The sequence below is a fragment of the Paenibacillus antri genome (assembly GCF_005765165.1).
In the GTDB taxonomy this organism is placed as follows: Bacteria; Bacillota; Bacilli; order Paenibacillales; family YIM-B00363; genus Paenibacillus_AE; species Paenibacillus_AE antri.
The window spans coordinates 1-57671 of the sequence record NZ_VCIW01000015.1; the positions used below are offsets into that span (position 1 = coordinate 1).

Consider the following 57671-nt stretch of genomic DNA (forward strand, 5'->3'; position numbering starts at 1 on the left):
AAAGCATCTAAGCGTGAAGCCCCCCTCAAGATGAGATTTCCCTGCTTGAAGACCCCATGTAGACGACGTGGTTGATAGGTTCGGGGTGGAAGCGCGGCAACGCGTGGAGCTGACGAATACTAATCGGTCGAGGACTTATCCAACATTTTCGGAGTGTACAATTGTTTCGCATCCAGTTTTCAGGGGGCAAGACTCCTTGAACGCAACATATTGTTGTTTCTTGGCGGAAACAACACCCAGGTTTGGTGATAATGGCGGAAGGGAACCACGCGTACCCATCCCGAACACGAACGTTAAGCCTTCCAGCGCCGATGGTACTTGGACCGCAGGGTCCCGGGAGAGTAGGACGTCGCCAAGCAGAAATAACAAGAACGCCTCCGATTCGCTTTGCCGATCGGAGGTGTTTTTGCATTGGTTAAAGGTTATGGAACCCAAAATAAACGGAACGGGGGGGGGCTAACGATATGAAAAAAAAGTACGGGTGGACGCTGCAACGAAGAATCGCATGGTTTACCGTGTTCCTTGTTTTACTGATTATCGTTCAAATCGGCATCCTTACCTACTATTCCGTGTCGCGCACCGTCGAGAAAGAAATCGGCAGTCGCGCGCTTCACATTGCTTCGCAGGTTGCGGCATCTCCGGAAGTTGTTCAAGGCTTTAAAGAAGAAGATCCGTCTGCGACGATTCAACCGTTCGTCGAACGCATTCGCATTCTTACGGACGCCGAATTTATCGTCGTCGGCGATGCCGAGGGCATCCGTTATTCTCATCCGATCCCGTCTCGCATCGGGAAGGAGATGGTCGGCGGCGACAACGATCGCGCGCTGCTGCTTGGGGAATCCTATACGTCGAAGGCCAAAGGATCGCTCGGCTTATCGCTTCGAGGGAAAGTCCCCGTTCGCGACGAGGCCGGGAACGTTATCGGCATCGTATCGGTCGGATTTCTGTTAGAGGATATTCGCCAAATGACGATCGACTACGGGAAGAAAATCGCTTGGGTCGCGGGGGCGGGGTTGTTCGTCGGCATCGCGGGCGCCATGCTGCTGGCGAGAAGTATTAAGCGAACGATGTTCGGACTCGAGCCGGAAGAAATTTCGTCGCTGTATCAAATTCGGGATACCGTCATCCAATCGATCCGCGAAGGCATCATGGTCGTGAATAAAGACGGGAACATCGAACTGCTCAATGAGACGGCTCGAAACATCTTGTCGGTGCCGAAGGGGAAAAATATTATCGGGCAACCCGTGATCGAATACGTGCCGAACGGCCAATTGCTCGAAGTGCTGCGCACCGGAGAGCGCCAGCTGGACCAAGAGAGCGACTTAGGCGGGAAAACGATCATCGCCAACCGGATTCCCGTGAAATCCGGAGGAGAGGTGATCGGCGTCGTATCCAGCTTCCGCTTAAAATCGGAGATCGATCAGCTGACCGAAGAATTGTCCCAAGTCCAACGTTATTCGGAAGCGCTTCGGGCTCAAACCCATGAGTATAATAACTTTTTATACACCGTCTCGGGTCTCATTCAGTTAGGGGCTTATGACGAAGCGTTGGAATTGATCCATAAAGAATCGAGCGATACGCAGGACTGGATCCAGGTAATTACGGACCGGATTCGCGACCCGGCGGTAGGCGGCATCCTGCTCGGATTTATGAACCGCTCCAGGGAGTTGAAGGTCGATTTGACGTTGGATCGGGAGAGCTCGCTGAAGAAGCTGCCGGCTCGGATCCGAAGCGAGTCCGTCGTTTCGATTCTCGGCAATTTGGTTACGAACGCGTTCGAGGCGGTCGGGAGGAACGACGAAGCCGACCGTAAGGTACGAATTTTCTTGCTCGATCTCGGCGACGATCTTCTGCTTGAGGTCGAAGATTCCGGTCCGGGAATCGCTGATGAAGATATGCCGTACCTATTCGAGCTCGGGTTTACGACGAAGGAAGCGAAACACGGAAAACGCGGCTTCGGCTTAACGAGAGTCGCGGAGCTTACAAAGCAGTTAGGAGGCACCGTCTCCGTAGAGGAAGGCGAATGGGGCGGCGCTCGCTTTGTCGTAGCGATACCGAAGGAAGGACGGCAGGGGAATGAATCCGAATAAAGAACCGCCTATTGAGGTGCTAATCGTCGAGGACGATCTACGGATCGCGGAAATTCATCGCCGATTTACGGAGAAGCACGACGGATTCCGGATCGTGGCGACGGCGTCGACCGGGGAGGAGGCTAAAGATTGGTTAAGCGTCGTCAAGCCGAACCTGGTTTTATTGGACGTTTATCTGCCCGATATGCTGGGAATCGATCTCGTGCGGTTTATCCGCAACGAAAACCTCGATACGGATATTATTATGATCACCGCCGCGTCGGAGACGGATGTCGTGAAGCATGCGATGCACGGCGGCGTATTCGATTTTATCATGAAGCCGCTTACCTATGAACGCTTCAAGAACAGTCTGGACCGGTACCGCGAGGCGCGGGCGCATCTGCGGGGAAGCTCCCGGCTGACCTCGGAACAAATCGAACGGCTGTGGCAGGGAACGGTGGCGACGGGCGCAGCGCTTCGGGAATCGAGCGAAGCGATGCCCAAAGGAATCGACCCGCTGACGCTGGAGAAGGTGATGGAAAGCATTCGTCTTTCCGGACCGGAGGGCGTTACGGCGGAATCGGTGAGCGGCAATACCGGGCTTAGCCGTTCCACCTCGCGCAGATATTTGGAATACCTCGTCTCGCAGAAAAAGCTTACCGCGCAGCTGAACTACGGCACGATCGGAAGGCCGGAACGAAGGTACGTCGCAAAGCCGTGATTTTTATGATCAAAAGGAACGAAAAGACGTTAATACCGTTTATGACCGCAAACTAGGAGCGGTCATTTTTTTTTGTTACAGTAAGTGAGCGCTTTCATTCCGGCGTAATCATATGGTCCAGGGGGTCCAACCATGAACAAACGGTTTTCCAAAACGATACCTGCACTTTTATTTGCAAGCGCTTTAGTCGCATCGCTCGCCGCATGTTCGACGGGAGGCGCCGGCGGCGGCAGCGCCTACCCGGAGCGGGCGATAACGATCGTAGCGCCGTCCGGTGCGGGCGGCGGCTGGGATAAGACGGCTCGCTCGGTCGCGAAGGTGCTAAGCGAAACGAAGCTCGTCGAAAAATCGATCACGGTCGAAAATAAACCGGGCGGCGGCGGCGCCGTATTTATGGCGGAATACGCGACGGCGGACGCGAAGAACGATTACAAGCTGTTCGTCAACTCGCCGCCGATTTTGATCAACCACAACAAGAAGGAAGGGAACAGCCCATACGGGTACAAGGATACGACGCCTCTCGCGCAATTGACGAAAGATTTCGGAGCGGTCGTCGTCGGCGCGGATTCGCCGTATAACGATCTGCCGAGCTTGCTGGACGCGATCAAAGCCGATCCTACTTCGATCACCGTAGCCGGCGGATCGGCTCCGGGCTCGATGGACCACCTGATCGCCGTGCTCCCTGCCTTTAAATACGGGATCGATCCGAAGCAAGTGAAGTATGTGTCGTATGACGGCGGAGGCGAAGCAATCGCCGCGCTGCTTGGCGGGTCGGCCGACGTCATCGCGACGGACGTGTCCGGCGTAGGCGAGTACTTGAAGGCCGGCAAGGTGAAGGTGCTCGGGATTAGCGCGCCGGAACGGCTGGTCGGCGAGCTCGGCGAGCTGAAGACGTTCAAGGAGCAGGGCGTCGAAGCGGAATTTTTGATTTGGCGCGGCGTGTTCGGCCCGAAAGAAATGTCCGACGGCGCCAAGACGTACTGGTCGGAAAAACTCAAAGCGCTCTCAGACAACGAGGCTTGGAAGGCCGAACTGCAAGCGAACGCATGGGAAAGCGATTATAAAGATGCCGAAGCGTTCGCGGCGTTCCTTGCTGAACAGGACAAATTGGTGCAAGAGTTGTTATCCGCGCTCGGTATGTCGAAATAACGATACCGCCGGCCGAGAGAAGGGGGAACCCCTTCTCTCCTTTTTCACCTAAGAGAGGAGGTTTCCTTCATGAGCAAAACGTTCAGCCGGATCGTCAGCATCGCGCTGTTCGTCCTTGGGGCGGCTTTCCTTATGGAGAGCGGACGGATTTCGGAAAGCGCGTACGGGAGCAACGTCGGTCCGAATCTGTTTCCGATGGGGCTCGGCATTCTGCTGATGCTGCTATGCGTCCGATTGTTTTATGAAACGTTCCGGTATCCGAAAGAGGAAGGCGAGCCTTCGGTCAAGCTCGACTATAAACGATTTCTTATGATTTTGGGGGCGGCGCTGCTTTATGCGATGCTGCTGCAACCGCTCGGTTATTTGATTACGACCTTCGCGTTCCTGACGTTTAGTTTTCAGGTGATGGAGAAGGGGAAGTTATGGAAAAGCTTGGCCATAGCCGCCGCTTTCGCGTTCGGAGTGTATTTCTTATTCGTTGGCGTGCTGGAAGGCTCGCTGCCGGGCCTCCCGGTCTGGTTCCGGTAACTAGAGAGAAAAGGAGGGATAGAGAGTGGATACGATCCAATTTTTAATGAACGGCTTCGCCGAAGCGCTGCAATGGCATAATCTCGTCTTCGCCTTCGTCGGCGTGCTGATCGGGACGGCGGTCGGCGTGCTGCCGGGCATCGGACCGATGAGCGGGGTGGCGCTCCTCATCCCGGTCACCGCGTCGCTGACCGCCGGTCAGGAACCGGAATCCGCGGCGGCCAGCGCCATCATCCTGTTGGCCGGCGTCTACTACGGCGCCATGTACGGAGGGTCGACGACGTCGATTCTACTGAATACGCCGGGGGAGTCGTCTTCGGTCGTAACCGCGTTGGACGGATACCAGCTCGCGCGGCAAGGACGGGCGGGCTCGGCGCTCGCGATCGCGGCGATAGGCTCCTTCGTCGCCGGCATCGTGGCGCTCGTCGGACTCGTGGCGCTGGCGCAGCCGTTGTCGGCCGTCGCGTTGTCGTTCGGGCCGGCGGAATACTTTTCGCTCATGTTATTGGGTTTATGTGCGGTCAGCGGTCTCGCCGGAAAGTCGATGACGAAGGCGCTACTGATGACGGTGCTCGGGCTGCTGCTCGCGACGATCGGGATCGACAGCGTGTCCGGGGTGGCCCGCTTCACGTATGGTATCCCGGTACTATATTCCGGGTTGGAATTTTTGACGATCGCGGTCGGTTTGTTCGCGCTCGGGGAAGTGTTTAAGACGATTCTGGAACGAGAAAACGGCGGAGGAACGATCGCGAAGGTCGGACGCATCCTGCCGACGAGGCAGGATTTGAAGGACAGCGGCGGTCCGATTTTGCGAGGCTCCATCCTAGGCTTCTTCATCGGCATCTTGCCGGGCGCGGGAGCGACGCTCGCTTCTTTCTTCTCTTACATCATGGAGAAGAAAATCAGCAAACATCCGAAGAAGTTCGGCCATGGCGCCATCGAAGGCGTCGCCGCGCCGGAATCGGCGAATAACGGGGCGTCGGGCGGGGCGTTGATTCCGCTGCTGACTCTGGGCATCCCCGGTTCGGGCACGACGGCGATCTTAATGGGCGCGCTGATCATGTACAACGTCCAGCCGGGTCCGCTGTTATTCACGGATCACCCGACGATCGCTTGGGGGCTGATCGCAAGCATGTTTATCGGCAACTTGATGCTGCTCGTGCTGAACATGCCGCTCGTGAAAGTTTTCGCCAAAATTATCGACACGCCGGCCAAATATTTGCTGCCGATCATTATCGCGATCTCGATCTTCGGCGTATACGCGGTGCAGTATACGACGTTCGATCTATTGCTCTTGATCGGATGCGGCGTCGTCGGATATTTCTTATCGAAGCATGATTTCCCGATCGCCCCGCTTGTGTTGGCGATCGTGCTCGGACCGATGATCGAAACCAACATGAGGCGCGCGCTGACGATTTCCAACGGCGACTTCATGATTTTCCTTCAGAAGCCGGTTTCGGTCTTGTTCTTAGCGATCGCCATGCTGTGGATGGTCGTGCCGCTCCTGCTGAAGAGCAGAGGCAAGAACGTCATCGTAAGCGAAGAAGCATGAGCGTCCTGCTTCTGATCGTGCAAGAGGTGATGGTCCCGTTCTTCTTGTTAGCCGGACTGGGCGCCTTCTTGCAACGACGGCTCCGCTTCGACATGGGAACGTTGTCCAAGCTATTAAATGTGTATTTGCTGCCGGCGGTATGCTTCGTAAAGCTGTTTGACAGCTCGATCGACGCGGCGCTTGCCGGAGCTACGATCGGTTTCTGGTTGTTGTTGAACGCGACGCTCAGCCTCCTCTCCGCCGCGGCGGTCAAGGCGGTTCGCATCGGGAAGGAAGACGCGGACGTCGTCCAGAACAGCTTCATCCTAAGCAACCAAGGGAATTACGGATTGCCCGTCAGCGAGCTCGTATTCGCGCAGCATCCGCTCGGCGTCTCCGTACAGGTCATCATTTCCGTGATTCAAAATGTGTTTACGTACACCTTCGGCACGTTCCGGATGATTCCCGGCAAAGGCAAACAGCTGGCGGCGGCCCTCGCCGAGCATACCGTTCGGCTTCCGGTCATCTATGCGATGCTGGGCGCGGCGGCCCTTCGAATGCTGGACGTTCGAATCCCGGCGATTCTATGGGAACCTGTCGCAGGGGTATCGGACGCGTTCTTCGCGATCGCCTTGTTGACGCTCGGGGCGCAGCTGGCGAACGTTCAAGCGCTAAGCTTGGGCCGATCGGTCCTGCTGGGCACGATCGGACGGCTGCTGTTCGCGCCGGTCGTCGCGTTCGCGCTGATCCGCGGTTTCGGCTGGGACGGCGTGTTCGCTCAAGCGTTATTCATGGCTAGCGCGTACCCGGTTTCCCGGAACAGTTCGTTGATCGCTTTGGAATACGGCCGAAGTCCGGAGCTGGCCGCGCAATTGGTGGCGGTCACGACCGCAATCAGCTGCGTTACGGTGACGGCGGTCATCTCGTTGGCGTTGTATATTTGGTAAAAAGGGGTTTTGAAACATGGCGGGTCCGACTAGCGCAAGCACCACGATCGTATTGAGGTTGGAAATCGACAAGGAGAAGGCGACGTTCGGCAACATCGCGACGGCGATCGGGGAAGCGGGCGGCGATATCGTCGCCGTCGACGTGAATCGGCCGGGACGAACGACGACCGTTCGCGATATTACGGTGAACGTCATGGATTCACAACAAAGCAAGGCGATCGAACGGGTTTTGAACGATATGGACGGCGTACAAGTATTGCAGGTGTCCGACCAGACGTTCCTGCTGCATCTCGGAGGTAAAATCGAAGTGACGCCGAAAATCGCCATCAAGACGCGCGACGATTTATCCCGCGTCTATACGCCGGGCGTCGCGCGGGTGTGCACCGCGATCCACGAACAACCGAGCCGGGCGCACTCGCTGACGATCAAGCGAAACACGATCGCCGTCGTATCCGACGGTTCGGCGGTGCTCGGACTCGGGAATATCGGTCCGCTGGCCGCCATGCCCGTCATGGAAGGGAAAGCGATGCTGTTTAAGCAGCTGGCGGGCGTGGACGCGTTCCCGATTTGCTTGGACACGCAGGATACCGAGGAAATCATTCGAACCATCAAGCTGATCGCGCCGGCGTTCGGCGGCATCAACCTGGAGGACATCTCGTCGCCCCGCTGCTTCGAGATCGAAGAACGGTTGACGCAAGAGCTGGATATTCCCGTCTTTCACGACGACCAACACGGCACCGCCGTCGTTCTGCTGGCGGGATTGTATAACGCCGTGAAGGTCGTGAGGAAACGGCTGGAGGATTGCAAGGTCGTCCTCTGCGGCGTCGGCGCGGCGGGCATCGCCTGCACGAAAATTTTGCTTGCCGCGGGGGTACGCAATATCATCGGAGTCGATCGGGACGGCGCGCTCGTTCGCGGGAAATCGTACGCGCACGGCGCCTGGACATGGTATGCGGAGCATACGAATCCGAACGGGGAAGCCGGATCGTTGTCGGACGTCATCGACGGCGCGGACATATTCATCGGCGTATCCGGCCCGGGCGCGTTGAAGCCGGGGGACGTGAAACGAATGGCTCCGGATCCGATCGTCTTCGCCATGGCGAACCCGACGCCGGAAATTTCGCCGGAGGAGGCGGAAGGGTACGTGCGCGTCATGGCGACCGGCCGATCCGATTACCCTAATCAGATCAATAACGTGTTGTGCTTCCCGGGGCTGTTCCGAGGAGTGCTCAATTGCAGAGCTTCGCGCGTGACGGAACGAATGAAATTGGCCGCGGCGCAAGCGATCGCCTCCGTCGTCACGAGCGAAGAATTGAACGAGCACTATATTATCCCGAGCGTGTTCAACCAATCGGTGGCGGATCGGGTGAAGGACGCAGTCATGGCTGCGGCGATCGAAGACGGCGTGGCGCGCCGTCGGCCGCGATAACTTTATCATCGGAGGCGCTTATATGAGCGGAATCGAAACGCGGGCGATCGTGGACATCAACAAGGAGGCGAACCGTTTCCGATCCAGCATCGTACTGAGATGGGACGGGAAGGTTATCGACGCGAAGAGCATCCTGGGGTTAAGCTTGACGTTGTTGGGATCTCAGAGCTACGCGCTGGAGATCCACGGACCGGACGAGGTCGAGGCGAAAGCCGCCATGCTTGCGGTATTTCGCAAGCATCATCTTGCAATCGAGACAATGTAATCCGCTATTCGATCCATACGGATTCCTAAATGCGTTACGCCCCGCGAGATCACTCTCTCGCGGGGTTTTTCGTCGAGCGACGGAGAAAACCAGCCATTTTTACAGCGCCGAAAAAAAGGGACAAGCTATTTTCGAAAAATCGCCCTTGATCGCCGTTCTTGCCGCCACATCGTTGTTGATGCGGAGAAAAAAATTCGTATAGTAATAATTGTTGGCACTCTAATAGAAGGAGTGCTAACAGAATACCTTTTTTAGGAGGGATTTTCGATGTTGAAGCCTCTAGGCGACCGTGTCGTAATTGAACCCCTGAAACAGGAGGACCGAACCGAAAGCGGCATCGTGCTACCGGAGAAGGCGAAGGAGAAGCCGATGCGAGGCGTGGTCGCGGCCGTCGGCCGAGGGCGGATCGAGAACGGAAAGACGATTTCGCCGGACGTGAAGGTCGGCGATCTGGTGCTCTACAACAAATACGCGGGCACCGAAATCAAGTACGATCAGAAAGAATTGCTCATTATGAGAGAATCCGATGTGTTAGGCATTCTGGAGCCTTCGAAGGAAAAGGAGCTGGTCCACAATGGCTAAACAAATTTTATTCAGCGAAGCGTCTCGTCAGAAAATGCTGCGCGGCGTCGACGCGTTGGCCGACGCGGTGAAGGTGACGCTCGGGCCGAAAGGGCGCAACGTCGTGCTCGAGAAGAAGTTCGGCTCGCCTCTCATCACGAACGACGGCGTCACGATCGCCAAGGAGATCGAGTTGGAGGACCCGTTCGAGAACATGGGCGCGAAGCTCGTGAAGGAGGTCGCCACGAAGACGAACGACGTCGCGGGCGACGGCACGACGACGGCGACGGTGCTGGCGCAAGCGATGATCCGCGAGGGCCTCAAGAATGTCACCTCCGGCGCGAGCCCGATCGGAATCCGACGCGGCATCGAGAAGGCGGTGCGCGTCGCCGTCGAAGAAATCCGGAACATCTCGAAGGCGGTCGAGACGAAGGAGGAGATCGCGCAGGTCGCCTCCATCTCGGCGGCGGACGAAGAGATCGGCCGCATGATCGCGGAGGCGATGGAGGCGGTCGGAAGGGACGGCGTCATCACCGTAGAAGAGTCGAAGGGGTTCACGACCGAGCTCGAAACCGTAGAGGGCATGCAGTTCGATCGCGGTTACATTTCGCCGTACATGGTGACCGACTCCGATAAGATGGAGGCGGTGCTGGACAACCCGTTCATTCTTATTACCGACAAGAAGGTGTCGAACGTCCAGGAGCTGCTGCCCGTGCTCGAGAAGGTGATGAAGGCGGGCAGGCCGCTGCTCCTGATCGCCGAAGACGTCGAAGGGGAGGCGCTCGCGACGCTCGTCGTCAACAAGCTGCGCGGCACGTTCACCTGCGTCGCCGTGAAGGCGCCGGGCTTCGGCGATCGCCGCAAGGCGATGCTGCAGGATATCGCGACGCTCACCGGCGGGCAGACGATCACGCAAGAGCTCGGACTGGAGCTGAAGAGCGCGGAGCTCGACCAGCTCGGGACGGCGCGACAGGTGCGCGTCGCGAAGGAGACGACGACGATCGTCGACGGCGGCGGCGCGAAGCAAGACATCGATGCGCGCGTACAGCAGATCAAGAGGCAGATCGAGGAGACGACGTCGGATTTCGACCGCGAGAAGCTGCAGGAGCGCCTCGCGAAGCTCTCTGGCGGCGTAGCCGTCGTGAAGGTGGGCGCGGCGACGGAGACGGAGCTGAAGGAGAAGAAGCTGCGCATCGAAGACGCGCTGAACGCGACGAGAGCGGCGGTGGAGGAAGGCATCGTCTCGGGCGGAGGCGTCGCGCTTGTGAATGCGGTCAAGGCCGTGGAATCGATCAAGACGGACGCCGAGGACGAAGCGACCGGCGTCAGAATCGTGCTGCGCGCCCTGGAAGCGCCGCTTCGCGCGATCGTTCAGAACGCCGGCGTGGACGGCTCGGTCGTCGTCGAACGCATCAAGCGCGAACCGGTCGGAGTCGGCTACAACGCTGCCACCGGCGAATGGACGAATATGATCGAGAGCGGCATCGTCGATCCGGCGAAGGTGACCCGATCGGCGCTGCAGAACGCCGCCTCGGTCGCCGCGATGTTCCTCACGACGGAGGCCGTCGTCAGCGACAAGCCGGAGCCGAAGAAATCGAATCCGTCGCCGGCCGATCACGATATGTAACCCGGCGCTTCCGTTTTTTCGCGAGTCGGGTGAGGGACCGTGCGCGAATTTTTGCTCTACTGTACCGATTGCCATGAATATACGGCGTTGGGAAGATTCGTCGAGAACGAAGGGCATTTCGAAGGCGAATACTCGCTGTTGCACAATCGCAGGACGAACCACGACGAGTTGCTGTGCCGGTTTTTGATTCGCCATGCGAGACATCCGCTTCGAATGGAGGAAAACCGGACGAAGTCGTACGCAGACGTCCTGAGGACGGCGGAACGATTCATGGAATCGGACATCGACGACTTCGTCGAACGGCAGGCGGAACGAGACGTTGACCGAGAGAGAGAACGGGCGATGGAGAGAGGCCTCGGCCAGCTGCAGTTGAACGTGTTAAGCGGGCTGTTGGCGCAAGAAGCGGAATCGATCTCGCGGGTGAAAGCCGATCACGCGGCGCAGGCGCAGTTCCTGCTCGGGAAGGAAGAGGGGCTGAAGCTGGCGTCGAAGCTGCTCGACGAGCTGTCGCAGAAGACGAATGCGTTGTTCCGGTAAATTTCCTAGGAAAGCGCAGAAATCGACAAAGAGACAACCCCGAAATACCTATTCCAAAATACCTAAGTTTGGTATATACTAGACGTATAACTTTTGTTAAGGGCAAACCCGGCGAAAGCCGGAGACGCAAAGCCACGGGCCTACCGCGACAGCAACGGCAGCCGGGTTCCCAAGAGATATACGTCGCTGCGAATGGACGCTATCCTGTGGGATGGCGTTATTTTTATTTTTTAGGAGGAATGGAAGATGAAGAAGAAAATTGCGTTACTCTTGGGAGCCGCGATCGTCGCTCAATCCGTTATGGCCATGTCCGCGTCGGCGGCGCACAAATCCGCGTACGACATTAATATCCGGTTGAACTCGTCGCTGCTCGGCAAGATCGTGCAGCCGTTGACCGGCACGGGAGAGACGACGTACCAGCTTCAAGAAGGCGTACATAGCTTGTTGGGCAATACGACGGGACTGGAGCTCGATTATTTCTACGTCAATCTGTACGTGAACGACCAACACGTCGCTGCGATCGATCCGCCGCTTCCGATGTATTAATAAATACGTTATAGCGAAAAAAGAACGCGCCCGCACCCCTTCTCGGCGAGAGGGGGGGCGGGCGCGTCCGTCGTTCGGGGCACTTACCCGTCGAGCCGGTCTCTATTTTGGAACAGCGCTTCGACGGCTTCCGGGTGGTACATCTTCCGGCTGCGGTCGATCTCGTCGAGCGCTTCCGCCTTCGGAATGCCGGGACGGTACACTCGATTGGTCGTTAGGGCGTCGTAAGAATCGACGACCGCCACGATGGCCGAAGCGACCGAAATCTCGGAGCCCTTCAGTCGAAGCGGATAACCCGAGCCGTCGAATCGCTCGTGATGCTGTTCTACGATCGGACCCGCAGACAGCAGGCTGGGCAGACCGGTCTCGTGCAGCATCTGTCTTCCGAACGTCGGGTGCATCCGCATGACGCGCCACTCTTCGTCCGTCAGCTTGCCAGGCTTGCCGAGAATCGAATCGGGCACCTTGATTTTCCCGACGTCGTGCAGGAACGATCCGAAATTTAAGTAGGCGAGCTCCGTGGAAGAGAGCGCCATCGTCTCTCCGAGCATCATCGACAGGCGCATGATTCTATGGCAATGGTCCGCGGTGTAACCGTCCTTCTGCTCGATGTCGACGGCGAGACTCATCAATTCGCGGATTTGATTGCTGTAATGATGGAACACCGGTTGGGAGGAGCAATACAGAAACTCGACGTCGGTCTCCGCGACGAAGACGGCTTCCTTCAGCACCGGAGAAGCCGAGAGGAAATCGCCGGCCTGCAGCACTCGCTTGTCGCCCGCGCCGCCGGTCCAACGCAGCCTCCCCGAGATCATGAACAACCCTTCCAGGGCCGTCCACCCGTCCGCCGGACTGAGTCCCCAGTGCGATCCCGCCGACAGCTTATGTAAGATCAATTCCGTGCCGTCCCCCGAGGCCAGCAGCCGCAGCTCCAACCCCTTCAAGGACACCCGTTCCAACCCTTCTCCGGAACGCAACAGCGTAATCCCGGAATCCGGATCCGCTTCGAGCATGTTCGGCTCCTCCAATCGTACTGGCTGTTTTCCCTCATTATAAGCGACGTAAATGTAAAAATGGATGTGATTTGGCGCGAGTCAAAATACGCTTTTTTGTATTTAGGCGGCGTTTTCGGTAAAATGGTTCAGATAATAAGAAGAAACAGCGAACGGAAAGCGGTGAGCAGAGATATGTTATGGCACGAGCTTACGATATATACGACCGAAGAAGCGACGGAAGCGATCGCCGATTGGCTGCACGCGCAAGGCGCCGGCGGCGTCTCCATCGAGGAATCCGGAACGCTCGACCGCAAGCGCGACACGTCGCTCGGACAGTGGTACGAGAAGCCGCTGAACGACATCCCGGAGGGAGACGCGGTCATGCAGGCGTATTTCGGAGAGGAAACGGATATGGAAGCGATTCAAGCGGGCGTAAAAGAGCTGCTCGCGAAATTGCCTTCCTTCGGACTGAACCCCGGCCGAGGCGAGCTGTCGCTGGCGTCCATCCAGGAGGAGGCGTGGGCGGAGGCGTGGAAGCAATATTTCAAGCCGACGCACGTATCGGAGCGGCTCGTCATTAAGCCGACATGGGAGACGTACGAGCCGAAGCCGCACGAGACGATCATCGAGCTCGACCCTGGCATGGCGTTCGGCACCGGCACGCACGCGACGACGGCGCTGTGCATGCGCACGCTCGAGACGGTCGTCAAGCCGGGAGATCACGTGATCGACGTCGGCACCGGATCCGGCATTCTCGCCGTTACGGCGATCCGCCTCGGCGCGGAGCACGTGCTCGCGCTCGATCTCGATCCGGTGGCGGTGTCCAGCGCGAAGGAGAACGCCAAGCTCAACCGTCTCGAGGAGCGCATAACGGTTCAGCTGAGCGATTTGCTCGGCGCGCTGAAGACGACCGAGGCGTCGCCGGTGAAGCTGCCCGTGCAGGTCGTCGTCGCGAACATTCTCGCCGAGATCATCGCGACGTTCGTAGACGACGTCTATCAAGCGCTGGAGACGGGAGGCGCCTACGTCGCGTCCGGCATCATTACGAGCAAGGAAGACCTCGTAACCGAGGCGCTTACGCGAGCCGGCTTCGAGATGGAGAGCCGAAGCGAGGAGAACGGCTGGGTTGCGCTCGTCGCGAGAAAGAGGTAGCCGATGGATTTCCGATTGCCGTTCGAAATCGATCATTTGCCGTTCCTGTTTCTCGCGATCGTGATCGCCTTCACGGTCCACGAATTCGCGCACGCCGCGACCGCGTATCGGTTCGGCGATCCGACGGCGCAGAAACTCGGACGGGTGACGCTCAATCCGATGCCGCACGTCAGCTTGCTGGGCCTGCTCTTCATCTTGTTTCTCGGGTTCGGCTGGGCGCGGCCCGTGCCGGTCAATCGTTCCAACTTCAAGAATCCGAGACTGATGAGCATCGTCGTGTCCGCGGTCGGACCGCTCAGCAACCTCGTCGTCGCGATCGTCGCGGCCGCGGCCGCCTACGGCCTATTCGCGACGGGGGCGCTGGACGCCGCGTCGCCCGGGTTGTATCGGGCGGTCGGACTTATCTTTTTCTATCTCGTTCACATCAATATGTTGTTATTCATCTTTAACTTGATTCCGCTGCCGCCGCTCGACGGGTATCGGATCGTCGAAGACCTCGCGCCGCTGCGGCTGCGATTGCAAATGATGAAGTACGAGGCTTGGGGCGTATACATCTTCCTCCTGATCGTCTTCATCACGCCGGTGTTCAACGTAACGCTCGGCCCGATCCTGGGTCAGGTCGTCGTATGGCGCCACGCGCTGCTCGCCTTCATGTCCGCGCTGTTCGGCGCGAACATCGATTGGGTATACGTCTTCGGAGGGTAATATTGGCGGAGCGACATGGTTGGAAAACGATGCGGAAACGATGTAAACTGGAGTGAAGAACAGCGGAATGCAAAGATATTTCGTGACGCCGGACAATATGCTCGAGGACAAAGCGATCGTTCGCGGCGACGACGCCCATCATTTGATGCGCGTCATGCGCGCCGCCCCGGGAGACAAGGTGATCGTCAGCGACGGGGCGAACCGCGAATGTCTCGCGGAAGTCGTAGAGCTGTACAAGGAGAACGTGCTGCTCAAGCTGCTGGAGGAGCGTCCGATGGAGGGCGAGCCGAAGCTCGACGTCTGGATCGCGCAAAGCCTGCCGAAGGGCGATAAGCTCGAGACGGTCATCCAGAAGGGGACCGAGATCGGCGCGACCGCGTTCCTGCCGTTCGCGTCGGCGCGGACGATCGTGCAATACGACGCGAAGAAGGAAGCGAAGCGGCTCGACCGCTGGCGGAAGATCGCCAAGGAAGCGGCCGAGCAGGCGCATCGGAGCAAGGTGCCGGACGTGCGCGACGCCATGCGCTGGAGCGACGTGCTCTCGGCCGCCGAGCGGACGCAGCTCGCTTTGTTGTGCTACGAGAAGGAGAGCGGCCGGCAGCTGAAGGACGCGCTTCGCGATGCGAAGCTCGATCCGGCGCGCGGGCCGGTCCTTGTCATCGTAGGGCCCGAAGGCGGCTTTACCGAAGAGGAAGCGGCGGAAGCCGAGCGGCGCGGCTGCGTCGCCGTCGGCCTCGGGAGGCGCATTCTGCGTACCGAGACGGCGGGCCTCGTCGCGGCGGCCTGCATCCTGTACGAGTCCGGCGAGATGGGAGGATAAAAGAAAAGATGCCTACTGTGGCGTTCCATACGTTAGGTTGTAAAGTGAATTTCTATGATACCGAGGCGATCTGGCAGCTGTTCAAGAACGACGGCTACGAACAGGTCGACTTCGAGTCGCAGACGGCGGACGTCTACGTGATCAATACGTGCACCGTCACGAACACGGGCGACAAGAAGAGCCGCCAAATCATCCGCCGCGCCGTGCGTCGCAATCCGGAAGCGGTCATCGCGGTGACGGGCTGCTACGCGCAGACGTCTCCGGCGGAAATTCTCGCGATTCCCGGCGTCGATCTCGTCATCGGCACGCAGGGACGGGGCGAGATCATCGAGCTCGTCAATCGCGTGCGCGCCGACCGAGAGCCGATCAACGCGGTGCGGAACATTATGAAGACGCGGCAGTTCGAGGAGCTCGACGTGCCGGATTTCGCGGATCGGACGCGCGCGTTCCTGAAGATTCAAGAAGGCTGCAATAACTTCTGTACGTTCTGCATCATTCCGTGGTCGCGCGGCTTGCTGCGCTCCCGGGAGCCGGAGAGCGTCGTCAAGCAAGCGCGCATGCTGGTCGAGGCGGGCTACAAGGAAATCGTCCTGACGGGCATCCATACGGCGGGATACGGCGAAGACTTGGACGATTACAACTTCGCCGCGCTGCTGCGCGATCTCGCGAACGTCGAAGGCGTCGAAAGACTTCGAATCTCTTCCATCGAAGCGAGCCAGATTACCGACGAAGTGATCGACGTGCTGATGAGCTCGAGCAAGTTTTGCCGCCACTTGCACGTGCCGCTGCAGGCGGGCGACGACGCCGTATTGAAGCGGATGCGCCGCAAGTATACGGTCGCCGAGTACGCGGAGCGGATCGCGCGCATTCGGGAGCGCTGGCCGGACGTGGCGATCACCACGGACGTCATCGTCGGCTTCCCCGGCGAGACGGACGAGATGTTCGAGAACGGCTACCGGTATATGAAGGAGATCGGATTTTCCGAGATGCACGTCTTCCCGTACTCGAAGCGGACCGGCACGCCGGCGGCGCGCATGGAGGATCAGGTGGACGAGGAGCTGAAGAACGAGCGCGTGCATAAGCTGATCGACTTGTCCGAGGAGATGCAACTCGCCTACGGGCAACGCTTCGTCGGTCAAGAGCTCGAGGTCATTCCGGAACGCGAAGCGAAGGGCGCCGAAGGACAAGGGCTCCTGAGCGGCTATACCGACAACTATATCCAGGTCGTCTTCCCGGGCGATCCGTCGATGATCGGCCGTCTGGTGAAGGTGCGCGTGACGGAAGCCGGCGTCAACGAATGCAAGGGCGTCGCGCTCGAGTCGGAGAGGCTGTCGAAGGCGTCGTCGTTTTAAATCGGGAGAAGGCGAAGGAGGGGAACGGCGTTCGAGTGCGGCGCGCGGTTCTCCTTTTTCGTAACTTAATAAAGAGAGGTGAGTCCGATGAAAGAAATTTCTGCCGGAGGAGTCGTCTATCGGAAGATCGGCGGCAAGCTTCAGATTCAATTGATTCAAGACCGATACGGACGGACGTCGCTGCCGAAGGGTAAGATGGAGCCGGGGGAAACCGTCGAGCAGACGGCGCTGCGGGAAATTCTCGAGGAAACCGGCATCCGGGGCGACATCCGGGGACCGCTCGCCTTGATTCAATATCAGTACAAGCATCCGGAGAAGGGGATGATCGACAAGGAAGTGCATTACTACCTCGTCGAAGCGTCCGGCGGCGAGCTGATGCCTCAAATCGAAGAGATCCGCGGCGTCGCGTGGTACGAGCCCCTCGACGCATGGGAGAAACAGAAGGCTTCGGGGTACGATAATAACGATGCTATTTTACGGATCGCGTTACATAAGCTAGGGGTTCGAACCGAGGAGGACGAAGCATGAGCTTTGAAGTGAAAAATATCGAAAAATATATCGACCACACGTTCTTGAAAGCCGACGCGTCGACAAAGGACATCTCGAAGCTGTGCGACGAAGCGAAGACGCATGGCTTCTACAGCGTCTGCGTGAACGGCGCATGGGTGCCCTATTGCGCCAAAGCGCTCGAGGGCACCGGCGTGAAGGTGGCCGCGGTCGTCGGGTTCCCGCTCGGCGCGGGCGCTTCCGAAGCGAAGGCGTTCGAAGCCGCGACGGCGGCGAAGCAGGGCGCGGAGGAGATCGATATGGTGCTGGCGATCGGCTGGCTGCTCGAAGGCCGCCACGACGACGTTCGCGCGGACATTAAGGCCGTCGTCGACGCCGTGAAGGGGAAGGCTATCGTGAAGGTCATTTTCGAGACGGGATTTCTGACGCCGGAGCAAATCAAGATCGCCTGCGTGCTGTCGGAGGAAGCCGGCGCGCATTTCGTGAAGACGTCGACGGGCTTCGGGCCCGGAGGCGCGACGGCCGAGCATATCGAGCTGATGCGCGCGAGCGTCTCCCCGTCCGTCGGGGTGAAGGCGTCCGGCGGCGTGCGGGATTACGACGCGGCGGTGAAGATGATTCTCGCCGGCGCGAACCGGCTCGGCACGAGCTCGGGCGTCTCGATCGTCACGGGCGGATCCGCTGCGGCCGGAGCTTATTAAGTCCGAGGTAACATAACGGCAAGGCGATCAGCGAGCAGAGCACGTTGAAGATCGTCTGGGCTCTCGCGATTTGGTCGTAGGGCGATTCGGTCCAGAAGGCGGACAAAGCGGCGAGCTGTTCGATGAACGGGAAGAACAGCAGGCTGCCTCCGAGGTTCAACGCGATATGGGACCAGGCGACGTAGCGGCCGGCCTTGGAGCCGCCGAGGCTGGCGAGCAGCGCCGTGGAGCAGGTGCCGATATTGGCGCCGAGCACGATCGCGATGCCGAGCTCGATCGGGACCGCCTGCACGCTGGCGAGGCCCATCGTGACGGCGATCGTCGCGGCGCTCGATTGGATGACGGCGGTGACGATCGCGCCCGCGAGCAGTCCCCACGCGATGCTCTGCTGGGACATGTCCAGAAACCAGACGAACAATCCCCGCGACTGGAGCACGGGAACGATCGTGTTCATTCGTTCCATGCCGATCAGGACGCAGGCGAAGCCGCATGCCGTCAGCGACAGATGCCGGAGCGACGGCGTCAGACGGGCGAAGCGGGACGCGGACGGGCGGAACTGCTCGACGGCGAGGCAGGCGAACCAGCTGACGCCGGCGCAGACGAGCATCGGCAGCGCTTCGGCGGACATGTCGAGGCCGAGCATATCCGCGGTGATGCTGCCGCCGACGTTCGCGCCGAGCACGATGCCGAGCGTCTGTCGGAACGTGAGCACGCCCGCGTTGACGAGGCCGATCGTCACGACGGTGACCGCGTCGCTCGATTGGAGCACGGTCGTCGCGAGCGTGCCTGCGACGAGTCCGCGGAACGGCGTGCTCGTGAATCGGCGGATGAGGCCCGATAGGATCGGTCCGGCCCACTCGTGGAGCCCGATCTCCATCGCCTTCATGCCGAACAGGAAGACGGCGAAGCCGAGACCGAACGGGATCGCTAGCTCTTGCCACATTCGAGGGTCCCTCCCGTCTTCTCGTTTCGGATGGATTGATATGCGGTGCATCGGATTATTTATATGAATCGAGCGGGACGGGCATGACAGGCTCCCCGCTCGCCGGAAGAGGTGCAAGACGCCATTGGCGACGATGATACTAACGAAGACGCGGAAGAAGCGCCTGGAAGCGGGCCATCCGTGGATATTCAAGAACGAGGTCGAACGATTCGAAGGCGAACCGGAGCCGGGCGGGATCGTTGCGGTAACGGACCATAGAGGAAAATTTTTGGCTTCGGCGTACGTAAACCCGGCGTCCCAGATGATCGGCCGGGTCGTCTCCCGCGGGCAGCTCGTACGAATGGATAAGGCGTTCTTCCTGGAACGGTTCCGGACGTGCCTCGAGGTGCGGGAGCGGTTCGTCGACGACCCTCGGTATTGCCGCATCGCCTACGGCGAGGCGGATTTCCTGCCGGGTTTGACCGTCGACCGGTTCGGCGATACGCTCGTCGTGCAGATCGTCACGCTCGGGATGGATCGAGCGCGCGACAGCATCGTCGAGGCGTTGGTCGAGTTATTCGCCCCGCGCACGATTTACGAGCGGAGCGACGTCGGCATCCGCGCGCTCGAAGGGCTCGAAGAGCGGACGGGCACGCTGTACGGCGAAGCGCCGAGCGGCCCGATCGTCATCCGGGAGAATGGGCTGGAGATCGAGGTCGACGTCGTGAGCGGACAGAAAACCGGTTACTTCTTCGACCAACGGGAAAATCGGGCGGCGATTCGTCCGTTGATGACCGGCTGGGGGCGCCGGAGCGGCATCGCGGTGCGGGAGCTGACCGATGCGGACGGCGCGACGCGGTCCGCGCCCGTCAACGCGAACGGCAAAGAGGTGACGTTCCCGTATTGGGACGGCGCGACCGTGCTCGAGTGCTTCTCGCATACGGGAAGCTTCACGCTGCACGCCTGCAAATACGGCGCCAAGAAGGTGACGTGCCTCGACATCTCGGAGCACGCGATTCTAGCGGCGCGCCGCAACGTCGAGCGGAACGGCTTCTCGGAGCGCGTCGAGTTCGTCGTCGCGAATGCGTTCGATTACTTGCGGGAGCAGGCGAAGGGGCTGGAGGAGCGCGCGGCGCGCGCGAAGGCGGGCGAAGCCGGAGCGAAGGTGGATACGTCCAAGCCGATCGCGGCGGGCGCCGGACGGTCTTGGGACGTCGTCATTCTCGATCCGCCCGCGTTCGCGAAAAACCGCGGCGCGGTCGAGGGCGCATGCCGGGGCTATAAGGATATCAACCTGCACGGCATGAAGCTCGTGAACGAGGGCGGTTATCTCGTGACGGCCAGCTGCTCGTATCACGTCCGTCCGGATGTATTCCTCGAGACGATCCACGCGGCGGCGGACGATGCCGGCAAGGCGCTGCGTCTCGTCGAGTTCCGCGGCGCCGGCAAGGATCATCCGCAGCTGCTCGGCGTGGACGAGGGCAATTATTTGAAGTTCGCGATTTTCGAGGTGCGGAGCCGGTAATGCGGCGAGCGCTTCGGGTTGGAGCCGTCCGATGGAGCATCGGGCGGCTCTTTAATTTGGGGCGGCGAGGTAGTCCCGGAGCTCCTTCTCCTGGATTTCCCTTGGCTCAGCCGAACCTGAGGAATTGCTCGTGCTCCCGGCTGTTAGGGAACATGTACATGTTTCTTACTCGGGCAAATACGGGGGAGTGAGCGAAAATAGGGAATATCGCTGTTCCCTAATTCGGGAGCGCGTCGGCGAACGAGTCGGGAAGAGGAACCGATGCGCAAAGCCGAGCGGAGCGTGCGACTCGTTTTGCAAAGAAAAGACCGACGGGACATCGTTTGTCCCGTCGGTCCGCCGTTATACCGCTTTAATGTCGAGCAGCTCGTACGTAATTTCGCCCATCGGGGCGTTCACCGTAATTTTGCTGCCGATCGATTGGCCCATGAGCGCTTGCCCCAGGGGGCTTTCGTACGAAATTTTATTATCGGCGACGTCCGCCTCGGCCGGTCCGACGATCCGGTAATCGATCTTCTCGTCGAACTCCAAGTCGTGCAGCGTCACCACCGAGCCGACCTGAACGGTCGACGTGTCGATCGATTCGACGACGCGGGCTTTCCGCAAAATGTTTTCGATCGTTAATATTCTCGTTTCCATGAACGCTTGGTCGTCTTTCGCCGAGTGGTACTCGCTGTTCTCCTTCAGGTCGCCGTAGCTGATCGCCGTCTTCAACCGAGCCGCCAGCTCGCTCCGCTTGACCGTCTTCAGCTCCTCGAGCTCGTCCTTCAATTTTTGCAGTCCCTCGGGGGTCAGCACGATTCCTTCGTCCGCCATGCGACGCAACTCCTTCTTCCACCCATTTTTCTTCTACATCTCATTGTACTCTATTTTGCGATCGAAATACGATTCGCCTCGGCAAAAAAATCCATTGCAAACACCCGTTCGACGGTGTACCTTGGAAAAAAAGACTCTCGGAGGGGTTCGGTTTGGGTATTCGATTCGTGCTGGGGCGCGCGGGGGCGGGCAAGAGCCGAAGCGCGTTCGAGCAAATCGGGGAAGAGCTGGAGCGCTCTCCCGACGGGCCGCCGCTGATCCTGCTCGTGCCCGAGCAGATGACGCAAGCGGCCGACCGCGCGTTCGTCGCCCGCTTCGGCGGAACGATCCGCGCGCAATCCTTAAGCTTTCGACGGCTGGCGTTCCGCGTCATGCAAGAGGCGGGGGGCGCGTCCCGCTTACATATCGACGATACGGGCAAGAAGATGCTTCTATATAAAATCGCGCGGTCGCGAGGCCGCGACTTCCGCGCGTTCCGGCGTTTCGCGGAAGGCGGCGGCTGGATCGACGCGGCGAACGAATGGTTCGCGGAGTGCAAGCGATACGCGGTCGACGCGGCGCGGCTGCGCGAGGCGGCGGAGGACGAAGCGTTCCCGCCGGCGCTGCGGGACAAGCTGCACGATCTGGCGCTTCTGATCGGCGGCATGGAGACGGAGCTCTCCGGCAAATACGTCGACTCGGAAGATTATTTAACGCTTCTCGGCGAGCATGCGTCGTCGTCGGAGACGATCCGCGGCGCGCGGATCTGGGTGGACGGCTTCCACGGCTTCACGCCGACGGAGCTCTCGGCGCTGCGGCAGCTTTGCAAGCATGCGGACCGCGTCACGTTCGCGCTGACGATCGACCGGGCGTACGGCGCCCACGAGGCGCCGGACGATCTGGAGCTGTTCCATCCGACGGCGTCGACGATGACGACGCTGCTGCGTATGGCGGAGGAAGAGGGCATTCCCGTCGAAGCGACGACGATGCTGGAGGGCGGCGCGGCGGGACGGTATGCTTCCGCGCCGACGCTGGCCGCGCTCGAGCGGGCGTTCGTCGATAAGGCGAACGGCCGACCCTTTACGCCGGCGCTCGACGCGAACGGGGCGGTAGTCGTCGCGTCCGCGGCGAATCCGCGAGCGGAAGCCGAAGCGGCCGCGCGGGACATCGTCCGGCTCGTCTCGTCCGGCTCGGCGAGGTGGCGGGATATCGCCGTCTACGTCCGCAACTGGGAAGGGTACGGCGACATCATCGCTGCGGCGTTCCGGGACCACGGCATTCCGTGCTTCCTGGATCAGAAGCGCGCCGTCGCTCACCATCCCCTCGGCGAGCTCGTCCGCTCGGCGATCGACGTCGTTCAGTCCCGATGGACGTACGATGCGGTGTTCCGGGCCGCGAAGACCGATTTGTTGTTTCCGAGAGGCGCGTTCCGGACCGAGTCGGAGGCGAGATACGCCATGGACCAGTTGGAAAACGTCGTTCTCGAATACGGCATCAAGGGGACGCGGTGGACCGACGGGAAACCTTGGCGGTTGAACGCGGGCGCACCGCTCGAAGGGGACGAAGCGGCGCATGCGGAACGGCAGCGGGCGCGGGAAGAGCGCGTCGAACGGTGGCGATCGCTCGTCGTCGCTCCGCTGCACGCCTTCGAGAAGCGGTTAAAGAAAGCCAAGACGATCGAGCAGCAGGCGGCGGCGTTGTTCGCATTCCTGGAGGATACCGGCGCGGCCGACACGCTCGCGCGTTGGCGCGATTCCGCGGAGCGCGCGGGGGATCCCGATCGGGCGAAGGAGCACGAGCAGCTGTGGGACCGCGTCGTCGACACGCTCGATCAGCTGGTCGAGCTCGTCGGCGACGAGCCCGCGGATACGGAGCTGTTCGCCGGCATGATCGCGGCCGGTCTCGACGGGATCCGCATGGGTCTCGTGCCGCCGGCGCTCGATCAGGTGCTCGTCGGCAGCTTGGATCGGACGCGCGCGTTCGGGGTGAAGCGGTTGTACCTGCTCGGCGTGAACGACGGCGTCATCCCGATGCGGCCGAAGGAGAAAGGCGTAGTGTCCGAGGCGGATCGCGAGCGGATGCACGCGGCCGGTCTCGAGCTCGCGCCGGACAGCCGCAGGCGTCTGTTGGACGAGCGTTTTCTGCTGTATAACGCATTGTTCTTGCCGTCCGAAGGGCTCTGGGTCAGCTACGCGCTCTCGGACCCGGAAGGGACGACGCTGCTGCCGTCCGAATGGATTCGCACGCTGAAGCGGCTCGCGCCCGACGCGAAGACGATGTACGTGCCGGGCGACGTGCCGGCCGGGGCGAGCGACGAGGAGGCGCTGGAGCGTCTCTCCACGCCTTCGCGCGCCCTGGCGGAGCTGCTGCCGCAGCTGCGTCGCTGGAAGCGCGGCGAGCCCGTCTCGGGCGTCTGGTGGGCCGCGTACAACTGGCTGGCGGAACGACCGTTTTGGCGCGAGCGTCTGCTCGGGCTGCTCCCGTCCCTCGATTACGACAACCGGCAAGGACGGTTGTCTGAGGAAACGGCGATCGCGCTGTACGGAGAGACGTTCCGCACGAGCGTGTCCCGGCTCGAGACGTTCGCCGGCTGTCCGTTCGCCCATTTCGCGGGATACGGACTCGGGTTGAAGGAGCGCCGGCTGTACCGGCTCGAAGCGCCCGACATCGGGCAGCTGTACCACGCGGCGCTCAGCCAGCTGTCGAAGAAGCTCGCGGAAGAAGGCCGGACGTGGGCGGAGCTCGACGAGGCGGAGTGCGCGGCGCTCGCGTTCCGGACGGTCGAGGAGCTGGCGCCGAAGCTGCTGTCGGAAATTTTGTTCAGCTCGAACCGGCATCGCTACATGACCCGGAAGCTGCAAGCGGTCGTCGGCCGCGCGTCGGAGGCGCTGAGGGGCCAAGCGGCGCGCAGCGGCTTCCGCCAAGCGGCGGCGGAGCTCGCGTTCGGCGAAGACGGCGGCATGCCGGCGATCAAGCTGCCGTTGCCGGACGGCCGACAGATGGAGCTGCGGGGACGGATCGACCGGATCGACGGAGCGCGCGCCGAGCGCGGCGAATGGTACATAAGAATCGTCGATTATAAGTCGAGAGCCCATCGGCTGCGCCTGTCCGACGTGTATTACGGGCTGTCGCTGCAGCTGCTCGCATATCTCGACGCGGCTTCGGAGCAGGCGAGAGCGTGGCTCGGCGCCGAAGCGGCGCCGGCGGGAGCGCTGTATTTCCACGTGCATAAGCCGATGCTGTCGCTGCATAACGCGATCGAGCCGGAGCAAGCGGCGCAGGAGCTGTTCAAGAAGTTCAAGATGCAGGGGCTGCTTCTCGACGACGACGAGGCGGCGCAGCTGATGGATACGGGGCTTCGCGCCGGCATCTCGCCGATCGTGCCGCTCGAACGGAAGACCGACGGATCGCTCGGCGCGCGGTCGAAGGCGGTCGACGCCGAGAAGTGGGGCAAGCTGCGCGCGTTCGTGCGCGGCAAGATGACGGAGCTCGGCGCCAAGGCCGCGTGCGGCGACGTCGAGGCGGCGCCGTATCGCAGCAAGCAGGAGACGCCGTGCACGTTTTGCAAGTTCAAGCCCGTCTGCGGATTCGATCCCGAGATCGGCGGCAACGCGTACCGCGTGCTGCCGCCGCTCGCGGACGAAGACGTCTGGGCGCGGATCGACGGAGAGGAGGGGGACGCATGACGAGGAGAGGCATCGAACCGAAGCCCGCGGGCGCGACCTGGACGGACGAGCAATGGCAGGCGATCGCCGCGCGCGGCGATCATCTGCTCGTCGCGGCCGCGGCCGGGTCGGGCAAGACGGCGGTGCTCGTCGAGCGCATCATTCGAACGGTGACCGACGAGGCGCGGCCGATCGACATCGACCGGCTGCTCGTCGCGACGTTCACGAACGCGGCCGCCGCGGAGATGCGGCATCGGATGCGCGACGCGCTGGAGAAGGCGCTCGCGTCGAACCCCGGTTCGCGCCATCTGCGCAGGCAGCTCGCCCTCGTCGGCAGAGCGTCGATCACGACGCTGCATTCCTTCTGCCTCGATGCGGTGCGCCGCTACGTCCACCTGACCGATCTCGATCCGGCGTTCCGGATCGCGAACGAAACGGAAGCGGCGCTGCTAAGGCAGGAGGCGCTGGAGAGCGTGCTTGAAGAGCGGTACGGCGCGGCCGAGGAGGACGGGCCGTTCTGGGCGCTCGCCGACCGATTCGGCGGCGAACGGGGCGACGACGGGCTGATGAAGCTGATCGATCGGCTGTACGATTTCTCGCGCAGCCATCCGTTCCCCGATGCGTGGCTGCGCGAAGCGGCGGCGGCGTTCCGCCTCGCCGGGCCGGCCGGCGACGGCGACGGGGCCGAGATCGAGGGCGGCTTGCCGGAAGATCACCCATGGCTGCTGAGCGTCGGCGCGGACGTCAAGCTGGAGCTCGAAGGCATCGCGGCCGGCCTTAACGCCGCCCTTGAGCTCTCGCTGCAGCCGGGAGGCCCGCACGCGTACGCCGACAACTTCCGCGCCGACATAGCCGGCGTCGAACGGCTTCTTAAGGCGCTAACCTCCGGCGGCTGGCGCGCGCTGCGGGACACGGCGTTCGCGGACGACGGCGGGGCGTTCGGGCGGCTGAAGCCCCAGAAGGGCGATTCCGTCGACGCCGCGCTGAGCGATCGGGCGAAGAAGCTGCGGAAGGACGCCAAGGACCGTCTCGACGCCCTGAAGGAGCAGCTGCTCGCGCGAACGCTCGAAGACTATGCGGCGGAATGCCGCGAGCTCGCGCCGTTGATGGAAGAGCTGACGAGGCTCGCGCTCGATTACGCGGAGGCGTTCCGGCAGGCGAAGACGGCGAAAGGCCTCGTCGACTTCGGGGATCTCGAGCACGCCTGCCTGCAGGTGCTGCGGGACCCGGCGTCGACGCCGGAACGCCTCGTTCCGACCGAGGCGGCGCTTCAGTACCGCGAGCAATTCGAAGAGGTGTATGTCGACGAATACCAGGATACGAACGCGGTGCAGGAGACGATCCTTCGGCTCGTCTCGCGAGGAGACGGGACGGACGGGCCGCGGGCGGGGAACCGTTTCATGGTCGGAGACGTCAAACAAAGTATATACCGGTTCCGCCTCGCGGAGCCCGGTCTGTTCCTGCGCAAGTACAAGACGTACCGCGGGCTTCCGGAAGCGGTCGAGAACGTCGCGGCCGGCGGCGGCATCCGCATCGACCTGGCGCGCAACTTCCGCTCTCGGCGCGAAGTCGTCGACGCGGTCAACTTCGTCTTCCGCCAGACGATGCACGAAGAAGCCGCGGAGCTCGATTACGACGAACGGGCCGAGCTCGCGCTCGGGGCGTCGTATCCGGAGCCGGACGGCGCGCACGATCTCGCCGCGGACGTCGTGCTGATCGACCGCGACGGCGCGCCGGACGAGGAGGCGGACGGGGAAGGCCCCGCGGCGGAAGCGCAGGACCTCGACGCCGCGGAAGCGGAAGGCCGAGCGATCGGACGCCGCATTCTGGAGCTGACGGGGGGCGCGGGTCGACCGGCGATGCAAGTGTACGACAAGGGCGTCGGCGGCATGCGTCCCATCCAGTTCCGCGACATCGTCATCCTGCTGCGCGCGGACAAGTCGTGGGCGCCGTCGCTGATCGAGCAGCTGCGGTTGTACGGCGTTCCCGCTCACGCCGAGCTCGGCGGCGGCTACTTCGAAGCCGTCGAGGTGGAGACGGTGCTCTCGATGCTGCAGACGATCGACAATCCGCTGCAGGACATTCCGCTCGCCGCGACGATGATGTCGCCGGCGTTCGGCTTTACGGCGGAGGAGCTGGCGCGCATCCGCGTAGCCGGGGGCCGGAGCCGTCCGTACTACGAAGCGGTCGGCTCCGTCGCCTCCGGCAAGGAGCCGAATCCGGGCTCGGTCGGAAGCGCGCTGCGAGAGAAGGCCGCCCGCTTCGTCACGACGCTGGAGCCGTGGCGGACGGCGGCGCGGCAAGGGCCGCTCGCCGACCTGATTCTGAAGCTGTACCGCGAGACCGGCTACTTCGACTTCGTCGGCGGCCTGCCGGGCGGCGTGCAGCGGCAGGCGAACCTGCGGGCGCTGTACGACCGGGCGCGGCAATACGAAGCGACGAGCTTCCGCGGCTTGTTCCGCTTTCTGCGGTTCATCGAGCGCCTCCGGGATTCCGGCTCCGATCTCGCGCCGGCCCGAGCGCTCGGCGAGACGGAGGACGTCGTGCGCATTATGTCCATCCATAAGAGCAAGGGGCTCGAGTTTCCCGTCGTATTCGTCGCGGGCCTCGGCAAGTCGTTCAACCGAGGAGACGAACGGGAGCCGTTCCTGCTTCACAAGGAGCTGGGGTTCGGCCCGCGGTTCGTCGATCCGGAGCTCGGCGCGGCGCATCCGACGCTGCCGCAGTTGGCCATTCGGCGCCGTCTGCGCGCGGAATCGCTCGCCGAGGAGATGCGGGTGCTGTACGTGGCGTTGACCCGGGCGAAGGAGAAGCTCATTCTCGTCGGGTCGGCTAAGGGGCTTACGAAGCGGCTGGAGGATTGGAACGCGATCGCGGCAAGCCCCGGTCCGAAGCTGCCGGCTCACGCGATTCATCGAGGCGCCTGCTTCCTCGACTGGCTGGCGCCGTCGCTGCTGCGGCATCCCGCGGCGGAATCGGTGCGCGACGCCTACGGGCTGGCGGCGCTTCCGCCGGGGGCGCGCGTAGCGGACGGCTCCCGCTGGCGGCTCATGGTCGAGCTGCCGGACGCGATGGCGGAAGCCGCGGCGGCCGGCGGTCGCACGGAGCCTTGGGGGCAGCACGCGGTCAAGGAAGGGCTGCCGGTGCCCGAAGATTGGACGGCGCGGGACTCCGACGTGCTGCGCGCGCTCGGGTGGACGGACCCGAGGCCGTCGGCGTCGGCGTTGTTCGCGAAGACGTCCGTTACGGAATGGAAGGGAAGGCTGCTCGAGGAGGACGAGGAGGAAGCGGAAGCGCCGTTCGCGGCGCCTTCGCCGGCCCGGGGGCCGTCCGGCGCGGCGGTCGCGAAGCGGCCGCGGTTCCTGGCGAAGAAGGGGCTGACGCCGGTGGAACGCGGCGTCGCGTACCACGCGGTCATGCAGCATCTGCGCCTCGTTCCGGGCCTGACGACGAGCGACGTCGAGGCGCTATTGTCCGATATGGTGCTCCGGGAATTGTTGACGGAGGAGCAGCGCGCGGCCGTAGACGTCGAATCGGTCTGGCGGTTCGCGACGAGCGAGCCCGGCTTGCGGCTGGCATCGGCCGCGAGGACGCACCGAGAGCTCCCGTTCAGCGTCGGGCTGCCGGCCGCGGAAGTGTACGGCGAGGCGCCGAACGGCGTCCCGCTCGACGCCGAGACGGCCGCGGAGACGGTGCTGGTCCAAGGGATCATCGACTGCCTGTTCGAGGACGAGCGGGGGTTGGCCATCGTCGATTACAAGACGGACGCGATCCGCGGCGAGACGGGACTCAGCGAACTGACCGAGCGTTATCGGCTGCAGCTGTCCGTCTACGCCAAGGCGGCGGAGAAGGCGCTGGGCCGAGACGTACCGGATCGATATTTATATTTCTTCGACGGCGCGCGCGCCGTGAAGCTGTAGGGAGAGGTGGCGGAACAGGATGCGATTGCTGCATACGGCGGATTGGCATTTCGGCAGAACGTTGGAAGGAAGAAGCCGGCAGGCGGAGCATGAGGCGTTCGTGGACGAGCTCGCGCGAATCGCCGACGAGGCGGACGTCGACGCGGTGCTGCTCGCGGGGGACGTGTACGACTCCGTCAATCCGCCGGCGGACGCGGAGACGTTGTTTTACGAAGCGTTGACGCGCCTGTCGAACGGGGGGCGGCGGCCGGTCGTCGCGATCGCGGGCAATCACGACCACCCGGATCGCTTGAGCGCCGCGGGGCCGCTGGCGCGCGCGCAAGGCGTTACGCTCGTCGGGCTGCCGACCTTGAACGTCGTGACGCTCCCCATCGCGCGAACGGGGGAGCGGGCGAACGTGTACGCGCTGCCGTATCCGTCCGAGTCGCGGCTGAAGGAGCTGCTGTCCGTAGAGGCGGACGAGCAGGCGCTGCAGCTCGCGTATTCCGCGCGCATCGCGGCGTTGGTGCGGGACGCGACGGGGACCATTTTCGGAAAAGGGAACGTCGACGTCGTCATGAGCCATCTTCACGCGTTGGGCGGATCGCCGACCGATTCGGAGCGGCCGATCGAGGTCGGCGGCGCGTATACGGTCGATCCGTCCGCCTTCGGGAGAGCGGCGCAGTACGTGGCGCTCGGTCATCTCCATCGCCCGCAGAATGTGCGCGTGCGCGACGACGGCGAGAACGGAGCGGCCGGCGCCGCGCCGCTTGTCCGCTACAGCGGTTCGCCGCTCGCGTTCAGCTTCTCCGAAGCGGGGCAAGCGAAGTCCGTGTCGATCGTCGATATCGCGCCGGGCGGCGCGCCTCGGGTCGAGGAGGTGCCGCTCTCGGCCGGCCGGCCGCTCGTGCGATGGATCGCCAAAGAAGGGCTCGCGGACGTGCACCGCTGGTTCGACGAAGGGAAGGACGCCCGCGCCTGGGTCGATCTGGAACTGCACGTGACCGACGCGCTGACGATGGAACAAATCCAGACGCTGCGACGGTCGCATGAGGGACTCGTCCTCATCCGTCCGGTGTTCGCGTCCGCGCAGGAGTCCATACGCGTTCGCGCGGAGCGGGCGCTGCCGATCGACGAGCTGTTCCGGCGGTTTTACGCCCGGCAGACCGGCGGAGCGACGCCGGACGAAGCGACGGTCCGGCTGTTCCTCGAGCTGGTGCGGGAGGAAGCGGAGGAGGAGAGCGCATGAAGCCGATTCGCTTAACGATCCAAGGCTTGCAGAGCTATCGGGAGGAGCAGACGATCGACTTCTCCCGGCTGGCGGAAGCGGGCGTGTTCGGCATCTTCGGGCCGACCGGCAGCGGCAAGTCGACCATTCTCGACGCGGTGACGCTGGCGATGTACGGCGCGGTGGAGCGCGCCGGCAGCGGCATCCAGAGCATTATGAACGCGCAAGAGGACACGCTCTCCGTGTCGTTCGCGTTCCAGCTGTCGGACGGGGCCGACCGACGTACATACCGCGCGGAGCGAACGTACCGGCGCAAGCCCGACGGGACGGTCGAGCAGCGTCTGTGCCGTCTTTGCGAGGAGACGAGCGAAGGCGCGATCGTGCTGGCGGACAAGGCGGGCGAAGTGAACGCCGCGGTGGCGTCGCTCATCGGCTTGTCGATGACCGACTTTACGCGCGCCGTCGTGCTGCCGCAGGGCAAGTTTTCGGAATTTCTCGCCCTGAAAGGGAAGGAGCGCCGAGAGATGCTGCAGCGGCTGTTCCGCCTCGAGCGGTACGGCGACGAGCTCGCCGCTCGCCTGACGGCGCGGCTTCGCCGGACGGAGGCGCTCGCGCGCGAAGCGGCGGCGGAGCTGCAAGGGCTCGGCGACGCGTCGCCGGAGGCGCTCGCCGCGGCGGAAGCGGCGTTCCGCGATGCGTCCGAGGCCGAAGCGCGTCTGCAGGAAGCGCTGAAGGCCGCGGAGACGGCGCACGCGGAAGCGGCGCGCATCCGCGAGGCGATGCAGGAGGCGGCCGCGAGCGAGGCGGCGTGGGCCGCGCTGGAGCGCCGCCGGCCCGAGATCGCGGCGATCGAGGAGCGGCTCGCGGCGGCGGCCGCGGCGGAAGCGCTGCTGCCGACGTGGCGCGCGCGGGAGGAAGCGGCGGCGCAAGCCGATCGTCTCGCGCGCGAAGCGATCGACGCGGCGGGCGAGCGGGAGCGCGCGGCGGCGCGGCAGGCGGCCGCGCAAGAGGCGCATGCCGCGGCGGAACGGGTGCTGCGGGAGCAGGAAGCGCCGACGGCGGTGCGGCTCGAGCGGCTGCGCCAAGCGGTCGCGCTGGCGGAGCAGGCGGCCGTCGACGCGGCGGCGCTGGAGCGCGCCCGCGCCGAGCTGGCGAGCGGCCGCGCGGAGCGGGAGGCGGCGGCGAACGCCCTCGCCGCCGCGCAGCAGCAGCGCGCGAAGGCGCTGCAGCTCCAAGCGGAGCTGAAGGCCGCTTACGGCGCGCTGGCGGCGCCGCCGGAGGAACGCCGCCGGATGGCCGCCGCGGAGCGGGAGCGGTCCGCGGCGACGACGGCCGCGGCGCAGGCCGCCGCGCAACGCGGGGAAGCGTCCGCGCTCGCGGCGGCGGCGAAGCGCGGCGAAGCGGAAACCGCGCGGTTGGACGAAACCGTGCGGACGTCGATCGCGCAGCTGGGCGCGGCCCGCGCCTTGTTCGCGCAAGGCGCGGCGGTGCTGAACGCGGCGGAAGACGACCTGCTGCGCGAGGAGCGCCGGCTCGGCGAACGCATCCTGGCGGCGAAAACCGCGGCGATCGGCGGCGAACGGCATGCCTGGGCGCATGCGCTCGCGGCCGGCCTCGCGCCGGGCGAGCCTTGCCCGGTATGCGGCTCGGCGAGCCATCCGGCGCCCGCTTCGCCCCCGCCCGACGCGGCGAAAGGCGACGACGAAGCAGAACGCCTCGAGCGGCTGCAGCGCGACGCGCGGGAGCTGGCCTCGGCGGTGCACCGCGAGGCCGGCCGCGCGAACGAGGCGCTGCATCGGCTGAACGCGGCTTTGGAAGGGAGCGAGGCGCCTTCGGCGGTCGACGAAACGGCGGCCGCGGCCGAAGAGCCTTACCCGGCCGGAGACGCCAGCGAATCGCCGCAGGCCGAGTCGCTCGAGAAGCGGCGCCGCGTCGTCGAGAAGGTCGTCGCCCGGCTGAACGCCGTAGCGCCGGAGCTGAAGGCGCTGCTCGAGCGGTTCGAGTCGGCCCGCGCATCCCTGCGGAACGAGCGGGCGACGCTCGCGGCCGCCGCCCAATCGGCGCGCGCGGCCGAGACGAAGGCCGAAGCGGCGGAACGGGAGGCGGCGATCGCCGCGGCGCGTTGGCGGGAGGCGTATCCGGAGTGGACGCCGGAGACGTTCGAGCAGGCGCTTCGCGACGCCGAACGCAAGGAGCGCGAAGCCGAGGACATTCGGCTTCGCCTCGAGAAGAGCGAGCCGTTCCTCGCGGCGAACGCGGAGGAGCTGGAGCGCCTCCAAGGGCGGCAGTCGCTCGCGGAGCGCCGTCTCGCGTTGGCGGAGGCGGAGACGGCCGCCGCCGAACGGCAGCTGGCCGCGCGCCGCGAGGAGATCGCCGCGCTGACCGGCGGCGACGTAACGCCGCCCGCCGAGCTGGCGGCGGCGCTGAGCGCTCGCCTCGAGCGGTGGCGCGCGGACGAGCGCGCGGCGCGAGAGGCGGCCGATGCGGCGCGGACCGCGGCGGAGAACGCCGGCCGGCGGCTCGCCGCGGCCGAAGAGGCGCTGCGAGGCGCGGCGGACGCGCGGGAGCGCGCCGAGCGGCAGTGGAGCGACGCGCTGGCGGGCAGCGCCTTCGACGGCGTAGACGCCGTGCAGCGCGCCGCGCTCGAGCCGGAGCGCCGCGAGGCGTTCGCCCGCGAGGCGTCCGCGTACAAGGAGGCGCTCGCGGCGGCCGCGGCGAAGCGCGAAGCGGCGCTTGCCCGCCTCGGTGGAAGAGCGATCGACGAAGCTGCGATGCTGGAGGCGGAGCGGCGACTCGCCGATGCGAAGGCGAAGCGCGAAGAAGCGCTCGCGGCGCGGGCGAAGGCGGAGCGTGCCGCCTGGGAGCTCCGGCAGCGGCACGAGCGGTGGCGGCTCGTCACGCGACAGCGCGAAGAGGCGGTCGCCTTGCAGCAGCAGCTCGCGAAGCTCCAAGCCGTGTTTCGGGGCAACGCGTTCGTCGAGTTTCTCGCGGAGGAGCAGCTGCTCGGCGTGACGCGAGCGGCGTCGGAACGGCTCGGCAGCCTGACGCGGGGCCGGTACGCCATCGAACTCGATTCGACGGGCGGCTTCGTCATCCGCGACGACGCGAACGGCGGCGTGCGCCGTCCCGTGTCGACGTTATCGGGCGGAGAGACGTTCCTGACATCGCTCGCCCTCGCGCTCGCCTTATCGGCGCAAATCCAACTTAGCGGCAAGTATCCGCTCGAGTTTTTCTTCCTCGACGAAGGGTTCGGCACGCTCGATCCGGAGCTGCTGGACAACGTTGTGACGGCGCTGGAACGGCTGCATGTCGAACGGCTCGCGGTCGGCGTCATCTCGCACGTGCCGGAGCTGCAAGCCCGGCTGCCGCGCAAGCTGATCGTGACGCCGGCCGATCCGATGGGCGCGGGCAGCCGCGTTCGGATCGAGACGACGTAACGAAGAAAATTTTCTGCGGACAAAGACGTACATGCGCCCATCTCCCTTCGCCGGAATAGGATATCGGCATAGGGAGGTGCTATGGAATGCACAAGCATGAAGCAATCGAGATTTGCAAGCAACATATGCACAAGTACGTTCTCATCCATACGACGGACGGCATGCAATACGACGGCATCGTCGAGAGCATGGACGACGAATACGTGTACCTAGCGGTGCCTGTGGGCTCGACGGAGCTGATGCCGCCGCAAGCCCGGGCGCTGCCGGGCTATTACGGGTACGGTCCCGGCTACGGGTACGGCTATCCTGGTTATTATCCGGGGTACGGCTACGGCTACCCGGGCTACGGCTACGGCGGCCGGTTTCGTCGATTGGCGCTGCCGCTGGCCGCGCTCGCCGCGATTTCGCTGCTGCCTTATTTCTGAAATCAAGCGAGCAAGGACCGGCCGTCAGGCCGGTCCTTGCTTTGGGTATAAGGCGACATATAGGCTGTCGCTTTCGTTCCATTCCGCGTAGAAGACATCCACATACTTGCCGATGCCTTGCTTCTTCAGTTGTTCCTTCAACCACGCTTCGTCTACGCCGGCTTCCTTCAAGTTGTCGCGAATGAGTTCGCCGTCGAGGATGAGCGACACGGGAAGGACCGAGGATCGAATCGGCAGCCCGAAATCGGAACGGTCGGGGGTGCCGTACTTCGGCTTCGGCATGACGCTGAGCGCTCCGTTCGTCTCGAGGATGGCGTATTCGACCCATTCCATGGAGAAGAATTGCTGCTGCCGGAGCATCGTCTGCAGCTCGTTCAGATCCAGCTTGCAGCGCTTCATGGCGTCGAAATCCAGATTGCCTTTACGAATAATGATCGTCGGCTCGCCCTCGAGCGGTTTGCGGATGCGATTCCATTTCTGCGTCATCCACACGATCGTCCAAATCAGCAATCCCCATAGCGTCGTCGCGAACAGGACGTGCCCGGTATGGATTCGATCGTCGTAAATCGCGTTGCCGAGCAGCTCGCCGAGCGTGAGAGCGGAGACGAAGTCGAACGGCGTCAGCTTCGAAAAGTGGGCCTTGCCCAATATTTTCGTATATAGAAAAAGAGCCGCGAACCCGATGACGAGCTCGAGCGCGATAAGGCCGTATTCCTTGAACATGGTACTTCTCCTCCTAGTTGGATAGGATTATCTATTTAAGGAATTTACAAACCTTTAGAAATTGGACGAGCGGACCGCCATGATGTAAAATATGGAACAACATTGAAAAACGGAGGCATCCCCATGGCGGACTGCATTTTCTGCAAAATCGTCGAAGGCGCCGTCCCCTCCAAGAAAGTATTGGAGACGGACACGGTGCTCGCGTTCCACGACATTCAACCGTCCGCGCCGGTTCACGTGCTGCTCATTCCGAAGAAGCATATTCCGACGATGAACGACGTGACGGCGGAGGACGCGGCGGCGATCGGCGACATCGCGCTGGCCGCGCAGCAAGTCGCGGAAGCGCTCGGCATTAAGGACAGAGGGTACCGATTGATCAACAATTGCAACGACGAAGGCGGGCAGGTCGTGTACCATTTACACTTCCATTTGCTCGGCGGAGAAAAGCTCGGACCGATTCTCCGATAATAAAGTTGACACCCCCTTTCCGCATCACATATAATATTGTTTGATATACCGTGTTTCTTGGAGTGCATGGTCGGAGGGAGGGAAAACACGTGTCCGAAACGAAAGTTCGCAAAAACGAGACAATCGACGCTGCTCTTCGCCGATTCAAGAGATCCATCTCCAAAGACGGCGTATTGGCTGAAGTAAAGAAACGCAGACATTACGAGAAGCCAAGCGTGAAGCGCAAGAAGAAGTCCGAAGCTGCCCGTAAGCGTAAATTCTAGGAGGCTGTCCGAAGCATGAATTTGAGCGAACGTCTGAACGAGGATATGAAAGCATTGATGAAGAGCGGTGATAAGTTCGCGCTCACCGTCGTGCGCATGATTCGTTCGGCGGTCAAGAATGCCGAGATCGACGCCCGCAGGCCGCTTAGCGATGAGGAAGTCATGGACATCCTCACGCGGGAGGTCAAGCAGCGCCGAGACGCCCTTCAGGAATTCGAGAAAGCGGGTCGCGAAGACCTTGCGGATCAAGCGAAGGCGGAAATCGAAGTTATCCAGCGTTATATGCCTCAACCGTTAACCGAAGCAGAGCTGACTCGGATCGTCGAAGAGACGATTCAAGAAGTCGGCGCCTCCTCCAAGGCCGACATGGGTAAAGTGATGAGCGCATTAATGCCGAAAGTCAAAGGTCGCGCCGACGGCAAGCAAGTGAACGCCGCCGTGCAACGGCTGTTGGTATAAACCTATAAGACGCTCCCGAATAACCTTCGGGGGCGTTTTTTGGCATGATAGGGTAAAATAAAGGAAGAACTGAAACAGGCGCAAGCCTTCTTACGTAGTACCGTGCAGGAAGCTGAGGGGGGAAGAGATGGTCAACATCATTCATCGTTGGAGAACGGGATGGCTCGGACTGATTGCGATGCTCGCCTCGATCGTACTCGCTTCGTTCGGAGCGGCGGCTACGGAAGCGCCTTCCGAAGCCGCCGCGGACGCGGGCGACGTCGCCGTCATCCGCGTCGATCGCACGATCGAGACGGGGCTGCAGCGGTTTCTCGAGCGCGCGCTCGGCGAAGCGGAGGCGTCCGGGGCGGAGACGGCGGTCCTCGTCATCAATACGTTCGGGGGCCGCGTCGACGCGGCGACGGAAATCGGCGAAGCGATCCGGTCCAGTCCGCTTCGCACGATCGCGTACGTCGAAGCGAAAGCGATTTCGGCGGGGAGCTATATCGCGCTGAACGCGGACGAGATCTACATGCAGCAGCATAGCACGATCGGCGCGGCGGCGGTCGTGGACGGCGCGGGCGATCGGGTGCGGGACTCGAAGATCGTCTCGGTCTGGGTGAAGCAAATGGTCGCCGCCGCGGAGCGGAACGGACGCAATCCGGCGATCGCGGAAGGCATGGTCGACGATTCGGTGAAGGTGGAGATGCCCGAGATCGGGCAAATCAGCGAACCGGGCGAGCTCATTACGTTAACCGCGGAGGAAGCGGTCGCCGTGGGATACGCGGAGGGACTCGCGACGTCGCTCGACGAGTTCTTATCGACGATCGGCTCGACGTCGCAGCAGACGATCGAACCGACGCTCGCCGAGCAAGCGGCGCGTTTTCTGACGCATCCGGCGACGACGACGGTCTTGTTTATCCTGGGCATCGCCGGTTTGGTCATCGAACTGCTCGTGCCGGGGTTCGGCGTTCCCGGCATCGTCGGCATCGTCGCGTTCGGGTTGTATTTTCTCGGAAACTATGTGGCGGGATTCGCGGGGGTGGAGCACTTGGCGATGTTCGTGGTCGGTGTCTTGCTGCTTGCATTGGAACTGTTTATCCCAAGCTTCGGCATTCTAGGCGTTCTTGGAATCGCGGCGCTGATCGCCGGCGTCGTGCTCGCCGCGTACGATTCGGGGGACGCGTTAACGTCGCTCGGCGTCGCCACTCTCGTCGCGGCCGTCATCGTAGCCGTGTTCGTCCGCTATTTTAAGCACCGAGGCGTCTGGAATAAATTTATTTTGCGGGATGCGCTGAAAACCGAAGAAGGTTACGTGTCGCATGCGACGCGGTCGGATTTGACCGGCAAGGTCGGCAAGGCGGTCACTCCGCTGCGGCCTTCGGGGACGGCGGTGTTCGACGACGAACGCGTCGACGTGGTGACGGACGGGGAATTCGTCGCGGCCGGCGCTTCCGTCGTCGTCGTGTTGGTCGACGGCGGACGCATCGTCGTACGGGAAACGGAACGACTTCATTTAAAATAAGAGAGGCAGGAAATTATTTATGTTCGGACCGGATGTATTTACGTTACTCATTATCGCTGTCGTGATTATCGCTTTCGTCGTGTTTATGAGCTTCTTCCCGATCATGTTGTGGATTTCGGCGCTCGCCTCCGGCGTGCGCGTCGGCATCATCACGCTGGTCGCAATGCGGCTGCGCCGCGTCATTCCGAGCCGTATCGTCAATCCGATGATTAAGGCTAGGAAAGCGGGCCTCGGCGTCTCGGTGAATCAGCTCGAGAGCCATTATCTCGCGGGCGGCAACGTCGACCGCGTCGTCAACGCGCTGATCGCGGCGGAACGCGCCAACATCCAGCTTCCGTTCGAGCGGGCGGCGGCGATCGACCTCGCGGGTCGAGATGTGCTTCAAGCGGTGCAAATGAGCGTTAACCCGAAGGTGATCGAGACGCCTTGGGTCGCCGCCGTGGCGAAAGACGGCATCGAGGTGAAGGTCAAAGCGCGGGTGACGGTGCGGGCGAATATCGACCGTCTCGTCGGCGGCGCCGGCGAAGAGACGATTATGGCGCGCGTCGGCGAAGGCATCGTCACGACGGTCGGCTCTTCGAATACGCATAAGGAAGTATTGGAGAATCCGGATTTGATTTCCCGTACGGTTCTTGGCAAAGGGCTGGACGCCGGCACGGCGTTCGAAATTTTATCGATCGATATCGCGGACATCGACGTCGGCAAAAACATCGGCGCCAACCTGCAAACCGAGCAGGCCGAAGCCGACAAGCGCATCGCGCAGGCGAAAGCCGAGGAGCGTCGGGCGATGGCCGTCGCGCACGAGCAGGAGATGAAGGCACGCGTCGAAGAGATGCGCGCGAAAGTCGTCGAGGCCGAGTCGCAGGTACCGCAAGCGATGGCCGAAGCGCTTCGCAGCGGCAAGCTCGGCGTCATGGATTACATGAATCTGAAGAACATCGAGTCGGATACGCAAATGCGCGATGCGTTCGGCAAGATGAATCCGGACGATTCGGACAAAAAGTGATCGCCGGTCGAGGAGGCGCTTGCGGAAGGGGTGACGTACCGTGGAGGATTTGATTCGCGTCCTATTGAACATCGTCTTCGACAATCCGCTGATCGCGCTGATCGCGTTCGGTATCGTATCGTTCGTACTGAATAAGGCGCGAGGCGCCGGAGCGGGCAAAGGCGACAATCGTCGCGGAGGCATGCCGCCGTTCGGCGGCGGCGGCCCGCTCGCGCCGCCGAACGGCGGGGGCGGCATGAGCCGCGGCGAGCCGGCCGGTCGCGAGCGGCCGCCGGCATTCGAGCAGGAGACGGCGCATTACGAGCCGTCGGTCCAACCGGCGGCTGCCTACGAGCCGGCCGCGACGCCGTCGCCAAGCGAGGCGGCGCTGTCGCGGCGGCGCCCTGCGGCGGCGCCCGCTGCGTCGAAGCCGGCGCCGACCCGTTCGGCGGGCGTGCATGCGCGCAACGCCGCGCAAGGCATGATCTGGTCGGAGATTTACGGACCGCCGCGGGCCGTTCGCCCGCACCGCGCGACGAAGCGATAGGGAAAGACGAAAGGCCGATCTTTCGGAGGATGTTTCTCCGGAAGGTCGGCCTTTTTTTGCGTTGTAGGATGCAAAAAGCGGGAGCGCTCCGTTCGGTTGGATGCGATGCGGTGCGGTGCGGTGCCTCTCCCCGGACTCCTTGTCCTCGATTTCCCTCCGATCAGCTATACGTCGGATTAATGAACGTACGAGGGTAGCTGAGCGAAGGGAAGTCGAGAAGAAGGGTTTTCGGGAGAGAGTAGGAACCGAGTACAAAGAAAGAGTCTGGATCAAACGGGCGGACGACCGGAAACGACCGCGAGTCGCGCTCCCTTTTCCCCGGTCCGACGTCCTTCGGGTTCGCTTCATATTTCCGCGCCGCGCCGCATATTTTGATAAGAGCAACAGGAGGGGGGCGCCCACGGACCATATGCGACGCTGGACTCGCAAGCTAACGAAATGGACAACGGATATGCTGGACCTTCCCCAGGACGTCGTCTTCGACCTTCCGCGCGTCACGATGATCGGCAATATGCAGTTGTACGTGGAAAACCATCGCGGCGTGCTTCATTTTTCGGAAACGTATTTGAAGCTCGCATTGACGCAAGGAAGCATGGAAATCCGAGGGAAGCAGCTGTCGATCCGCGCGATTCTTGCGGAGGAAGTGTTCATCGAAGGATTAATCGACGAAGTGAAGTACTCGTAACGCGAAGGGGGAAGACGGATGAACGCGCAGCTGGTCCGATACATAAGAGGGTATGTGAAATTAAACGTGGCAGGTCCGTCGTTCGAAGAGCTGATCAATCGGCTCGTCCAAGAGAACGTCCCCGTCTGGGACATCCGGAGGAGCGGCGAAGGCAGAGGCGAATTTCTTATCGCGCTGCCCGACTACTTCCGTTTAAAACCGCTCCTCAAGGAGACGGGCTGTCGGGTGCGGACGAGAGAGAGGCATGGGTTTCCCTTTTTCTTGGACAAACTCGGGAAGCGCAAGTGGTTCGTGGCGGGGGCGGCCGCGTTCCTGATCGGGATGTATTTGCTCGCGCAGGTCGTATGGACGGTGCAGGTGGACGGCAACGAAACGATTCCGAAGGAGTATATTTTGCAGGCGGCGTCGGAGCAAGGCATCTACCCGCTGCAATGGAAAATGCGAATGGGCGATCCCGGCGTCTTGGCGGACAGGCTCGCTCGGACGATCCCGAACGTCGCCTGGGTCGGCGTCGACGTGCAAGGAACGACGGTAACGATCCGCGTCGTGGAATCGATCGTGCCGGAGAAGCGGATTCCGCAAAACCCGAGGCATCTGGTCTCGACGTCCGACGCCGTTATCACGCGCATTATCGCGGACCGGGGCGTCCCGCTCGTCGGCGTCCATTCTCGGGTGAAGCGCGGAGATATTTTAATTTCGGGTATTCTAGGGGATGAGGAGAATCGGGAGGTCGTCGTGGCGGAGGGCGACGTCCGCGGTCTCGTCTGGTACGAATACAACGTGCAAGCGCCGATCGCCAAGCAGCACAAGGCGTTGACCGGCGAGTCGCGCTCGACGTTCCACCTCGTGCTCGGCGGCCGCGCGTTGCAGCTGAGCGGCTATTGGCAGAAGCCGTACGCCAACGAGCAGGTCGAGACGGACCGCAAGCAGCTGCGGTTCGGTCCGTGGACGGCGCCGATCGGCTGGATGACGGTGACGCACCGCGAAGCGACGATCGTCGAAGAGACGCGGACCGTCGCGGAGGCGAAGGAGACGGGGCTTGCGAACGCGAGGGCGGATTTGATCGCGACGTTGGGCGGAAACACGGTCATTCGGGCGGAAAAAATTTTGCATGAGCGTACCGACAATGGTAAAGTGGTAATGAATGTATTGTTCGAGGCCGAGGTCGATCTGGCGACCGAACGGCCGATTCTGGAAGAGGAATTGGCGCCGCCCGACAAGAAAGACGGGCCTTGACCATGTACAAGGAGTGAAGGACGCTATTGAACGAACGCATCGCTGACCATACCGTAAAGATCCCGCTGAGGAACGCGGCCGAAGGGCTTGCGCTGTTCGGACCGGGAGACGCTTACCTTCACTTGATCGAGAAAGAGACGGAAGCTCAACTGTTTTCCCGCGACGCGGAGATCGCCGTGCAAGGCACGAAGCAGCAAGTGGAATCGCTGCAGCAGCTGTTCGAGGTGCTGCTCGAGCTGATTCGCGGCGGCTATACGCTGTCGGAGCGGGATGTCATGTACGCCGTCGAGCTCGCCAAGACGATGCAGGCCGACCAGCTGCTCGACCTGTTCAAGGGCGATATCGCCGCGACGTACAAGGGCAAGCCCATTAAAGTGAAGACGATCGGACAGAAGCAATACGTATCGACGATCCGGAAGAAAGATATCGTCTTCGGGATCGGCCCGGCCGGGACAGGCAAGACGTATCTCGCCGTCGTGCTGGCCGTCGTCGCTCTGAAGGAGGGTAAGGTGAAGCGCATCGTCCTGACGCGGCCGGCCGTGGAGGCGGGCGAGAGCCTCGGCTTCCTGCCCGGGGACCTGCAGGAGAAGGTGGATCCGTACTTAAGGCCGTTGTACGACGCGCTGAACGACATGCTCGGCCCGGAGGCGGTCGCCAAGTCGCTCGAGCGGGGATTGATCGAGGTCGCTCCCCTAGCGTACATGCGCGGACGGACGCTGGAGGATTCGTTCATAATATTGGACGAGGCCCAGAATACGACTCCGGAACAGATGAAGATGTTCTTGACGCGTCTCGGCTTCGGCTCGAAGATGGTCGTAACCGGCGACGTCACGCAGATCGACTTGCCGAGAGGGAAAACCTCCGGCCTCATCGAGGCGGAGCGCATTCTGAAGAATATTCCGGAGATCGGATTCATCATGTTCGGCGAGTCCGACGTCGTGCGCCACGCGTTGGTGCAGAAGATCATCATGGCGTATGACCGCGTCAAGGATCAATAGTCATAGGAGTAGGAGGATACCCTAATGACGCAGAAAGAGGTCCGCATCCGCGGCAAGCATCGATATAAAATCGGAGGTTGGCGATACAGCATGGGTGTAAGGGCGGCATTATTGCTGTCGTTCGCCCTTCTTTTTTATTTTTCCCTAGCGGAAAACGTGATCCCGCCCACCTACGACGTACAACCGAATACGGTGAGCAAGGAGACGATTTACGCCAACGCCCGCATCGAAGACGAGCTGGCGACGGAAGCCGCGCGGGCCGATGCGGTCCGTCGCGTCCAGCCGGTGTCGACGATCGTGTCGATGCGCAATACCGACCTGGTGGAGCGGCTGTTCGACGAGATCGCCCGCATCAACGCCGACGAAGGCTTGACGACGGACGAGAAGGTGAGCGTGTATCGCAACAAGCTGCCGGATTTGTTCCGCCAAACGTACGAAACGACGTTGACGAAATGGTTGAACGCGGATACGTACAGCGCGACGTTGATCGACGAAATTCGGCTCCGGCTGAACGAACAGCAATATCGTCTCCAGGAAGAGGACTTGTTCAAGCTTCCGAAGTTGACGCAAGAACAGCTCCTTGAGATGGAGCCCGTCGTCATCGATATCGTGAACCGATTAATGAGCGATCCGACGGGCGACGCGGAGAGCGTTCGGATGCAAGTGCCGGAATGGGTGAACGCGTCGACGCTGACGAGCAACGTGACGCGGGGCTTGGCGCAAGAAATCATCCGCTTCGCGCTGACGCCGAACCGGTTTTACGACGAGGACGCGACCGTTCGCGCGCGGGAGGCGGCGGAGCGGGACACCGAGACGATCTATATCGAGAAGGGCGACGCCATCGTCCGCGCCGGCCAGACGATCACGGAAGAGCTCTATCAGAAGCTCGAACAGATGAACCTGATCCAAAACGGCAATAACAACGTGCTGCCGCGGCTCGGTTTGGCGGCGCTCTGCCTGTTGTTCCTCGGCGCGCTTCATGCGTTCGTGCGCCATTCGCGTCTGGCGATCCGGAACGATAATCGACTGCTCTTGATGCTATTCATCATCTATGTCATTAACCTGGCGGCGATGAAGATCGTCTCCATCGCGCAAGGGCTCGATACATCGCTTGCTTATTTGGCTCCGGTCGCGCTCGGAACGATGTTGATCGCGGTGCTGCTCGACGATCAGCTCGCCACGATCTCCACGGTGCTGTTCAGCATCGTCGCCAGCATCGTATTCCATGCCGAGCAGGACGCGTTATTCGACTTCCGCTACGGCTTCGTGGCGCTCGTCGTCGGCTACGTGGCCATCTTCGCGATTCGGCGCGTCAGCCAGCGAGCCTCGATACTGCGAGCAGGCATCTCGGTTTCCGTCTTCTCGGCGCTGTCGGTCGCGCTGCTCGCCGTCATCGAGAATCCCGAGATGACCAATTACCAGGACGTGCTCCTCGCGGTCGCCTATGCGTTCACGGGCGGCGTCGTGACGGCGGTGTTCGTGCTCGGGCTGATGCCGTTCTTCGAAGCGACGTTCGGCATCTTGTCGCCGCTGAAGCTCGTCGAGCTGTCGAACCCGAACCATCCGCTGCTTCGGAAGCTGCTCACCGAAGCGCCGGGGACGTACCATCACAGCGTCATGGTCGGCAATCTTTCCGAGGCGGCGGCCGAGGCGATCGGCGCGAACGGCTTGCTGTGCCGGGTAGGGTCGTTCTATCACGACATCGGCAAGACGCGGCGTCCGTCGTATTTCATCGAAAATCAGATGAACCGCGAAAACCCGCACGACACGCTCGAGCCGAGCGTCAGCAAGGCGATCATCGTAGCGCATGCGAAGGACGGCGTCGATATGCTGAGCGAAGCGAAGATCCCGAAGCCGATTCGAGATATCGCCGAACAGCATCACGGAACGACGTTATTGAAATACTTCTATTATAAGGCCGTGAAGCAGCGGGAGGAGTACGCCGCGCGCATCGCGGAGAGCGCGGGCGACGCGGAAGCGGCCGCCGCGGTCGAGCCGATTCCGGAGACGGATTACCGGTATCCGGGCCCGAAAGCGCAAACGAAGGAAGCGGCCATCGTCGGCATCGCCGATTGCGTCGAGGCGGCGGTGCGCAGCCTTCGCAACCCGACGGTCGAACATGTCGATTCCATGGTGCGCAAGATCATTAAGGATCGTCTGGACGATCAACAGTTCCACGAATGCGACATGACGCTCAAGGAACTGGACATCGTCGCGAAGAGCATGAAGGAGACGCTGCTCGGCGTCTTCCACTCTCGGATCGAATACCCGGGAGACGCGCCGCAGAACGGCGCGGCTAAGACGAAAGGGGAGGCATAGTCCTTGACGCTGCGTTTGGATTTCGCGAACGAACAAGAAGAAGTGACGCTGCCGGAAGGACTGGAGCGACGGCTCGAGGAGCTCCTCGCGCTCGCGGGCGAGATGGAGTCGGTCGACGCAGGCGACGTCTCGGTGACGATCGTCGACGACGAGGCCATCCGGGAGCTGAATCTGCAATATCGGAAGCTGGATAAGCCGACGGACGTGCTGTCGTTTTCGATGTGGGAATCCGCCGGCGAAGAGACGCCGATCGTCTACGGCGACGAATCGGAAGGCGACGACGTCGAAGACGGCGAGACGGTCGAGCTGCCGGACGAGCCGATCGGCGACATCGTCATTTCGGCGGCGACGGCGAAACGGCAGAGCGAGGAATACGGGCATTCGTTCGAGCGAGAGCTTGGCTTCTTGTTCGTGCACGGCTTCCTGCACCTGATCGGCTATGACCACGAGGACGAGGCGGCCGAGCGCGTCATGACCGAGAAGCAGGAGCAGGTGCTGCGGCGCGCGGGATTGTCCCGGTGAAGAAGAAGAAGGGGATCGGTCTTCGCTACGCCGCTTGGGGATGGTGGCATGCGCTCCGTCACGAGCGCAACATGCGTATCCACGCCGGCGCCGCTGCGGCCGCCGTCGCGGTAGGCGCGTACGCGCGTCTCGATCGCGACGAGTGGCTGTGGGTGGCGCTGTCCATCGCGGTCGTGTGGAGCGCCGAGTGCGTCAACACGGCGATGGAGCGGGTCGTCGATCTCGTCGTCGGCACCGAACGCGAGCCGCTCGCTAAAGCGGCTAAGGATACGGCTGCAGCCGCGGTACTCATCCTAGCGGCGTTCTCGCTCGTCGTGGCCGGCACGGTGCTCGTTCCCGCCGTGTTCGCGCGGCTCGTCGAGTGACGCGGTTTCCCTATTTCCGGTACCAACGAGAAGGAGTACGACGATGAATATAACGAACGAACAGCTGTTGGAGCATGCGATGGAGGCCCGGAAGCGGGCGTACGTGCCCTATTCGAAATTCGCCGTGGGCAGCGCGCTGCTGGATACGAGCGGCCATATTCATTACGGCTGCAACGTGGAGAACGGGGCGTACAGCCCGACGAACTGCGCCGAGCGGACGTCGCTGCACCGCGCGATCGCGGACGGCGTCAAGCGAGGCGCCTTCGCCGCCATCGCGGTCGTGGCGGACACGAACGGGCCGTGCACGCCTTGCGGCGTCTGCCGCCAGGTGCTTTCGGAATTGTGCCCGCAGGACATGCCGGTCATCATGAGCAACCTGCGAGGCGAGACGAAGGTGATGACGGTGGCGGAGCTGCTGCCGGGCGCGTTCGTACTGGAGGAGCATAAAAACATATGACGGACATTAAGACCCAATCGCAAGCGAAGTTCCGCTCGGGCTTCGTGACGATCGTCGGACGGCCGAACGTCGGCAAGTCCACGCTTATGAACCAAGTGATCGGCCAGAAGATCGCTATCATGTCGGACAAACCCCAGACGACTCGGAACAAGATTCAAGGCGTATACACCCAAGGCAGCGTACAAATGGTGTTCCTCGACACGCCGGGCATTCATAAGCCGGATTCGAAGCTCGGCAATTACATGGTTAAGGTAGCCACGGATACGCTGAAGGAGGTCGACGTCGTTCTGTTCTTGGTCGACGTGTCGGCCGGTCTCGGCGGCGGCGATCGGTTCATCATCGAGCAAATGAAGAACGTGCGCACGCCCGTCGTCTTGGGGCTCAATAAGATCGACCTCGTCCACCCGGAAGCGCTGCTCCCGATCATCGCGCAATACAAGGATTTATATCCGTTCGCCGAGATCGTGCCGGTGTCGGCGCTGAAAGGCAACAACGTAAGCACGCTGCTGGAGCAGCTCGGCAAATATATGCCGGAAGGCCCGCAGTATTATCCGGCCGACCAAGTAACGGATCATCCCGAGCAATTCGTATGCGCGGAGCTGGTACGGGAGAAGATCCTTCATCTGACCCGAGAAGAAATCCCCCATTCGGTGGCGGTGCAGATCGAAGCGATGAGCGTTCGGGACAACGGCGTCGTCGACGTCTCCGCCGTCATCTTCGTCGAGCGCGATTCGCAGAAAGCGATCGTGATCGGGAAGAAAGGCGCGCTCCTGAAGCAAATCGGGGAAGCCGCCCGCAAGGATATGGAGACGCTGCTCGGCTCCCGCATTTTCCTGGAGCTGTGGGTGAAAGTGAAAAAGGATTGGCGGAACACGGAGCACGTCTTGAAGGACCTCGGGTTTCGACACGACTGAGACAAACGTTTGCCATGAATTGTATCGCATAGGAAACTCGCGTCCGTACATCCTAAGACCATAGCGTCAAAGTCGCCACAGCGGAAAGGATGAATTCGGATGCGAGATTTTTCGTGGACGTATTTTACTTTGACTGGGGATGTAGATGCTTATATGCTTTACCGCGAATGGGACCAGATGAAAGACGTGTCCGGCATCGACGTCGACGTCATCCCGGGAGATGAAGAAGCCGAGGGATGTTACATCGAGTAGAGGGAATCGTCATTCGGTCCGTCGAATACGGAGAGGGTAACCTGATCGTTACTCTAATGACCGGAGAGTTCGGTAAAGTCGGGGTGATGGTCCGCGGGGCGAAGAAGACGCGAAGTCGCCACGCCGCCGTCACCCAGTTGTATACATATGGCGAGTATGTGTACTACAAATCTAATACAGGCACGCTCGGTACGCTGAATCACGCGGAGCTGCTGGACGCCTTCTCGGGCATCCGCGGCGATCTGCGTCGTTCGGCGTATGCGGCGTATTTCGCAGAGGTAACCGATCGGCTCGTCCCCGACGGCGAAGCGAGCGCGTTCTTGTACGAACAGCTGAAGGCCGCTTACGAAGCGTTGTCGGGAGGCAAGGAACCGGCCGTCGTCGGCGCGATGCTCGAGCTGAAGCTGTTCGCGTTCTCGGGCGTGTCGCCGATCACGCAGGAGTGCGCCGAATGCGGGCGCAGCCCGGAGCCGCAAGAGGCGGCGTTTTGGAGCCCGGCCGCAGGGGGACTCGTATGCGTCTCCTGCGCGGGCGCGTTCGCCGACCGGACGCCGCTCGCTCCGGGCGTGCGGAAGCTGCTTCCGGTGCTGCAGCGCGCCGACCTGCGGCGGCTCGGCGACGTTAACGTGAAGCCGCGAACGAGGGCGGACCTTAAGCAGACGATGCGGCGTTGGTTCGAGACGCATGCGGACGTTCGGCTGCGGACGCGCGCCGTTCTGGATCAGATCGAAGCCGTGTATGCGGACGACGACGCGGGAGACGATCCCGCCGACGCCTCCGGACGCGACGGCTCTTGACATCGGTAACGAACGTTGCTATAATTCACCACAATATGTAATTGGACGAATGTTCGGAAGCGTCGGATGGGAAACAAGTAACTGATGTGCGGCGGATCGCAGCGACCGGGGACGGTGAGAGCCCGGATCCGAGACATGAGCGAAGGCGTTCCCGGAGCGGAAGGCAATTCGGTAAAAGAGGGCGTCTTTTGGCGCCAAGTAGGGTGGAACCGCGGGAGAACAACCCGTCCCTACGTCCCTAACAGGGCGTAGAGACGGGATTTTTTGCATATAAGGAGAGGTTATCGAACATGTCAGCGAAGTCGATGGACGCGATTACGGCGTTAGCGAAGCACAGGGGGTTCATTTTCCCGGGGTCCGAAATTTACGGAGGTCTCGCCAACACATGGGACTACGGGCCGCTCGGCGTCGAGCTTAAGAACAATATCAAGCGCGCCTGGTGGAAGAAATTCATTCAAGAATCGCCGTATAACGTCGGCTTGGACGCGGCCATTCTGATGAACCCGCAGACGTGGGTCGCGTCGGGCCATGTGGGCAACTTCAACGACCCGATGATCGACTGCAAGCAGTGCAAGTCGCGCCACCGCGCCGACAAGCTGATCGAGAACGCGGTCGCGGAGAAGGGCCAGGAAATTATCGTCGACGGCATGTCGTTCGATCAGATGATGGACCTCATCAAAGAACACCATATCGTCTGCCCGGATTGCGGGGCGTTCGATTATACCGACATTCGACAATTCAACCTGATGTTTAAGACGCACCAAGGCGTTACGGCGTCGAGCGCCAACGAAGTGTACTTGCGTCCGGAGACGGCGCAGGGCATCTTCGTCAACTTCAAGAACGTGCAGCGCACGATGCGCAAGAAGCTGCCGTTCGGCATCGGGCAGATCGGTAAGAGCTTCCGGAACGAAATTACGCCCGGCAACTTCACGTTCCGTACGCGGGAATTCGAGCAGATGGAGCTTGAATTTTTCTGCAAGCCGGGCGAGGATTTACAATGGTTCGAATACTGGCGCGCCTTCTGCAAAGAGTGGCTGCTGAAGCTGAACATGAAGGAAGACAGCATCCGCCTCCGCGATCACTCGGAAGACGAGCTGTCGCATTACAGCAACGCGACCGTCGACATCGAGTTCAAGTTCCCGTTCGGCTGGGGCGAGCTGTGGGGCATCGCCGATCGGACCGACTACGACCTGAAGCAGCATATGCAGCATTCCGGCGAAGACTTTCACTACCACGACCAAGAAACCGGGGAGAAGTACGTCGCGTACTGCATCGAGCCGTCGCTCGGGGCGGATCGCGTGACGCTCGCGTTCCTGATCGACGCGTACGAGGAGCAGCAGTTAGAGGGAGACGACAGCCGCGTCGTGCTTCGCCTCCATCCGGCGCTCTCGCCGTATAAGGCAGCCGTGTTCCCGCTCTCCAAGAAGCTGAACGACGGCGCTCGCAAGGTGTTCGAAAAGCTGGCCGCCGAATACATGGTCGACTTCGACGACGCGGGCTCGATCGGGAAGCGGTATCGCCGCCACGACGAGATCGGCACGCCGTTCTGCATTACGTACGACTTCGAATCGGAGACGGACGGCCAAGTGACGGTGCGCGACCGCGATACGATGGAGCAGGTGCGCATGCCGATCGACGCGCTGCCGGCTTATATCGCAAGCAAGCTCGCGTTCTAATTTCCAAGGGGAAAATTTACGAGGGCGCCGGAAGCAGGAGTTTTCCGCGGCGCCCTCGTATATATTAGTAAGGACTTTTTTTTCGTAAACTTATCGATACGAACGGCGGTGAACGCATGAACGCCGCACAACCGAAGATCGTCGTCGACGCGGACGCATGCCCGGTGAAGGAGCAGGTGTCGATCGCCGCCGTTCGATACGGGGTTCCGGCTTGGATGGTGTCGTCTTATAATCATGTGCTGCCGGAGCTTCCCGGCGTCACGAATTTCCAAGTCGACGCGTCGGACCAGTCCGCGGATTTATTCATCGCGAACCGGCTCGTCCCGGGCGACGTGCTCGTCACGCAGGACTATGGTCTCGCGACGATCGGATTGGCGAAGCGAACGACGGTGCTGTCTCCGAGAGGGACGATGTTCACGAACGACAACATCGATAGGCTGCTGGAGGAGCGGTATCAGTCCGCCAAGCGCAGGCGGGCCGGCGGGCGCACGAAGGGGCCGAGGCCGTTCACCGGAGAGGATCGGGACAGGTTTCTACATGTTTTGACAAAAGTTTTATCGGGTTTGCAGGAGAATGGTCCAATATAGCGAATACTAATATTTGCAATTTCGGAATGTGGTGATTTGGGATGAGGACAGGATCGATTCCGGAGGACGTCATTCAATCCGTGCTCGAGAAGACCGACATCGTCGAACTGATCGGTCGAACGGTATCGCTCGCGAGGAGCGGCCGCGGGTATCTCGGTTTGTGCCCCTTCCATTCCGAAAAGACGCCCTCCTTCAACGTATTGCCGGAGAAGCGGATCTTTCACTGCTTCGGCTGCGGAGCCGGAGGCAACGCCATTCGGTTTTTGATGAAGTCCGAAGGCTTGTCGTTTCCGGAAGCGATACGCGCCTTGGCGGAGACGACGGGCGTCGCATACGATTTCGCCCCGGCGCCGTCCGAGATGACGGAAGAGCAGCGCGAAGCGTTGCGGTTTATCGCCGCGAACGAGGAGGCCGCGAAGTTTTTCCACTTCGTGCTCGGAGGAACGGAGCAAGGGCAGGCGGGATACGAATACTTGAAGCGCCGCGGGTTTTCCCAGAAGCTGATCGACGAATTCGAGATCGGGTTCGCGCCGCCGCTGCGAGACAGTCTTCTGCAGTTTCTGCAGACGAAGGGGTTTCCGCCCCCCGTCGCCGAGCGCGCCGGATTGATCGCCGCTCGCAACGATTCGACGGATTACTTCGACCGGTTCCGCGATCGCGTCATGTTCCCGATCTGGGACGCGGCAGGGAAGATCGTCGCTTTCAACGGGCGCGCCGTCGGTGACGCGCAGCCGAAGTATTTGCATTCGCCCGAGACGACTCTGTTTCAGAAGAGCAAGGTGTTGTACCCGCTCCATCTCGCGAAGGCTTCCATTCGGAAGCAACGTCAAGCGGTGCTGTTCGAGGGAATGGTCGACGTCATCAAGGCCCGGGAAGCCGGCGTGGAGAACGGCGTCGCGACGCTCGGCACGGCGCTTACGGAGACGCATCTGGCGATGCTCCGAAGATACTGCGATTCGATCCTCGTCTGTTACGACGGCGATCGCGCGGGACAGGCGGCGGCGCATAAAACCGTGCTGCTCTGCGAGAAGGCTGGCATGAAATGCGAGGTGGCGCTGCTGCCGGAAGGCAAGGATCCGGACGAATATATCGCCGCTTTCGGTCCCGATGCGTTCCTCGCGAACGTCATCCGAAACCCCGTTTCTTCGACAAAATATAAAATACTATATTTAAAGAAGGAACATACACTACAAGATGACGGGGGCAAATTATCGTTCGTTCGATCGGCGCTTCGCATCGTAGCGGCGCTCGAATCCCCTACCGAGCGGGAACATTACGTGAAAGAACTCGCCGGAGAAACGCAATACGCCTTTGAAACTTTGAAACAAGAGATGAACGAAATTCGTCAAAAAGTGAGAGGGCAAGGGGATAAGAACGAAATTCCGTGGAATACTGATATGAATGAAAAGGGGAGTTCCGCCCCGGCGGTCCCCGCGCTGCGGCCGGCTTATTATTCGGCGGAGCGGCAGCTCTTGGCCGCTATGATGTACAGCGAAGATGCCGCAAAGCTCGTCCAAGAGAAGTTGGGCGGGGAATTTCACGTGGAAGCTCATGCGGCGATCGCTGCTTATTTATATGCTTACTATGCCGCCGGCAGGGAGCCGAATCCTAGCGGATTCGTCGGCACCTTGCATGACGACGCCTTGGAGGCTTTGGCGAGCAGCATCTTGCTCTCGGTCCCCCAGGACGCCATCAACGAGAAGGTGCTCGAGGACTGCTTGACGGAAGTGCGCAAACACGACTTGGAGCTCAAGTTAAAGCAGAAGCAACAGCAGCTTGCAAGAGCCGAACGCGCGGAGGAATTCGCCGCCGCCGCGCAAATCGGAATCGAGATCATTACCTTAGAGAGAGAGCTCAAGCAGTTGGGGCAACGGATCTAAGGAGGAGGGAGTTGTCGAATGACGAACGAACAGCATACGGAGCAAGAGACCGAACTGACCTTGGAACAAGTCAAAGAGCAACTATTGGAACAAGGGAAGAAGCGCTCGACGCTTACGTATAAAGATATCACGGAGAGACTGTCCCCGTTCGATCAGGACGCGGAGCAGATCGACGAGTTTTTCGAGGTGCTCGCGGAGCAGGGCATCGAAGTCGTGAACGAGAACGAAGACGGAGGCATGGCGCTTCCGGAAGACGATCACGACGACTTCCAATTCGACGAAGATTTGTCCCTGCCGCCGGGCGTGAAGATCAACGATCCCGTACGGATGTACCTGAAGGAAATCGGACGGGTGCCGCTGTTATCGGCGGAAGACGAGATTCAGCTGGCCAAACGAATCGAAAACGGCGACGAAGAGGCGAAACGCCGCCTCGCGGAAGCGAACCTTCGTCTCGTCGTCAGCATCGCCAAGCGGTACGTCGGCCGCGGCATGCTGTTCCTCGACTTGATTCAGGAAGGGAACATGGGCCTGATCAAGGCGGTCGAGAAGTTCGACCACGACAAGGGCTTTAAATTCAGTACGTACGCGACATGGTGGATTCGCCAAGCGATTACCCGCGCGATCGCCGATCAGGCGAGAACGATCCGCATCCCCGTACATATGGTGGAGACGATCAATAAGCTGATCCGCGTATCGAGGCAGCTGCTGCAGGAATTAGGAAGAGAGCCGACGCCGGAGGAAATCGCGAAGGAGATGGATCTCAGCACCGAGAAGGTTCGGGAGATCATGAAGATCGCGCAGGAGCCGGTATCGCTCGAGACGCCGATCGGCGAAGAGGACGACAGCCACTTAGGCGACTTCATCGAGGATCAAGAGGCGCTCGCGCCGGCCGACGCCGCAGCGTACGAGCTGCTGAAGGAACAGCTCGAGGATGTGCTCGATACGCTCACCGAGCGAGAAGAGAACGTATTGCGCCTCCGCTTCGGCTTGGACGACGGCCGCACTCGGACGCTTGAAGAGGTAGGCAAGGTATTCGGCGTAACGCGCGAGCGCATCCGCCAGATCGAAGCCAAGGCGCTCCGGAAGCTGCGCCACCCGAGCCGCAGCAAGCGGTTGAAAGATTTCTTAGAATAAATCGTCGAGAAGGACCTCCATCCGCCGTGCGGTCGGGGTCTTTTTCCCTATATGGCGGGAGGCGGCGTTGCCGAATGGATCAAGAGAAGCGAGCTTTGATCGTCAAGGAAATCGAACATTGGCAGCGCAGCAAGCTGCTGCCGGACCACTATTGCGATTTCCTGCTTAACTTGTATCGCGACCCCGAAGCGTCGGGGACGGTCGTGCAGCAAGAGCGCAAGCGAAAAATCGTGGAAAGCAACCCGTTGCATTGGCTGCTACTAATTGGCAGCATTGGTTTGTTTTGTTACGTTGGTCTACATTTTAGCTTGTTTCCACCGCTATTGCAAATCGGGGTGTTCCTCGCGGTCGTGCTTGCCGCGCACGGCGTCAGCGCCTATTTTCGGAACCGAAAGCCGCTGCTTTCTTACGCGCTGTTCGGCGTCGGAGCGGGTGCGCTGCTGGCCGGAGGCGCGCTGCTGCTGGGCGATGAAAGCGGGGCCGGGGCGGCGGGGGACTGGACCGCACCTGCGTTCTATATCGCTTGCTGCGCGATCATCTGGATCGCGTTCGGGGTCGCGCTCCGAGTGCCTTGGATTCATCTGTGCGGCTGGATCGTGCTGATGTTCGTGTATTCGGCTGCGGTCAACCGCATCGTCGCGCCGGAAGGTTGGGTCGCTTTGGAGCTTAGCTGGGTTCCGCTCGCGGGCGTATTCGGGTGGATCGGGTGGCTGCTCAGCCGACGCGCCAAGCAGTCCGGCGCCGTGTTCCTCATTCTGGCGTGCTTGCTCTGGTTCGTGCCGGAGACGTACGCCTACGCGTTCACCGAGCAGCCGCTCGCCGTAACGCAATCGTTGATGCTGGGGAAGCTGGCAGCGCTCGGAGCGACGGCATTCTTCTTTAGAAAATTATGGACGGAATGGGTTGTATAAGATGATTCAACTATCCAAGCGGCTGTCGGCCGTCGCGGAGTACGCGCTGCCGGGCGGAGCGCTCGCGGATATCGGAACGGACCATGCACTGCTGCCCGTGTCGCTCGTGCAGCGCGGGATCATCCCGAACGCCGTGGCCGGCGACGTGCATGTCGGTCCGGCGCGGGCCGCGGAACGGCAAGTGTTGTCGGCGGGACTCGCAAGCAAGATCGACGTTCGGATCGGGGACGGTCTGGCCGTTCTCGAGCCGAACGAAGTCGAGACGATTACGATCGCGGGCATGGGCGGGGGAACGATCGTCGACATTTTGTCGGGGGGCGCCGCCGCGCTCGCAGGGGTGCGCCGGCTCGTGCTGCAGCCGAACGTGGGGGAGCGGCTCGTGCGCGCGTGGCTGCTCGAGAACGGCTGGAAGCTCGTTCAGGAGACGCTGCTTGAGGAAGACGGCTTACTGTACGAGGTGCTGGCGGCGGACGCGCCGTCGGACGCAGCGGAGGCGGCCGCATGGAACGAAGCCTTATACGAAGGCGTTCCCGCGCCGAGCGGCGGCGGTACGCTGTCGCGGTCGGTCCTGCTGCTGATGGGACCGCATCTTCTCCGGTCGCCGACGCGGCTGTTCGCTCGGAAGTGGACCGCATACGTCGCGAAGCTGGATGAATTGATCGAACGCATCGGCCGATCCGAACAGCCGGAAGCGCACAAGAAGCGCGCGGAGCTGACGGCGGAGCGGAACGAGGTTAGCGAGGTGCTGCAATGGCTGTCGACGTAAGGCAGGTCGTCTATTGGATGGAATCGTGGGCGCCCCCCGCGCTGGCGGAGCCCGACGACAAGATCGGCTTGCAAATCGGCTCGTTGAAGAACAAGATCGAGCGGGTCGCGGTTGCGCTGGACGTCACGGACGCGGTAGTCGACGAAGCGATCGCGCGCGGGGCGGGGCTCATTATCGCGCATCATCCGATCATCTTCCGGCCGCTCGCCGCGATCCGGACGGACCGCGCCGACGGGAAGCTGATTAAGAAGCTGCTCGCGAACGACGTCTCGGTGTACGCGTCGCATACGAATCTCGACGTCGCGACGGGCGGCGTCAACGACTTGCTCGCGGACGCGCTCGGCTTGACGTCGACGAAACCGCTCAAGACGTCCGTCGTGGAGACGTTGTATAAGCTGGTCGCGTACGTGCCGCATTCGCACGCGGACAGGGTGCGGGAAGCCGTATTCGCGGCGGGCGCCGGGCAGATCGGAAAATACAGCCATTGCGGCTTCTCGGCCGAAGGCACCGGCACGTTCCTGCCGGAAGAAGGGGCGGCTCCTTATCTCGGCGAGCCGGGACGGCTCGAGACCGCCTCCGAGCTCCGGTTCGAGACGATCGTGCCCGAGCGGCGCAAGGCGGCCGCGGTGAAGGCGCTCTTGGCGGCGCATCCGTACGAGGAGGTCGCTTACGATTTGTTCCGGTTGGAGCTGCCGGGCGAACCGTTCGGCCTCGGGCGAGTCGGATCGCTTCCTTCGCCGACGACGCTGAAGGCATTCGCCGAGCGGGCGAAAACCGCGTTCGGCGTGCCGGCGCTGCGGTTCGTCGGCGACCCGGACAAGGTCGTACGGAAGGTCGCCGTCCTCGGCGGATCGGGACGAAGCTACGTCAAGCATGCGATCTCCGCCGGGGCGGACGCGTTCGTCACCGGCGATCTCGATCACCATACGGCTCACGACGCGCTGGCCGCCGGAATCGCATTGATCGATCCGGGACATCATATCGAGCAAATCATGAAAGCGGCGGTCGCCGCGCGGCTGAACGCCCACGCGGCGGCGCAAGGGTGGGACGTCGAGGCGTACGCGTCGGCCGGTTCGACCGAGCCGTTCGTCTTCTTGTAGCGCCGCGGTCGCCGCGCTGGCAGCGTTGGTAACTTCCTAGCATTGCAACGCGACCCGAATGCGCGTATACTTGTTCTAGTCGAGAAGTTTGACAGACAATCGCCGGCGGGGCAACCCGCGGGAGGAAAGTCCGGGCTCCATAGGGCAGGGTGCTGGATAACGTCCAGTCGTCGCGAGACGAAGGATAGTGCCACAGAAACGGACCGCCGATGGCTTTCGCGAGAAAGCACAGGCAAGGGTGGAACCGTGGTGTAAGAGACCACGAGGAGGCATGGCGACATGTCTGCTGGTAAACCCCACCTGGAGCAAGACCTAAGAGGAACGCGGCAGCTTCGCGCTGCGACCCTTGCCCGGGGTGCGTTCGGGTTGGTCGCTGGAGCGGCGCAGCAATGCGTCGCCTAGATAGATGATTGTCGCTTCAACGGTGGGAGGGCAGGTGACCCGTTACGACCACTGGAAGCACAGAACCCGGCTTACGGCAAACTTCTCTTGTCACCAACTTTATAAGCTTTACAACGCGGAAGAGCCGTCGAACGAATCGACGGCTCTTTCTTCGCATTGTTTTCGTTATGCCCCGAAGATCGAGCGGAGCAGCTGTTCGAGGAACGACGACTCGCGCCCCACCGTCCGCGTCCCGGAATCTTCGTCCAGCGCCGCCTCCTGCGGCTTCTGTCCCGTCGCCAGCTGTAACGCTCGAGGGACGTTGATCTGCCCGTACCCGAAATACGCGTCCCTGCCGGCCGCGCCGAGATCGACGGCGCTCTTGCGCATAATGTCGTATACCTCGGTATTTTTCAGCGTCGGGTTGACCGAACGGATGAGCGCCGCTAACGCCGAGACGTGAGGGCTGGCCATCGACGTACCGGACAGCGCGGCGTATTGGTTTTCCGTATAGGTGCTGGCGATATTTTCGCCCGGGGCGACGACGTCGACGTAGTCGCCGTAATTGCTGAACGACGCCTTCTCCTGCTGTTGGTTCGTCGCCGAGACGGCCAACACTTCTGGATACGCGGCCGGAAATCCGGGTTGGCTCGTATTGTCGTTGCCCGTAGCGGCGATCAACACGACGTCCCGGTCGAACGCGTATCGGATCGCATCGTGCAGGAAGCTGGCGCTGGCGTAGTTGCCGAGGCTCATATTAATGACCTTCGCGCCGTGATCCGTCGCCCAGACGATGCCCTCCGCAACCGAATACGTGCTTCCCATCCCGGTAGAGTCCAGTACCTTCACGGGCATTACCTTGTTGTACCACGTCATTCCCGCGACGCCTTGCCCGTTATCCACGAGGGCGGAGACGACGCCCGCCACATGCGTGCCGTGCCCGACGTCGTCCGCCGGCGGCTGGGCCGGATCCACGACGTTGTAGCCGTCCACCAAGTGGCCCTGCAGATCGGGGTGCGACAGCGTCACGCCCGTATCGACGACCGCGACGACGACTTCTTCCGCCCCTTTGGTAACCGACCAGCCCGCAGGCGTCTGAATGATCGGCAGGTTCCACTGGTACCGGCTGTACAGCTCGTCGTTCGGCACGATGTCCGGGTACGCCGACGTCTCGTTCGTCACGTACATATAATGAGGTTCGACGTATTCCACGTTATGGTCTTTGAAGTAATCCATCAACTGCGCGGTCGTCATGTCGCTGGAATCGAACACGTACGCATAGCCAAGCTGCTTCACGGAGACGGCGCGCGTCTCGACGCGCATCCGCTCGAGCTGCTTCGGCGTCGGCTTATCCTTGAAGCGGACGACGACCTCCCGTTTCCGGTAATGGCTGACGCCTTGGTTTTCCTCGGGGGTGTCCACGTCGATCTCCCGGCCGGTCTTCGGATCGACGGCGCGAATGCCGAACGTCTTGTCTTCGTCGGGAAATTCGCGCAGACGCAAATTCCGCATCTGATGATTCGCTACCCGCCGGAGCACGTCTTGATGCACGAAGCCGACCATGCCGCCGCTGGCCTCGCCGCCCGCCCCGTTCGCGGGTTCCCCCAGCACGATATACGAGTCGCCGTCGTTCCCTCGAAGCGCCTTGGATTCATAACGTTCGCCCCTCGAGACGGCTCGTACGGCGTCCCGAAACCGCTGCTC

At 61.9% G+C, this 57671-nt stretch carries 51 protein-coding genes, 2 rRNA genes, 1 other RNA gene, 1 pseudogene and 1 riboswitch (1 of these 56 running past the window's edge); of the genes and pseudogenes, 50 read left to right on the top strand and 5 right to left on the bottom strand.

What is annotated here, in order from left to right; all coding sequences use genetic code 11:
- From FE782_RS19975 to FE782_RS20040, 14 genes are all read left to right on the top strand, one after another.
- Positions 1-143, top strand: a 23S ribosomal RNA gene (locus tag FE782_RS19975); the annotation flags it as partial.
- Between the two features lie 98 nt (positions 144-241).
- Positions 242-358, top strand: a 5S ribosomal RNA gene (gene rrf / locus FE782_RS19980).
- Between the two features lie 106 nt (positions 359-464).
- Complete coding sequence (locus tag FE782_RS19985) at positions 465-2090, top strand: ATP-binding protein (protein ID WP_138196019.1); 1626 nt, start codon at positions 465-467, stop codon at positions 2088-2090.
- A complete protein-coding gene (locus FE782_RS19990) occupies positions 2077-2790 on the top strand; it encodes a response regulator (RefSeq protein ID WP_138196020.1) in 714 nt (237 codons plus the stop codon). The genes FE782_RS19985 and FE782_RS19990 overlap by 14 nt, the downstream gene beginning before the upstream one ends.
- A 132-nt stretch (positions 2791-2922) precedes the next feature.
- Complete coding sequence (locus FE782_RS19995; protein WP_138196021.1) at positions 2923-3939, top strand: tripartite tricarboxylate transporter substrate binding protein; 1017 nt, start codon at positions 2923-2925, stop codon at positions 3937-3939.
- Positions 3940-4008: 69 nt separating this feature from the next.
- Positions 4009-4467 (top strand): tripartite tricarboxylate transporter TctB family protein, encoded by a 459-nt coding sequence (locus FE782_RS20000; RefSeq protein ID WP_138196022.1) that lies wholly within the window; start codon positions 4009-4011, stop codon positions 4465-4467.
- A 25-nt stretch (positions 4468-4492) separates the two neighbouring features.
- Complete coding sequence (locus FE782_RS20005) at positions 4493-6019, top strand: tripartite tricarboxylate transporter permease (RefSeq protein WP_138196023.1); 1527 nt, start codon at positions 4493-4495, stop codon at positions 6017-6019.
- Complete coding sequence (locus FE782_RS20010; RefSeq protein ID WP_138196024.1) at positions 6016-6945, top strand: AEC family transporter; 930 nt, start codon at positions 6016-6018, stop codon at positions 6943-6945. Before FE782_RS20005 ends, FE782_RS20010 begins: the two co-directional genes overlap by 4 nt.
- 16 nt (positions 6946-6961) lie before the next feature.
- On the top strand, positions 6962-8374 hold the full coding sequence (locus FE782_RS20015; protein ID WP_138196025.1) for an NAD-dependent malic enzyme: 1413 nt from the start codon (positions 6962-6964) through the stop codon (positions 8372-8374).
- Positions 8375-8396: 22 nt separating this feature from the next.
- Complete coding sequence (locus FE782_RS20020; RefSeq protein ID WP_138196026.1) at positions 8397-8639, top strand: HPr family phosphocarrier protein; 243 nt, start codon at positions 8397-8399, stop codon at positions 8637-8639.
- A 267-nt stretch (positions 8640-8906) separates the two neighbouring features.
- Positions 8907-9221, top strand: a complete 315-nt coding sequence (locus FE782_RS20025) for a co-chaperone GroES (protein ID WP_138196027.1) — start codon at positions 8907-8909, stop codon at positions 9219-9221.
- Complete coding sequence (gene groL / locus FE782_RS20030; RefSeq protein WP_138196028.1) at positions 9214-10827, top strand: chaperonin GroEL; 1614 nt, start codon at positions 9214-9216, stop codon at positions 10825-10827. The genes FE782_RS20025 and groL overlap by 8 nt, the downstream gene beginning before the upstream one ends.
- A 39-nt stretch (positions 10828-10866) precedes the next feature.
- Positions 10867-11364 carry a hypothetical protein gene (locus FE782_RS20035; RefSeq protein WP_138196029.1) on the top strand — a complete coding sequence of 166 codons (498 nt, stop codon included), beginning with the start codon at positions 10867-10869 and terminating at the stop codon, positions 11362-11364.
- Positions 11365-11455: 91 nt separating this feature from the next.
- Positions 11456-11538, top strand: a riboswitch (cyclic di-GMP riboswitch).
- A 72-nt stretch (positions 11539-11610) separates the two neighbouring features.
- Complete coding sequence (locus tag FE782_RS20040; protein WP_138196030.1) at positions 11611-11910, top strand: hypothetical protein; 300 nt, start codon at positions 11611-11613, stop codon at positions 11908-11910.
- Positions 11911-11993: 83 nt separating this feature from the next.
- On the opposite strand, the gene FE782_RS20045 is transcribed toward FE782_RS20040, so the two are convergent.
- Positions 11994-12923, bottom strand: coding sequence for an HD domain-containing phosphohydrolase (locus FE782_RS20045; RefSeq protein WP_138196031.1), 930 nt, complete (start codon positions 12921-12923; stop codon positions 11994-11996).
- 174 nt (positions 12924-13097) lie between these two features.
- Between FE782_RS20045 and prmA the strand changes: the two genes are divergently transcribed.
- The 6 genes from prmA (at position 13098) to deoC (ending at position 18142) form a co-directional block, all read left to right on the top strand.
- Positions 13098-14057: a 50S ribosomal protein L11 methyltransferase gene (gene prmA, locus FE782_RS20050; RefSeq protein WP_138196032.1), complete on the top strand. Its 960-nt coding sequence runs from the start codon at positions 13098-13100 to the stop codon at positions 14055-14057.
- 3 nt (positions 14058-14060) lie between these two features.
- Positions 14061-14762: a site-2 protease family protein gene (locus FE782_RS20055; RefSeq protein WP_138196033.1), complete on the top strand. Its 702-nt coding sequence runs from the start codon at positions 14061-14063 to the stop codon at positions 14760-14762.
- A gap of 67 nt (positions 14763-14829) precedes the next feature.
- Positions 14830-15582: a 16S rRNA (uracil(1498)-N(3))-methyltransferase gene (locus FE782_RS20060; protein ID WP_138196034.1), complete on the top strand. Its 753-nt coding sequence runs from the start codon at positions 14830-14832 to the stop codon at positions 15580-15582.
- Positions 15583-15590: 8 nt separating this feature from the next.
- Positions 15591-16934, top strand: coding sequence for a tRNA (N(6)-L-threonylcarbamoyladenosine(37)-C(2))-methylthiotransferase MtaB (mtaB, locus tag FE782_RS20065; protein ID WP_138196035.1), 1344 nt, complete (start codon positions 15591-15593; stop codon positions 16932-16934).
- A gap of 87 nt (positions 16935-17021) precedes the next feature.
- Entirely contained in the window at positions 17022-17462 is a 441-nt protein-coding gene (locus FE782_RS20070) for an NUDIX hydrolase (RefSeq protein ID WP_138196036.1), read from the top strand.
- Positions 17459-18142, top strand: coding sequence for a deoxyribose-phosphate aldolase (gene deoC, locus FE782_RS20075; RefSeq protein WP_138196037.1), 684 nt, complete (start codon positions 17459-17461; stop codon positions 18140-18142). The genes FE782_RS20070 and deoC overlap by 4 nt, the downstream gene beginning before the upstream one ends.
- Here deoC and FE782_RS20080 read toward each other — a convergent pair.
- On the bottom strand, positions 18108-19085 hold the full coding sequence (locus FE782_RS20080; RefSeq protein ID WP_138196038.1) for a Na/Pi cotransporter family protein: 978 nt from the start codon (positions 19083-19085) through the stop codon (positions 18108-18110). The two genes, deoC and FE782_RS20080, sit on opposite strands and share 35 nt — an antisense overlap.
- A 133-nt stretch (positions 19086-19218) precedes the next feature.
- On the opposite strand from FE782_RS20080, the gene FE782_RS20085 reads away from it, so the two are divergent.
- Positions 19219-20589 (top strand): class I SAM-dependent rRNA methyltransferase, encoded by a 1371-nt coding sequence (locus FE782_RS20085; RefSeq protein ID WP_439116445.1) that lies wholly within the window; start codon positions 19219-19221, stop codon positions 20587-20589.
- A gap of 342 nt (positions 20590-20931) precedes the next feature.
- On the opposite strand, the gene greA is transcribed toward FE782_RS20085, so the two are convergent.
- The gene (gene greA / locus FE782_RS20090) at positions 20932-21405 is read right to left on the bottom strand and encodes a transcription elongation factor GreA (RefSeq protein ID WP_138196040.1); all 474 of its coding nucleotides are present in this window, start codon (positions 21403-21405) and stop codon (positions 20932-20934) included.
- Between the two features lie 152 nt (positions 21406-21557).
- On the opposite strand from greA, the gene addB reads away from it, so the two are divergent.
- The 5 genes from addB to FE782_RS20115 all read left to right on the top strand — a co-directional run bounded on the left by addB (position 21558) and on the right by FE782_RS20115 (position 34038).
- Positions 21558-25070 carry a helicase-exonuclease AddAB subunit AddB gene (gene addB, locus FE782_RS20095; RefSeq protein ID WP_158299476.1) on the top strand — a complete coding sequence of 1171 codons (3513 nt, stop codon included), beginning with the start codon at positions 21558-21560 and terminating at the stop codon, positions 25068-25070.
- The gene (gene addA, locus FE782_RS20100; protein ID WP_138196042.1) at positions 25067-28969 is read left to right on the top strand and encodes a helicase-exonuclease AddAB subunit AddA; all 3903 of its coding nucleotides are present in this window, start codon (positions 25067-25069) and stop codon (positions 28967-28969) included. Before addB ends, addA begins: the two co-directional genes overlap by 4 nt.
- A gap of 19 nt (positions 28970-28988) precedes the next feature.
- The gene (locus FE782_RS20105) at positions 28989-30197 is read left to right on the top strand and encodes an exonuclease SbcCD subunit D (RefSeq protein WP_138196043.1); all 1209 of its coding nucleotides are present in this window, start codon (positions 28989-28991) and stop codon (positions 30195-30197) included.
- Positions 30194-33613: an AAA family ATPase gene (locus FE782_RS20110; RefSeq protein ID WP_138196044.1), complete on the top strand. Its 3420-nt coding sequence runs from the start codon at positions 30194-30196 to the stop codon at positions 33611-33613. The genes FE782_RS20105 and FE782_RS20110 overlap by 4 nt, the downstream gene beginning before the upstream one ends.
- 86 nt (positions 33614-33699) lie before the next feature.
- A complete protein-coding gene (locus FE782_RS20115) occupies positions 33700-34038 on the top strand; it encodes a hypothetical protein (RefSeq protein ID WP_138196045.1) in 339 nt (112 codons plus the stop codon).
- A 24-nt stretch (positions 34039-34062) separates the two neighbouring features.
- Here FE782_RS20115 and FE782_RS20120 read toward each other — a convergent pair whose 3' ends face one another.
- Complete coding sequence (locus tag FE782_RS20120; protein ID WP_138196046.1) at positions 34063-34761, bottom strand: DUF421 domain-containing protein; 699 nt, start codon at positions 34759-34761, stop codon at positions 34063-34065.
- A 123-nt stretch (positions 34762-34884) separates the two neighbouring features.
- Here FE782_RS20120 and FE782_RS20125 point away from each other — a divergent pair, with 123 nt between their 5' ends.
- The 24 genes and pseudogenes from FE782_RS20125 (at position 34885) to rnpB (ending at position 56077) form a co-directional block, all read left to right on the top strand.
- Positions 34885-35229 carry a histidine triad nucleotide-binding protein gene (locus FE782_RS20125; protein WP_138196047.1) on the top strand — a complete coding sequence of 115 codons (345 nt, stop codon included), beginning with the start codon at positions 34885-34887 and terminating at the stop codon, positions 35227-35229.
- A gap of 89 nt (positions 35230-35318) precedes the next feature.
- A complete protein-coding gene (rpsU, locus tag FE782_RS20130) occupies positions 35319-35492 on the top strand; it encodes a 30S ribosomal protein S21 (RefSeq protein ID WP_138196048.1) in 174 nt (57 codons plus the stop codon).
- 15 nt (positions 35493-35507) lie between these two features.
- Entirely contained in the window at positions 35508-35951 is a 444-nt protein-coding gene (locus FE782_RS20135) for a GatB/YqeY domain-containing protein (protein WP_138196049.1), read from the top strand.
- Positions 35952-36078: 127 nt separating this feature from the next.
- Entirely contained in the window at positions 36079-37455 is a 1377-nt protein-coding gene (locus tag FE782_RS20140; RefSeq protein ID WP_138196050.1) for an NfeD family protein, read from the top strand.
- 19 nt (positions 37456-37474) lie between these two features.
- Positions 37475-38461 (top strand): flotillin-like protein FloA, encoded by a 987-nt coding sequence (gene floA, locus FE782_RS20145; protein WP_138196051.1) that lies wholly within the window; start codon positions 37475-37477, stop codon positions 38459-38461.
- A gap of 40 nt (positions 38462-38501) precedes the next feature.
- Positions 38502-38987: a hypothetical protein gene (locus FE782_RS20150; RefSeq protein WP_138196052.1), complete on the top strand. Its 486-nt coding sequence runs from the start codon at positions 38502-38504 to the stop codon at positions 38985-38987.
- A gap of 409 nt (positions 38988-39396) precedes the next feature.
- Positions 39397-39672: a sporulation protein YqfC gene (gene yqfC, locus FE782_RS20155; RefSeq protein ID WP_138196053.1), complete on the top strand. Its 276-nt coding sequence runs from the start codon at positions 39397-39399 to the stop codon at positions 39670-39672.
- Between the two features lie 18 nt (positions 39673-39690).
- Positions 39691-40908, top strand: a complete 1218-nt coding sequence (gene yqfD / locus FE782_RS20160) for a sporulation protein YqfD (RefSeq protein WP_138196054.1) — start codon at positions 39691-39693, stop codon at positions 40906-40908.
- A 26-nt stretch (positions 40909-40934) separates the two neighbouring features.
- A complete protein-coding gene (locus tag FE782_RS20165; RefSeq protein WP_138196055.1) occupies positions 40935-41906 on the top strand; it encodes a PhoH family protein in 972 nt (323 codons plus the stop codon).
- 24 nt (positions 41907-41930) lie between these two features.
- Positions 41931-44225 carry an HD family phosphohydrolase gene (locus tag FE782_RS20170; protein WP_138196056.1) on the top strand — a complete coding sequence of 765 codons (2295 nt, stop codon included), beginning with the start codon at positions 41931-41933 and terminating at the stop codon, positions 44223-44225.
- A 3-nt stretch (positions 44226-44228) separates the two neighbouring features.
- Positions 44229-44747 carry an rRNA maturation RNase YbeY gene (gene ybeY / locus FE782_RS20175; protein WP_138196057.1) on the top strand — a complete coding sequence of 173 codons (519 nt, stop codon included), beginning with the start codon at positions 44229-44231 and terminating at the stop codon, positions 44745-44747.
- Entirely contained in the window at positions 44744-45112 is a 369-nt protein-coding gene (locus FE782_RS20180; RefSeq protein WP_138196058.1) for a diacylglycerol kinase family protein, read from the top strand. Before ybeY ends, FE782_RS20180 begins: the two co-directional genes overlap by 4 nt.
- 43 nt (positions 45113-45155) lie before the next feature.
- The gene (gene cdd, locus FE782_RS20185) at positions 45156-45569 is read left to right on the top strand and encodes a cytidine deaminase (protein ID WP_202914574.1); all 414 of its coding nucleotides are present in this window, start codon (positions 45156-45158) and stop codon (positions 45567-45569) included.
- A complete protein-coding gene (gene era / locus FE782_RS20190) occupies positions 45566-46483 on the top strand; it encodes a GTPase Era (protein ID WP_138196059.1) in 918 nt (305 codons plus the stop codon). The genes cdd and era overlap by 4 nt, the downstream gene beginning before the upstream one ends.
- Before the next feature lie 99 nt (positions 46484-46582).
- Positions 46583-46633 (top strand): annotated as a pseudogene (locus FE782_RS33415) (YqzL family protein); the annotation flags it as partial.
- A gap of 86 nt (positions 46634-46719) precedes the next feature.
- The gene (gene recO, locus FE782_RS20200; RefSeq protein ID WP_138196061.1) at positions 46720-47532 is read left to right on the top strand and encodes a DNA repair protein RecO; all 813 of its coding nucleotides are present in this window, start codon (positions 46720-46722) and stop codon (positions 47530-47532) included.
- 290 nt (positions 47533-47822) lie between these two features.
- Positions 47823-49208 carry a glycine--tRNA ligase gene (locus tag FE782_RS20205; protein WP_138196062.1) on the top strand — a complete coding sequence of 462 codons (1386 nt, stop codon included), beginning with the start codon at positions 47823-47825 and terminating at the stop codon, positions 49206-49208.
- A gap of 116 nt (positions 49209-49324) precedes the next feature.
- Complete coding sequence (locus FE782_RS20210) at positions 49325-49795, top strand: YaiI/YqxD family protein (RefSeq protein WP_138196063.1); 471 nt, start codon at positions 49325-49327, stop codon at positions 49793-49795.
- A gap of 41 nt (positions 49796-49836) precedes the next feature.
- Complete coding sequence (dnaG, locus tag FE782_RS20215; protein WP_138196064.1) at positions 49837-51675, top strand: DNA primase; 1839 nt, start codon at positions 49837-49839, stop codon at positions 51673-51675.
- Between the two features lie 18 nt (positions 51676-51693).
- Positions 51694-52809, top strand: coding sequence for an RNA polymerase sigma factor RpoD (gene rpoD, locus FE782_RS20220; protein ID WP_138196065.1), 1116 nt, complete (start codon positions 51694-51696; stop codon positions 52807-52809).
- Between the two features lie 74 nt (positions 52810-52883).
- Positions 52884-53720 carry a hypothetical protein gene (locus tag FE782_RS20225; protein WP_138196066.1) on the top strand — a complete coding sequence of 279 codons (837 nt, stop codon included), beginning with the start codon at positions 52884-52886 and terminating at the stop codon, positions 53718-53720.
- A 1-nt stretch (position 53721) separates the two neighbouring features.
- Complete coding sequence (locus FE782_RS20230; RefSeq protein ID WP_138196067.1) at positions 53722-54486, top strand: tRNA (adenine(22)-N(1))-methyltransferase; 765 nt, start codon at positions 53722-53724, stop codon at positions 54484-54486.
- Entirely contained in the window at positions 54471-55586 is a 1116-nt protein-coding gene (locus FE782_RS20235) for a Nif3-like dinuclear metal center hexameric protein (RefSeq protein WP_138196068.1), read from the top strand. The genes FE782_RS20230 and FE782_RS20235 overlap by 16 nt, the downstream gene beginning before the upstream one ends.
- A gap of 83 nt (positions 55587-55669) precedes the next feature.
- An RNA gene (gene rnpB, locus FE782_RS20240) (RNase P RNA component class A) lies at positions 55670-56077 on the top strand.
- A gap of 76 nt (positions 56078-56153) precedes the next feature.
- On the opposite strand, the gene FE782_RS20245 is transcribed toward rnpB, so the two are convergent.
- Positions 56154-57671, bottom strand: partial view of a S8 family peptidase gene (locus FE782_RS20245; RefSeq protein WP_138196069.1) — the 3' portion only. The gene runs 399 nt beyond the window's last position; 1518 of the gene's 1917 nt are visible here — the last part of the coding sequence; its start codon lies beyond the right edge, outside the window; it ends in the stop codon at positions 56154-56156.

What these genes read in the sequence shown, in the direction of transcription:
- FE782_RS19985 (WP_138196019.1), top strand. Translation starts at nt 465, where the DNA reads ATGAAAAAAAAGTACGGGTGGACGCTGCAACGAAGAATCGCATGGTTT.
- FE782_RS19990 (WP_138196020.1), top strand. Translation starts at nt 2,077, where the DNA reads ATGAATCCGAATAAAGAACCGCCTATTGAGGTGCTAATCGTCGAGGAC.
- FE782_RS19995 (WP_138196021.1), top strand. Translation starts at nt 2,923, where the DNA reads ATGAACAAACGGTTTTCCAAAACGATACCTGCACTTTTATTTGCAAGC.
- FE782_RS20000 (WP_138196022.1), top strand. Translation starts at nt 4,009, where the DNA reads ATGAGCAAAACGTTCAGCCGGATCGTCAGCATCGCGCTGTTCGTCCTT.
- FE782_RS20010 (WP_138196024.1), top strand. Translation starts at nt 6,016, where the DNA reads ATGAGCGTCCTGCTTCTGATCGTGCAAGAGGTGATGGTCCCGTTCTTC.
- FE782_RS20015 (WP_138196025.1), top strand. Translation starts at nt 6,962, where the DNA reads ATGGCGGGTCCGACTAGCGCAAGCACCACGATCGTATTGAGGTTGGAA.
- FE782_RS20020 (WP_138196026.1), top strand. Translation starts at nt 8,397, where the DNA reads ATGAGCGGAATCGAAACGCGGGCGATCGTGGACATCAACAAGGAGGCG.
- FE782_RS20025 (WP_138196027.1), top strand. Translation starts at nt 8,907, where the DNA reads ATGTTGAAGCCTCTAGGCGACCGTGTCGTAATTGAACCCCTGAAACAG.
- groL (WP_138196028.1), top strand. Translation starts at nt 9,214, where the DNA reads ATGGCTAAACAAATTTTATTCAGCGAAGCGTCTCGTCAGAAAATGCTG.
- FE782_RS20040 (WP_138196030.1), top strand. Translation starts at nt 11,611, where the DNA reads ATGAAGAAGAAAATTGCGTTACTCTTGGGAGCCGCGATCGTCGCTCAA.
- FE782_RS20045 (WP_138196031.1), bottom strand. Translation starts at nt 12,923, where the DNA reads ATGCTCGAAGCGGATCCGGATTCCGGGATTACGCTGTTGCGTTCCGGA.
- prmA (WP_138196032.1), top strand. Translation starts at nt 13,098, where the DNA reads ATGTTATGGCACGAGCTTACGATATATACGACCGAAGAAGCGACGGAA.
- FE782_RS20055 (WP_138196033.1), top strand. Translation starts at nt 14,061, where the DNA reads ATGGATTTCCGATTGCCGTTCGAAATCGATCATTTGCCGTTCCTGTTT.
- FE782_RS20060 (WP_138196034.1), top strand. Translation starts at nt 14,830, where the DNA reads ATGCAAAGATATTTCGTGACGCCGGACAATATGCTCGAGGACAAAGCG.
- mtaB (WP_138196035.1), top strand. Translation starts at nt 15,591, where the DNA reads ATGCCTACTGTGGCGTTCCATACGTTAGGTTGTAAAGTGAATTTCTAT.
- FE782_RS20070 (WP_138196036.1), top strand. Translation starts at nt 17,022, where the DNA reads ATGAAAGAAATTTCTGCCGGAGGAGTCGTCTATCGGAAGATCGGCGGC.
- deoC (WP_138196037.1), top strand. Translation starts at nt 17,459, where the DNA reads ATGAGCTTTGAAGTGAAAAATATCGAAAAATATATCGACCACACGTTC.
- FE782_RS20080 (WP_138196038.1), bottom strand. Translation starts at nt 19,085, where the DNA reads ATGTGGCAAGAGCTAGCGATCCCGTTCGGTCTCGGCTTCGCCGTCTTC.
- FE782_RS20085 (WP_439116445.1), top strand. Translation starts at nt 19,219, where the DNA reads ATGATACTAACGAAGACGCGGAAGAAGCGCCTGGAAGCGGGCCATCCG.
- greA (WP_138196040.1), bottom strand. Translation starts at nt 21,405, where the DNA reads ATGGCGGACGAAGGAATCGTGCTGACCCCCGAGGGACTGCAAAAATTG.
- addA (WP_138196042.1), top strand. Translation starts at nt 25,067, where the DNA reads ATGACGAGGAGAGGCATCGAACCGAAGCCCGCGGGCGCGACCTGGACG.
- FE782_RS20105 (WP_138196043.1), top strand. Translation starts at nt 28,989, where the DNA reads ATGCGATTGCTGCATACGGCGGATTGGCATTTCGGCAGAACGTTGGAA.
- FE782_RS20110 (WP_138196044.1), top strand. Translation starts at nt 30,194, where the DNA reads ATGAAGCCGATTCGCTTAACGATCCAAGGCTTGCAGAGCTATCGGGAG.
- FE782_RS20115 (WP_138196045.1), top strand. Translation starts at nt 33,700, where the DNA reads ATGCACAAGCATGAAGCAATCGAGATTTGCAAGCAACATATGCACAAG.
- FE782_RS20120 (WP_138196046.1), bottom strand. Translation starts at nt 34,761, where the DNA reads ATGTTCAAGGAATACGGCCTTATCGCGCTCGAGCTCGTCATCGGGTTC.
- FE782_RS20125 (WP_138196047.1), top strand. Translation starts at nt 34,885, where the DNA reads ATGGCGGACTGCATTTTCTGCAAAATCGTCGAAGGCGCCGTCCCCTCC.
- FE782_RS20135 (WP_138196049.1), top strand. Translation starts at nt 35,508, where the DNA reads ATGAATTTGAGCGAACGTCTGAACGAGGATATGAAAGCATTGATGAAG.
- FE782_RS20140 (WP_138196050.1), top strand. Translation starts at nt 36,079, where the DNA reads ATGGTCAACATCATTCATCGTTGGAGAACGGGATGGCTCGGACTGATT.
- floA (WP_138196051.1), top strand. Translation starts at nt 37,475, where the DNA reads ATGTTCGGACCGGATGTATTTACGTTACTCATTATCGCTGTCGTGATT.
- yqfC (WP_138196053.1), top strand. Translation starts at nt 39,397, where the DNA reads ATGCGACGCTGGACTCGCAAGCTAACGAAATGGACAACGGATATGCTG.
- yqfD (WP_138196054.1), top strand. Translation starts at nt 39,691, where the DNA reads ATGAACGCGCAGCTGGTCCGATACATAAGAGGGTATGTGAAATTAAAC.
- FE782_RS20170 (WP_138196056.1), top strand. Translation starts at nt 41,931, where the DNA reads ATGACGCAGAAAGAGGTCCGCATCCGCGGCAAGCATCGATATAAAATC.
- cdd (WP_202914574.1), top strand. Translation starts at nt 45,156, where the DNA reads ATGAATATAACGAACGAACAGCTGTTGGAGCATGCGATGGAGGCCCGG.
- era (WP_138196059.1), top strand. Translation starts at nt 45,566, where the DNA reads ATGACGGACATTAAGACCCAATCGCAAGCGAAGTTCCGCTCGGGCTTC.
- recO (WP_138196061.1), top strand. Translation starts at nt 46,720, where the DNA reads ATGTTACATCGAGTAGAGGGAATCGTCATTCGGTCCGTCGAATACGGA.
- FE782_RS20205 (WP_138196062.1), top strand. Translation starts at nt 47,823, where the DNA reads ATGTCAGCGAAGTCGATGGACGCGATTACGGCGTTAGCGAAGCACAGG.
- FE782_RS20210 (WP_138196063.1), top strand. Translation starts at nt 49,325, where the DNA reads ATGAACGCCGCACAACCGAAGATCGTCGTCGACGCGGACGCATGCCCG.
- dnaG (WP_138196064.1), top strand. Translation starts at nt 49,837, where the DNA reads ATGAGGACAGGATCGATTCCGGAGGACGTCATTCAATCCGTGCTCGAG.
- rpoD (WP_138196065.1), top strand. Translation starts at nt 51,694, where the DNA reads ATGACGAACGAACAGCATACGGAGCAAGAGACCGAACTGACCTTGGAA.
- FE782_RS20225 (WP_138196066.1), top strand. Translation starts at nt 52,884, where the DNA reads ATGGATCAAGAGAAGCGAGCTTTGATCGTCAAGGAAATCGAACATTGG.
- FE782_RS20230 (WP_138196067.1), top strand. Translation starts at nt 53,722, where the DNA reads ATGATTCAACTATCCAAGCGGCTGTCGGCCGTCGCGGAGTACGCGCTG.
- FE782_RS20235 (WP_138196068.1), top strand. Translation starts at nt 54,471, where the DNA reads ATGGCTGTCGACGTAAGGCAGGTCGTCTATTGGATGGAATCGTGGGCG.